Annotated in this window: 40 protein-coding genes and 3 pseudogenes (2 of these 43 cut by a window edge); 21 read left to right on the top strand and 22 right to left on the bottom strand. The window is 66.1% G+C overall.

Going from position 1 to position 57,671, the window contains the following annotated elements; translation table 11 throughout:
• A protein-coding gene (locus ABIC28_RS19330) for an NAD(P)H-dependent flavin oxidoreductase (RefSeq protein ID WP_097211833.1) crosses the window boundary here: on the top strand, positions 1-435 show its 3' end. Its footprint begins 678 nt before the window's first position; 435 of the gene's 1,113 nt are visible here — the last part of the coding sequence; its start codon lies beyond the left edge, outside the window; it ends in the stop codon at positions 433-435.
• A gap of 111 nt (positions 436-546) precedes the next feature.
• Here ABIC28_RS19330 and ABIC28_RS19325 read toward each other — a convergent pair whose 3' ends face one another.
• The 3 genes from ABIC28_RS19325 to ABIC28_RS19315 all read right to left on the bottom strand — a co-directional run bounded on the left by ABIC28_RS19325 (position 547) and on the right by ABIC28_RS19315 (position 4,548).
• A complete protein-coding gene (locus ABIC28_RS19325; RefSeq protein ID WP_354580373.1) occupies positions 547-2,169 on the bottom strand; it encodes a long-chain-fatty-acid--CoA ligase in 1,623 nt (540 codons plus the stop codon).
• 15 nt (positions 2,170-2,184) lie between these two features.
• Positions 2,185-3,303, bottom strand: a complete 1,119-nt coding sequence (locus ABIC28_RS19320) for an acyl-CoA dehydrogenase family protein (protein WP_354580371.1) — start codon at positions 3,301-3,303, stop codon at positions 2,185-2,187.
• Between the two features lie 69 nt (positions 3,304-3,372).
• Positions 3,373-4,548, bottom strand: coding sequence for an acyl-CoA dehydrogenase family protein (locus ABIC28_RS19315; RefSeq protein WP_077043915.1), 1,176 nt, complete (start codon positions 4,546-4,548; stop codon positions 3,373-3,375).
• A 226-nt stretch (positions 4,549-4,774) separates the two neighbouring features.
• Between ABIC28_RS19315 and ABIC28_RS19310 the strand changes: the two genes are divergently transcribed.
• From ABIC28_RS19310 to ABIC28_RS19250, 13 genes and pseudogenes are all read left to right on the top strand, one after another.
• On the top strand, positions 4,775-4,966 hold the full coding sequence (locus tag ABIC28_RS19310; protein WP_077042895.1) for a ferredoxin: 192 nt from the start codon (positions 4,775-4,777) through the stop codon (positions 4,964-4,966).
• A 98-nt stretch (positions 4,967-5,064) separates the two neighbouring features.
• On the top strand, positions 5,065-5,979 hold the full coding sequence (locus tag ABIC28_RS19305) for a 3-oxoacyl-ACP reductase (protein ID WP_077042894.1): 915 nt from the start codon (positions 5,065-5,067) through the stop codon (positions 5,977-5,979).
• A gap of 563 nt (positions 5,980-6,542) precedes the next feature.
• Positions 6,543-7,307, top strand: a complete 765-nt coding sequence (locus ABIC28_RS19300; RefSeq protein ID WP_354580368.1) for an MlaE family ABC transporter permease — start codon at positions 6,543-6,545, stop codon at positions 7,305-7,307.
• Between the two features lie 4 nt (positions 7,308-7,311).
• Positions 7,312-8,163, top strand: coding sequence for an MlaE family ABC transporter permease (locus tag ABIC28_RS19295; RefSeq protein ID WP_097211837.1), 852 nt, complete (start codon positions 7,312-7,314; stop codon positions 8,161-8,163).
• A gap of 5 nt (positions 8,164-8,168) precedes the next feature.
• Positions 8,169-9,353 carry an MCE family protein gene (locus ABIC28_RS19290; RefSeq protein ID WP_354580366.1) on the top strand — a complete coding sequence of 395 codons (1,185 nt, stop codon included), beginning with the start codon at positions 8,169-8,171 and terminating at the stop codon, positions 9,351-9,353.
• The gene (locus ABIC28_RS19285) at positions 9,353-10,378 is read left to right on the top strand and encodes an MCE family protein (RefSeq protein ID WP_269589097.1); all 1,026 of its coding nucleotides are present in this window, start codon (positions 9,353-9,355) and stop codon (positions 10,376-10,378) included. Before ABIC28_RS19290 ends, ABIC28_RS19285 begins: the two co-directional genes overlap by 1 nt.
• Positions 10,375-11,430: an MCE family protein gene (locus ABIC28_RS19280; RefSeq protein ID WP_354580363.1), complete on the top strand. Its 1,056-nt coding sequence runs from the start codon at positions 10,375-10,377 to the stop codon at positions 11,428-11,430. Before ABIC28_RS19285 ends, ABIC28_RS19280 begins: the two co-directional genes overlap by 4 nt.
• Positions 11,431-11,438: 8 nt before the next feature.
• Complete coding sequence (locus tag ABIC28_RS19275; RefSeq protein WP_354580361.1) at positions 11,439-12,722, top strand: MCE family protein; 1,284 nt, start codon at positions 11,439-11,441, stop codon at positions 12,720-12,722.
• Positions 12,719-13,951: an MCE family protein gene (locus tag ABIC28_RS19270; RefSeq protein WP_354580359.1), complete on the top strand. Its 1,233-nt coding sequence runs from the start codon at positions 12,719-12,721 to the stop codon at positions 13,949-13,951. Before ABIC28_RS19275 ends, ABIC28_RS19270 begins: the two co-directional genes overlap by 4 nt.
• The gene (locus ABIC28_RS19265) at positions 13,948-15,360 is read left to right on the top strand and encodes an MCE family protein (protein WP_354580357.1); all 1,413 of its coding nucleotides are present in this window, start codon (positions 13,948-13,950) and stop codon (positions 15,358-15,360) included. The genes ABIC28_RS19270 and ABIC28_RS19265 overlap by 4 nt, the downstream gene beginning before the upstream one ends.
• Positions 15,327-16,100 carry an Rv1363c family protein gene (locus ABIC28_RS19260; RefSeq protein WP_179800549.1) on the top strand — a complete coding sequence of 258 codons (774 nt, stop codon included), beginning with the start codon at positions 15,327-15,329 and terminating at the stop codon, positions 16,098-16,100. The genes ABIC28_RS19265 and ABIC28_RS19260 overlap by 34 nt, the downstream gene beginning before the upstream one ends.
• Before the next feature lie 155 nt (positions 16,101-16,255).
• On the top strand, positions 16,256-16,735 hold the full coding sequence (locus ABIC28_RS19255; protein WP_354580439.1) for an Rv1363c family protein: 480 nt from the start codon (positions 16,256-16,258) through the stop codon (positions 16,733-16,735).
• Positions 16,736-16,865: 130 nt separating this feature from the next.
• Positions 16,866-17,482: pseudogene (locus tag ABIC28_RS19250) on the top strand (transposase); the annotation flags it as partial.
• A 378-nt stretch (positions 17,483-17,860) separates the two neighbouring features.
• On the opposite strand, the gene ABIC28_RS19245 reads toward ABIC28_RS19250, so the two are convergent.
• Complete coding sequence (locus ABIC28_RS19245; protein WP_354580354.1) at positions 17,861-18,805, bottom strand: SAM-dependent methyltransferase; 945 nt, start codon at positions 18,803-18,805, stop codon at positions 17,861-17,863.
• Between the two features lie 720 nt (positions 18,806-19,525).
• On the opposite strand from ABIC28_RS19245, the pseudogene ABIC28_RS19240 reads away from it, so the two are divergent.
• Together ABIC28_RS19240 and ABIC28_RS19235 are read left to right on the top strand one after the other, a co-directional pair.
• A pseudogene (locus ABIC28_RS19240) lies at positions 19,526-29,050 on the top strand (type I polyketide synthase); the annotation flags it as partial.
• A 60-nt stretch (positions 29,051-29,110) separates the two neighbouring features.
• Positions 29,111-30,490, top strand: a complete 1,380-nt coding sequence (locus tag ABIC28_RS19235) for a cytochrome P450 (protein WP_354580350.1) — start codon at positions 29,111-29,113, stop codon at positions 30,488-30,490.
• A gap of 99 nt (positions 30,491-30,589) precedes the next feature.
• Here the strand turns inward: ABIC28_RS19235 and ABIC28_RS19230 are convergent, their stop codons facing one another.
• Both ABIC28_RS19230 and ABIC28_RS19225 read right to left on the bottom strand, forming a co-directional pair.
• Entirely contained in the window at positions 30,590-32,152 is a 1,563-nt protein-coding gene (locus ABIC28_RS19230) for a flavin-containing monooxygenase (protein ID WP_245221048.1), read from the bottom strand.
• 76 nt (positions 32,153-32,228) lie between these two features.
• Positions 32,229-38,393 (bottom strand): annotated as a pseudogene (locus tag ABIC28_RS19225) (SDR family NAD(P)-dependent oxidoreductase); the annotation flags it as partial.
• Between the two features lie 713 nt (positions 38,394-39,106).
• Between ABIC28_RS19225 and ABIC28_RS19220 the strand changes: the two are divergent.
• Complete coding sequence (locus tag ABIC28_RS19220) at positions 39,107-40,594, top strand: SpnB-like Rossmann fold domain-containing protein (protein ID WP_097211848.1); 1,488 nt, start codon at positions 39,107-39,109, stop codon at positions 40,592-40,594.
• A gap of 131 nt (positions 40,595-40,725) precedes the next feature.
• Here the strand turns inward: ABIC28_RS19220 and ABIC28_RS19215 are convergent, their stop codons facing one another.
• Positions 40,726-42,183 carry an alpha,alpha-trehalose-phosphate synthase (UDP-forming) gene (locus ABIC28_RS19215; protein WP_257017479.1) on the bottom strand — a complete coding sequence of 486 codons (1,458 nt, stop codon included), beginning with the start codon at positions 42,181-42,183 and terminating at the stop codon, positions 40,726-40,728.
• Between the two features lie 49 nt (positions 42,184-42,232).
• A complete protein-coding gene (locus ABIC28_RS19210; protein ID WP_169310548.1) occupies positions 42,233-42,406 on the bottom strand; it encodes a hypothetical protein in 174 nt (57 codons plus the stop codon).
• A 156-nt stretch (positions 42,407-42,562) separates the two neighbouring features.
• Between ABIC28_RS19210 and ABIC28_RS19205 the strand changes: the two genes are divergently transcribed.
• Positions 42,563-44,344 carry an ABC transporter ATP-binding protein gene (locus tag ABIC28_RS19205; protein ID WP_354580344.1) on the top strand — a complete coding sequence of 594 codons (1,782 nt, stop codon included), beginning with the start codon at positions 42,563-42,565 and terminating at the stop codon, positions 44,342-44,344.
• On the top strand, positions 44,341-46,098 hold the full coding sequence (locus tag ABIC28_RS19200; protein ID WP_354580342.1) for an ABC transporter ATP-binding protein: 1,758 nt from the start codon (positions 44,341-44,343) through the stop codon (positions 46,096-46,098). Before ABIC28_RS19205 ends, ABIC28_RS19200 begins: the two co-directional genes overlap by 4 nt.
• A 410-nt stretch (positions 46,099-46,508) precedes the next feature.
• On the opposite strand, the gene ABIC28_RS19195 is transcribed toward ABIC28_RS19200, so the two are convergent.
• The 11 genes from ABIC28_RS19195 to ABIC28_RS19145 form a co-directional block, all read right to left on the bottom strand.
• A complete protein-coding gene (locus tag ABIC28_RS19195) occupies positions 46,509-47,618 on the bottom strand; it encodes a baeRF11 domain-containing protein (protein WP_354580340.1) in 1,110 nt (369 codons plus the stop codon).
• A 269-nt stretch (positions 47,619-47,887) separates the two neighbouring features.
• Positions 47,888-48,190 (bottom strand): gas vesicle protein K, encoded by a 303-nt coding sequence (locus ABIC28_RS19190; protein WP_097211853.1) that lies wholly within the window; start codon positions 48,188-48,190, stop codon positions 47,888-47,890.
• The gene (locus ABIC28_RS19185) at positions 48,183-48,404 is read right to left on the bottom strand and encodes a gas vesicle protein (protein ID WP_097211854.1); all 222 of its coding nucleotides are present in this window, start codon (positions 48,402-48,404) and stop codon (positions 48,183-48,185) included. Before ABIC28_RS19185 ends, ABIC28_RS19190 begins: the two co-directional genes overlap by 8 nt.
• A complete protein-coding gene (locus tag ABIC28_RS19180) occupies positions 48,401-49,189 on the bottom strand; it encodes a GvpL/GvpF family gas vesicle protein (RefSeq protein WP_354580337.1) in 789 nt (262 codons plus the stop codon). Before ABIC28_RS19180 ends, ABIC28_RS19185 begins: the two co-directional genes overlap by 4 nt.
• Positions 49,179-49,577 (bottom strand): gas vesicle protein, encoded by a 399-nt coding sequence (locus tag ABIC28_RS19175; protein WP_373560252.1) that lies wholly within the window; start codon positions 49,575-49,577, stop codon positions 49,179-49,181. The genes ABIC28_RS19180 and ABIC28_RS19175 overlap by 11 nt, the downstream gene beginning before the upstream one ends.
• Entirely contained in the window at positions 49,574-49,903 is a 330-nt protein-coding gene (locus ABIC28_RS19170; RefSeq protein WP_354580335.1) for a gas vesicle protein GvpO, read from the bottom strand. The genes ABIC28_RS19175 and ABIC28_RS19170 overlap by 4 nt, the downstream gene beginning before the upstream one ends.
• A gap of 5 nt (positions 49,904-49,908) precedes the next feature.
• On the bottom strand, positions 49,909-50,184 hold the full coding sequence (locus tag ABIC28_RS19165) for a gas vesicle protein GvpG (protein ID WP_097211857.1): 276 nt from the start codon (positions 50,182-50,184) through the stop codon (positions 49,909-49,911).
• A gap of 2 nt (positions 50,185-50,186) precedes the next feature.
• Positions 50,187-50,978 carry a GvpL/GvpF family gas vesicle protein gene (locus tag ABIC28_RS19160; protein ID WP_354580333.1) on the bottom strand — a complete coding sequence of 264 codons (792 nt, stop codon included), beginning with the start codon at positions 50,976-50,978 and terminating at the stop codon, positions 50,187-50,189.
• Complete coding sequence (gvpJ, locus tag ABIC28_RS19155) at positions 50,978-51,385, bottom strand: gas vesicle protein GvpJ (protein WP_097211859.1); 408 nt, start codon at positions 51,383-51,385, stop codon at positions 50,978-50,980. The genes ABIC28_RS19160 and gvpJ overlap by 1 nt, the downstream gene beginning before the upstream one ends.
• A complete protein-coding gene (locus tag ABIC28_RS19150) occupies positions 51,382-52,431 on the bottom strand; it encodes an SRPBCC family protein (protein WP_097211992.1) in 1,050 nt (349 codons plus the stop codon). Before ABIC28_RS19150 ends, gvpJ begins: the two co-directional genes overlap by 4 nt.
• A 5-nt stretch (positions 52,432-52,436) precedes the next feature.
• Positions 52,437-53,126, bottom strand: a complete 690-nt coding sequence (locus tag ABIC28_RS19145) for a hypothetical protein (protein ID WP_354580330.1) — start codon at positions 53,124-53,126, stop codon at positions 52,437-52,439.
• Positions 53,127-53,158: 32 nt separating this feature from the next.
• Here ABIC28_RS19145 and ABIC28_RS19140 point away from each other — a divergent pair, with 32 nt between their 5' ends.
• Together ABIC28_RS19140 and ABIC28_RS19135 are read left to right on the top strand one after the other, a co-directional pair.
• On the top strand, positions 53,159-53,749 hold the full coding sequence (locus tag ABIC28_RS19140) for a hypothetical protein (RefSeq protein ID WP_209927623.1): 591 nt from the start codon (positions 53,159-53,161) through the stop codon (positions 53,747-53,749).
• 201 nt (positions 53,750-53,950) lie between these two features.
• Positions 53,951-54,292, top strand: coding sequence for a hypothetical protein (locus ABIC28_RS19135; protein WP_354580327.1), 342 nt, complete (start codon positions 53,951-53,953; stop codon positions 54,290-54,292).
• 28 nt (positions 54,293-54,320) lie between these two features.
• Here the strand turns inward: ABIC28_RS19135 and ABIC28_RS19130 are convergent, their stop codons facing one another.
• From ABIC28_RS19130 to ABIC28_RS19120, 3 genes are all read right to left on the bottom strand, one after another.
• The gene (locus ABIC28_RS19130; RefSeq protein ID WP_354580437.1) at positions 54,321-54,794 is read right to left on the bottom strand and encodes a DUF4383 domain-containing protein; all 474 of its coding nucleotides are present in this window, start codon (positions 54,792-54,794) and stop codon (positions 54,321-54,323) included.
• A gap of 74 nt (positions 54,795-54,868) precedes the next feature.
• Positions 54,869-56,128 (bottom strand): YhgE/Pip domain-containing protein, encoded by a 1,260-nt coding sequence (locus ABIC28_RS19125; protein ID WP_245221768.1) that lies wholly within the window; start codon positions 56,126-56,128, stop codon positions 54,869-54,871.
• Between the two features lie 208 nt (positions 56,129-56,336).
• Positions 56,337-57,671 carry the 3' portion of an MMPL family transporter gene (locus ABIC28_RS19120; protein WP_354580323.1) on the bottom strand. Its footprint extends 1,023 nt past the window's final position, so the window shows 1,335 of its 2,358 coding nt (coding positions 1,024-2,358); the start codon falls outside the window, past its right edge — the gene reads right to left on this strand; its stop codon occupies positions 56,337-56,339.

Here is a 57,671-nt window from a genome sequence, read left to right as displayed (position 1 = left end):
CAGATCGCGGCGGCGATGAGCCTCGGCGCCTCCGGCGTGTGGATGGGTTCGTACTGGCTGACCGCCGCGGAGTACAAGCTGGGTAGTGCGGCAGACGGCACGTCCGCTACGCAGCGCGCGCTGCTCGCGGCGACCTCGAGCGACACGGTCCGCTCTCGGATCTACTCGGGCAAGCCGGCCCGCCTGCTCAAGACCAAGTGGACCGAAGCCTGGTCCAAGCCCGGCGCACCGGACGCGCTGCCGATGCCACTGCAGAACCTGCTGGTCGCCGAGGCGCACCAGCGGATCGTCGCCTCGGAGGACCCCGAGGTGGTCGCGATGCCTGCAGGCCAGATCGTCGGCCGGATGAACGAGATCCGGCCGGTCGCGGAGTCGATCGCCGAACTGGTCGCCGAGTTCGACACAACCGTCGCGCGACTGAGCAAGCTCACGTAGGTGCGACGCCCGCGGGCGTCGGACAGCTAGGCCACACACGAAGGCCGGGTACGAATTTCGTACCCGGCCTTCGCGTTTGTTTCGGGACCGCCACCCGACAGCGGGCTGTGTCTAGGTGTTCAGCTCGGCGTCGAGCTTCGCCCGCAGCTCCGGGGTCACGGGTTCGAAGTCGATACCACCGGGCGCGCGATACCAGACCGGGTCGGCGCAGTGCCAGCGCTCGGCACTGAGGGTGCGACCTAGGACCTTGTAGGTGGCCGTGCGGGGCAGGTCCGTGCAGACCCGGACGAAGCTCGGCACCTGCTTCGGTCCGAGATCCGACTGGGCGCCGAGGAAGCGGGAGAAGTCGGCGATGTCGAAGTCGCTCGTCGCCACCAGCGCGACGGCCACCCGGTCGCCGACCTCGGGGTCAGGAACCCCGTACGCGGCGACCTCGCCGACGTGGGGATGCCTGCCGAGGATCTGCTCGATGGGCGCGGTGCCGAGGTTCTCGCCGTCCACCCGCATCCAGCCGGAGCTGCGGCCTGCGAAGTACACGAAGCCCTCCGCGTCCCGGTAGCCCAGGTCGCCGCTCCAGTACTGGCCGTTCCGGACTCGCTCGGCCTCGGCCTCGGGATTCTTGTAGTACCCCGCGAAGCTCCCTGTGCCCGCGGTGTTCACCAGCTCGCCCGTCGCGACGTCCGCGTTGACGATCCGCCCGGCGGCGTCGAACTCCGCGGCGGGGCACGGGACCCCGGTGTCCGGGTCGAGCACCTCGATGCCCGCGGGGAGCAGGCCGAGGGCGCCGACGGGGGTGCCGGGGCTCCGCGGGATCAGGACGCCGCCTTCGGTGGAACCGAACCCATCGACCACCCGGACATCGAACCGGCGCCCGAATTCGGCGATCGAGGACGGGGACCCCTCGTTGCCGTAGAGCACCTTCAGCGGGTTGTCGGCGTCGTCCGCCGCCTCGGGGGTGGCCAGCACGTAGGCGAGCGGCTTGCCGACGTAGTGCGCGTAGGTGGCGCCGAACCGCCGGACGTCCGGGATGAACTGGGACGCGGAGAACTTGCGGCGCAATGCGAGGTCGGCGCCGACGGCGACCGCGACCGCCCAACAGGCCATCACCGCGCCCGAGTGGAACATCGGCATCGAGATGTAGGCGGTGTCCGCGGCCGACAGCCCGAACCGTTCGGCGAGCATGATGCCGGGCCCGGCCACCATGCGGTGGGTCACCCGGACCGCCTTCGGATTCCCACTGGTGCCGGAGGTGAAGATCAGCATGAACAGGTCGTCGCCTGCGGGAGCGGGCGAGGGCGCGGCGCTGCCGCGGTGCGCCGCAAGCAGTTCCGGCCACTCGGGACCGTCGATGGTGAGGACGCGGACGCCGCCCAGATCGAGTCCGTCGAGCAGGGCGAGCCGCTCGGTGTCGGTGACCACCACCTGGCAGTCGGCGCGCGCGATGTCGCCCGCGAGCGCCTCGCCGCGCCGGGTGGTGTTCAGACCCACCACGACCGATCCGCCCAGCGCCGCGGCGCCGAGCAGGAGGGAGAACTCGGGAACGTTGTCCAGCAGCACCCCGACGTGTCGGGGTGCTGCCGGATCGAACAGGGCCGCCAGGCCCGCCGCCAGACCGGCGCTGAGTGCGACGTGTTCGGACCACGGAATTCTCTTGTCCTCGAACAGAATTCCGTGGTCGTCGTCGTCTCGAAGCCGGAGCAACAGATCGGTGACGGTGGGCATCGCGGTCGTCATGTGTGCAGCCTAGGTTCAGGCAGGCACGTCGGCGAGGATCTGTCCCAGCCTGCGCAACTGCTCGGTGGCCGAGCCCAGCGCGAACTCGTTGTGCTTGGCAGCCAGGAAGTACCGATGCACCGGGTGGTCGCGGTCGAGGCCGACGCCGCCGTGGATGTGGATCACGGTGTGCGCGACGCGGTGGCCCGCATCGGCCGCCCAGAACTTCGCGGTCCGGACCTCTTCCTCGGCAGGCAGGTTCTCGCTGACGCGCCAGGCGGCCTGCCACAGCGTGGACCGGACACCCTTGACGTCGATGAAGGCGTCGGCGAGGCGCTGGGTCACGGCCTGGAAGCTGCCGATCGGGCGGTCGAACTGGACCCGCTCGCGCGCGTACTCCGCGACCAGTTCCAGGGCCCGCTCCAGGGTGCCGAGCTGGGTCGCGCTCAGCGCGACCGCGGCGCGGGCCAGGATCCAGTCCACGATCTCGGTGCCGTTCTCGGTGCTGCCGAGCAGCCGGTCCGCTCCGACCTTGGTGCCTGCCAGCTCGACGATCGACTCGGCGCTGAAGTCGGTGACGCGCTGGCGGTCGATGGTGACCCCGGCATCGGACGGCTGCACCAGGAACACCGCGACACCCTCGGGGGTGGTGGCGGGAACCAGGATCAGGTCCGCGAACGCGGCCGCGGGCACGGTGATCTTGGTGCCGGTCAGCAGCCACTCGTCGCCGCTGCGGACCGCCGTGGTCACCGGCTTGGCCGGGTTGTCGTTGAGCTCCTCGGCGAGGGCGACGGTCAGGACGACCTCACCCGCTCCGGCGCGCTGCGCCCACTGGCGCTTGGCGTCGTCACCGAACTCGGCGAGTGCCGACGCGGCGAGGACGATCGAGGACAGGTACGGCACCGCCGCGAGCGGCCGGCCCAGTTCGCGCAGCACGCTGCACTGTTCGAGGATGCCGAAGCCGCCGCCGCCGACCGACTCGGGCAGCGCCGCCGCGAGCACGCCCGCATCGGCGAGGGCCTGCCAGAGCTTGTCGTCGAAGCGGTCCTCGGCGGCGTCCAGTTCGCGCAGGCGGTCGTTGGTGGTGAGCTTCTCGGCGATGCTCCGGGTGAGTTGTTCGAGGTCCTGCTGGGCCTCTGTGTGGCTGAAATCCATGATGTTCCTTTGACTCGCGCGGTCAGCGCAGGATGGGGGCCGGGGTCAGCGCCTGGTGGGCGGTGGTAGTCACCGCTTGGCGGGCGGCTGGCCCAGCGCCGTCATGGCGAGGATGTCGCGCTGCACCTCGTTGGTGCCGCCGCCGAAGGTCAGGATCAGGGCGGAACGGTGCCAACGCTCGAGGCGGCCGCGCACGGCGACGCCCTTCGAGTCCTGCCGCAGGTATGCCAGGGGGCCGAGGACCTCCATGAGCAGTCGGTACGCCTCGGTCGCGAACTCGGTGCCGAAGACCTTGCATGCCGACGCGTCGCCCTTGCTCGGGGCCTCCGCGGAGGACACCTCCCAGTTCAGCAGCTTGAGGTACTCGACCTTGGCGTGCACCCGGGCGAGGTTGATCTGCACCCACTCCTGGTCGATGACGCGACGGCCGTCGGCCAGCTTGGTGTTCTGCGCCCACTCGATGGTGTCGCGCAGCGCGCCCTGGATCTGCGCGGCGGAGACCAGCGCGACCCGTTCGTGGTTGAGCTGATTGGTCATCAGGCCCCAGCCACCGTTCTCCTCGCCGACCAGTGCGGACGACGGGACGCGCACGTCCTGGTAGTACGTGGCGCTGGTGTCCGGACCGGCCATGGTGTGCACCGGGGTGTAGGAGAAGCCCTCGGCGGTGGTCGGGACGATCAGCATGCTGATGCCCTTGTGCTTCTTCACATTCGGGTCGGTGCGGACGGCGAGCCACACGTAGTCCGCGTACGCGATGAGGCTCGTCCACATCTTCTGGCCGTTGATGACGTAGTCGTCGCCGTCCTTGACCGCGGTGGTCCGCAGGCTGGCCAGGTCGGTGCCTGCGCCGGGCTCGGAGTACCCGATGGAGAAGTGCACCTCGCCCGAGGAGATCTTGGGCAGGAAGAACTTCTTCTGCTCCTCCGAGCCGTAATGCATGATGGTCGGGGCGACGGAGTTGATCGTGAGGAACGGCACCGGGGCGCCGGCGATCGCGGCCTCGTCGGTGAAGATCAGCTGGTCGATTGGCGACCGCTCCTGTCCGCCGTACTCCTTGGGCCAGCCGAGCGTGAGCCAGCCGTCTTTGCCCATCTCGCGCACGACGTCGCGGTAGACGGTGCCCGAGCCGTACTCGCCGGTCTGGGCGTTGAGCGCTTCGCGACGCTCGGGAGTGATGAGCTTCGCGAAATAGGCGCGCAGCTCCTCCCGCAGCTTCTGCTGCTCGGCGCTGTAGGTGATTTGCATCGGTACCTCTCCGGTCTCTGACACAGGTTCTAGTCTGTTTTGGTGCCGTTATCTGGTTGCGATCGGCCGAGCTGGCGAGACGCACTTTCGGCCCGTCACTATGGGTTTTTCGCATCATTGCACAGGAGTGGAACGGGTTCTAGTCTTATGCTGGATCTGCCCGCGGGTCCAGCCCATAGACACGCGTGCCGCAGACGTCGATTCGAACGAGAAGTGAGGTTCATTCATGGAGGTCAAGGTCGATAGGGATCGCTGTGAGGCGAACGGTGTCTGCGTCGGCATCGCGCCGGACATCTTCGATCTGACGGACGATGACGAACTGGTGATCACCCAGCCCGGTGACGACGCCGATTCGGTGGCCAAGTTGGAGGAGTCGGTCGCCCAGTGCCCGCGCGCTGCGCTGACCCTCGAGCGCTAACTGTTCTTGCCGGGAATAAGAACACGTTCTAGAGTGAGCGCCGTCACGGATGTGACGGCGGAACCCGCTCCGGGGGCCGCATCGAAATCACGAAGGCAGTGGTGAGTTTGACTAGTCGCGAGGTAAGTCTGGACGGCAAGGTCGCAATCGTGACCGGTGGAGCGTCGGGTCTCGGCAAGGCCGAGGCGATCGGCCTCGCCAAGGCGGGCGCGAACGTCGTCATCAACGATCTGGTGGCCAACGAGAACGCCGATGCGGTCCTCGACGAGATCCAGACTCTCGGCGGCAAGGCGGTGTTCATTCCCGGCGACATCGGCGAGCGCGCCACCGCGGATGCGCTGATGGAGGCCGCCCAGCAGGCGGGCGGTGTCGACATCGTCGTCAACAATGCGGGCATCGTGCGGGACAAGATGCTGTTCAGCATGTCCGACGAGGACTGGGATCTCGTCCTCAAGGTCCACCTTCGCGGCCACTTCCTGCTGTGCCGCAACGCGGCGGTGCACTGGCGCGCCGAGTCGAAGGCGGCGGGCGCGCCGGTCTACGGCCGCCTGATCAACACGTCTTCCGAGGCCGGCCTGCTCGGCCCGGCCGGACAGCCGAACTACGGTGCGGCCAAGGCGGGCATCACCGCCCTCACCCTGTCCGCGGCACGCGGCCTCGAGCGCTACGGCGTTCGCGCCAACGCGATCTGCCCGCGCGCACGCACGGCGATGACCGAGAACGTCTTCGGTGACGCCCCCGAGGACGGAACCGATCCGCTCTCGCCCGAGCACGTCGTGAACCTGGTGTCGTACCTGGCCTCGCCCGCCGCCGACGCCATCAACGGCCAGGTCTTCATCGTCTACGGGCCGATGGTGGCGCTCATGGCCGCGCCGGTTGTCGAGCAGCGATTCGATTCGCCCGATGCGGTGTGGACCCCCGAGGGCCTCGCGGACTCGCTCGGCGGCTACTTCGACGGGCGCGATCCGGCTCGGATGTTCGCGGCGACCGAAGCGGTCAAGTCGCTCGGCTGACCTGCGCATTCGGCCGTACCTGAGAAACGTGCGAATTTCGGCACACAGGTAGGCCGGCTGGGTGAAGATGATGGCCGGGGTGGGTTCGACCTGCCCCGACAACAATGAGTACGTGTTCTAGATTTCCGCACGTCCGGGTGGGGTGGGGACGAATCCCGGAGTGGTCGCGGCACGAGCCCGAGTGGCCGAACGAGCGTGGGGGAGAACCTTCGCACTTGTGTGGATACTCGATGTCGTGGTCGGTGGCCATCGGGACTCACCAGGCACGTGATCGATGAAAGACAAAGGGAGTCAACGTGGCCGGAGGTCGCATGCTCGGAGACCCGCTCCGGGCCTGCGCCACCGACCACCGAACCCGCCGGCTGGGCCCCGCTGAACACGGGTGCCCGGCCGCCGGGTCCGCCCTCCCGGTGGTACGAGTTGACCAGCACTGATGCGTCCGGAGGGGAACACCTTTGACAGGTGAACACGTTCTAGTTAGTATGACCTGGATCACAGGCATCCGGGGGGATCTCGCATCTCCTCCGCGGTGCCCTGCGCGAGAACACTGACGAGGAGGCACGATGGATGACCTCCTTCTGGTGCCGCTGCGCGCCGTGGGCGGCTTCTTCGCGATGGCGGGGGAGACCTTCAAGGCGATGGGCAGGCGGCCTTTCCAGCGCCGTGAATTCGTAGACCAGGCCTGGTTCGTGGCCCGGGTGTCGATGGTGCCGACGGTGCTCGTCGCCATCCCGTTCACCGTGCTCGTGGTCTTCACGATCAACGTCCTGCTGCGCGAGATCGGCGCCGCCGACCTCAGCGGTGCGGGCACCGCGCTCGGCGCGGTCACCCAGGTGGGGCCGATGGTCACCGTGCTGATCGTCGCCGGTGCGGGCGCCACCGCGATCTGCGCCGACCTCGCCGCGCGAACCATCCGCGAAGAGATCGACGCGATGAAGGTGCTCGGCATCAACCCGATCCACCGGCTGGTCGTGCCCCGGGTGCTCGCCTCGACGGTGGTAGCCCTGCTCCTCAACGGGCTGGTGTCCACCATCGGCATCGTCGGCGGCTTCATGTTCTCGGTCTTCCTGCAGGACGTGAACCCCGGCGCCTTCATCAACGGGATCACGCTGCTGACCGGCTTCAGTGAGCTGATGCTCTCGCAGCTCAAGGCCGGTTTGTTCGGCATGATCGCGGGCCTGGTCGCCTGCTTCCTCGGGCTCAACGTAAAGGGTGGCGCAAAGAGTGTGGGTGACGCGGTGAACCAGACGGTCGTCTTTGCGTTCATGGCGCTGTTCGTGGTGAACGTTCTCGTCACCGCCGTCGGTGTCAAGCTGACGGCGGGGTGACGGGATGGCATTCGCACTGACAGGGCGTTTCCGGGGGACCAGGAAGCGGATCGGCAAGTTCTCCGGTTCGATCGACGGCATCGGTGATCAGGCGCTGTTCTATTGGCGGGCAGTCGCCTCGGCCCCGCGCGCGTTCATCCACTACCGGAAAGAGACGATCCGGCTGATCGCCGAGATCAGCATGGGCACTGGCGCGCTCGCCGTGATCGGTGGCACCGTCGTGATCGTCGGCTTCCTGACCCTCTTCGCAGGCGGCACCATTGCCGTGCAGGGCTTCAGTTCCCTCGGCAACATCGGCGTCGAGGCCTTGACCGGCTTCTTCGCCGCCTTCATCAACGTGCGCATCGTCGCGCCGGTCATCGCGGGCATCGGCCTGGCCGCCACCATCGGCGCCGGCTCCACAGCACAGCTGGGCGCTATGCGGGTCACCGAGGAGATCGACGCGCTCGAGGTGATGGCGATCCCGTCGATTCCGTACCTGGTGAGCACCCGCGTGATGGCGGGGATGATCGCGATCGTGCCGCTCTACGCGCTGGCCGTGACCGCCTCGTTCATCGCCAGCCGATTCGCGACGGTCGTGATCTACGGGCAGTCGCCGGGCGTCTACGACCATTACTTTTCGACGTTCCTGATACCGACGGACATCCTCTGGTCCTTCGCCCAGGCGATCGTGATGGCGCTGGCCGTCATGCTCATCCACACCTACTACGGGTACAACGCCAGCGGAGGCCCGGTCGGCGTGGGCGTCGCGGTCGGTAATGCGGTGCGTACCTCGCTGATCGCGGTGGTCACGGTCACGCTGCTCATCTCGCTCGCCATCTACGGTGGGTCCGGCAACTTCAACCTCTCGGGATAGCGCGCATGTCTGAACCTGAACCCAAATGGAAGAAGAAGGTCGCCGCGCTGGTGCTCGTGGGCAGCCTGGTCGGCGTCGCGACCGTCTCGCTGACCATGTTCTCCGGTGGCTTCACCGACAGTGAGCCGGTGACGGTGACCGCCGACCGCGCGGGTCTGGTGATGGACCCCGACGCCAAGGTGAAGATGCGCGGCGTCCAGGTCGGTCGCGTCGCCTCTATCGGTCAGGAGGGCGACCAGGCCAAGCTCGAGTTGGCGATGGATCCGGCCTCCATGCACCTGATCCCGTCGAACGCACAGGTGGAGATCAAGTCCACCACCGTGTTCGGCGCCAAGTACGTGAACTTCGTTGTGCCGGAGAACCCGTCGTCGAGCTCGCTGTCGCCCGGCACCACCATCGAGGCCGACTCGGTGACCGTCGAGTTCAACACGCTGTTCGAGAACCTGTCGACGCTGCTGCAGCAGATCGAGCCGGAGAAGCTCAACGCCACCCTCGGCGCGATCTCCGAGGCACTCAACGGCCGCGGGGACCAGCTCGGCCAGCTGCTGGAGGAGACCGACCAGTACCTGAAGAAGGTGAATCCCGCACTGCCGCAGCTGCAGCGCGACCTCCAGGCCGCCTCGACGGTCACCAACGTCTACGCCGACGTCACGCCGAACCTGATGCGGTTGCTCGACAACGCGACCGCGACCAGCGGCACCATCGTCGACGAGCAGGCGAACCTGGACCTGCTGCTGATGAACGTGACCGGTCTGGCGAACAACGCGAACGGCGTGCTCACCGAGAACGAGGCCAACCTGACGAAGGCGTTGGCGGACCTCAAGCCGACGACCGAACTGCTCGGGGAATACTCGCCGTCGATCGCCTGCCTGCTCACCGGGCTGGCCAAGACGCTTCCTGCCGCCAACGAAATCTTCGGTGGTCTGCAGCCCGGCATCGCGTTGAGCGCGAGCTTCGTATACGGCACCGAGCCGTATACCTACCCGAAGGACCTGCCGAAGGTGAATGCGACCGGCGGCCCGAATTGCGCAGGCCTGCCCGACTTCGACCCCAAGCGCGACGGCAATGCGAACTTCCTCGTCGCCGACACCGGGACGGTGCCTTACGTGCCGTCGACGAAGGTCAGCACGAACATGCCCAAGGTCTTCCAGCTGCTGTACGCGGGCGTCTACCCGGAGGGGGGGAACTGATGCGGCCGACCACCGTCAAACTGCTGATCTTCACCACAGTGATGGCGTTGATCTTCGCCGGCCTGGCGATCGTGTTCAGCCAGTACCGATTCAGCACCTCGAACTCCTTCACGGCGCAGTTCACCGATTCTTCTGGTGTGAAGCCGGGTGACAAGGTGCGCATCGCAGGCGTGCCGGTCGGCTCGGTGAAGGGCGTGAGCATCGACGGAGACAACCTCGCCGAGGTCGACTTCAACGTCGACAGCCAATACGAGCTCTTCAAGAGCACCAGGGCCACCGTGCGCTACGAGAACCTGGTCGGTGACCGGTATCTCGAGCTGCTCGAGGGCGCCGGTTCGATGGAGCAGCTCGACGACGGCGGGACCATCCCCGAGGATCAGACCTCGCCCGCGCTCGACCTCGATCTGCTACTCGGCGGGTTCAAGCCGCTGCTCAAGGGCCTGGACGCGGAGCAGGTCAACGATCTCTCCGGCGCGTTGCTGCAGGTCTTCCAGGGCCAGGGCGACACGCTGGTCTCGCTGCTCGGCAGCACCAGCTCCTTCACCAAGACCCTGGCGGACCGGGACGAGCTGATCGGCGAGGTGATCACCAACCTGAACACCACGCTCGGAACCATCAATGACAAGGGCGACCAGTTCTCCACCACGATCGACCAACTCCAGCAGCTGGTGAGCGGGCTCGCGAAGGACAGCGATCCGATCGGTAACGCGATTCCGCAGATCGCCACGGCCACGGGCGATCTCGCCGAGCTGTTGCAGGGCGCACGCCCGGACCTGCAGTCCACCATCATCGAGGGGGGTCGCGTCGTCAACCAGCTCGACCTGGGCAAAGCCGACCTCGACTGGGTGCTCGGGGAGCTGCCCGGCGCGTACAAGAAACTGATCCGAGTGGGCGCCTACGGCGGGTTCTTCCAGTTCTACACGTGCAGCGTGCAGTTCAAGTTCTCCGGACCGGACGGTAAGGACCTTCGGGTCGGCCTCCCCACGACTCCGACTCAGACGACAGGGAGGTGTGCGGCCAAGTGACGAAGCCACGCGAAAGAGACCCCGTTCAGATCGGGATCATCGGCCTCGTAGTCGCCGGCTCCCTGGTGATTGCAGGTATGCAGTACGACCAGCTGCCGTTCATCTCCGGCGGCGGCCAGTACACCGCGCATTTCGCCGACGCGGGCGGACTGATGACCGGGGACGAGGTCACCGTCTCGGGCGTCAACGTCGGCACCGTGGACAAGATCGACCTCGACGGCCCGCAGGTGCTGGTCACCTTCACCGTCCAGGACGGGATCGCGCTCGGCGACGAGACGAGCGCGGCGGTCAAGACCAACACCATCCTCGGTCGCAAGTCGCTGAAGGTGACCCCCGCGGGAGGCGGGACGCTGCGCAAGTCCGAGACGATTCCGGTGGAGCGCACCAACTCCCCGTACTCGCTCAACGATGCGCTCGGCGATCTGTCGAACACCGTCGCGGACCTCGACACGGATCAGCTCAACAACTCGTTGAACGCGATGTCCGACACGCTCCAGGACACCCCGCCCGAGCTGCGGACCGCGCTGGACGGGGTCACCCGGCTCTCGGCGAGCATCAATTCGCGCGATGAGAGCTTGCGCGAGCTGCTTCATCGGGCCGAGGGCGTGACCGGCATCCTGGCGACACGGAGCGACCAGATCAATGCCCTGTTGGTGGACGGCAACCAGCTGCTCGGCGAGCTCGACCGCCGACGGAATGCGATCAGCGAGCTGATCGTGAACACCTCCGCGGTGTCGCGACAGCTCAGCGGGCTGGTGCAGGACAACCAGGAACAGATGAAACCGACTCTGGAGAAGCTGAATTCGGTGGTGGCGGTGCTGCAGGAGAACAAGGAGAACATCGGGAAGGCCCTTGACGGGCTCGCCCCGTATGCGACCGCCCTCGGCGAATCCGTCGGCAGCGGACCGTTCTTCATGGCGTATGTCGCGAACTTCAGCGTCGGCCAGTTGACCCAGGCCTTCTCCGACTCGCTGGTGTGGCCCGAGCACGTGCCTTCTGACCTGCAGAACTTCCCGCCGCTGACCGTCACGCCCGTGGACCCGAACCGATGAGCGCCCCGATGACGAACCGCAAGAAGTGGATCCTGCGCGGTGTATCCGCCGCTGTGGTGATCGCCGCGCTGGTGGCGGGCACCCTGTTCCTGTTCCCTGGGCTCGGGAAGAACCGGATCACCGCATACTTCCCGACGACCACCGGCATCTACCCGGGCGACGACGTGCGGGTGCTCGGTGTGACGGTCGGCAAGATCGCCAGCATCGACCCCGAGGGCGAGAACGCGCGCGTCGAGATGGACGTCGATTCGGGCGTGGACATCCCCGCGGACGCCAAGGCGATCATCGTGGCACCCAGCCTGGTGGCGGCGCGCTTCATCCAGCTGACGCCGGTGTACACCGGCGGTGCGACGATGGGCGACGACGCCGAGATCCCGGTGGAGCGCACCGCCGTTCCGGTCGAGTGGGACGAGATCAAGGCGGAGCTCGCCAAGCTCTCCACCGCGCTCGGGCCGGAGGGTGGCGCCGACCAGGGCTCCCTCGGCCGGTTCATCGACACCGCCGCTGACAACCTCGAGGGCAACGGCGAGAGCATCAACAAGACCCTGCGCGAGCTCTCGGACACCATGCACACCCTCTCGCAGGGCCGCACGGACCTGTTCACCACCATCCGGAACCTGCAGGCCTTCGTGAGCGCGCTGTCCGCGAGCAACCAGCAGATCGTGCAGTTCAGCGGCCATCTCGCGTCGGTGTCCTCGGTTCTGGCCGACAACACCGACGAGCTCGGGGTTGCACTCGCAGACCTCAACGTTGCGATGGGTGACGTGCAGCGGTTCGTCAGCGACAACCGGGCAGTTCTCACAGAATCTGTGGAACGGCTGGCCGATGCCACCCAGGTGCTGGCACAGAAGCGGCCGGAGATCGAGCGGGTGCTGCACATCGCGCCGAACGCACTGGCGAACTTCAACAACATCTATCAGCCCGCATTGGGTTCGGTGACCGGCGTGATCGCGGCGAGCAATGCGAACAACCCCATCAACATGATCTGCGGCATGATCGAGGCGCTCGAGATGAACGATTCCGACAAGAGCGCCGACCTGTGCGCGCAGTACCTGGGTCCGGTGCTGAACTCGGTGAAGATGAACTACCCGGGGATCCTGACGAATCCGGCGACCGGCGTCGCGGCGCACCCCGACCAGTTGACCTTCAGCCCTCCGAGCCTCGAGAACCAGATCCCGGCGCGGGCCGCCAAGTCGACGATGAAGCCCATCGCCGGGCCACTCGCCGGCCTGCCGACGATCAACGTGCCCAAGGATCTCGAGTCCTTGCTCAAGCCGGGAGGTGGCCGATGACACGCACCAGCACCCACCGCCGGGTCGCGATCGGATCGATCGCGTTCGGGCTGACGCTCGCCCTCACCGGATGCGAGTGGACGGGCCTGAACTCGGTGCCCATGCCCGGGACCGAGGGAACCGGGGACGGTGCCTACTCGGTGAAGATCGAGATGCCGAACGTGACCACCCTGTCGGAGAACTCGCCGGTGCGGGTGAACGATGTCACGGTTGGCACCGTCGACGACATCGAGGTGCAGAATTGGCACGCGGTGGTCACCGTCTCGATCAACGAGGACGTCGTGCTGCCCGCGAACGCAACCGCGAAGATCGGCCAGACCAGCCTGCTCGGCTCGCAACACCTGGAGCTGGCGCCGCCGGTCGGGATCGCCCCGGAGGGCACCCTCTCCGACGGCGACGTCATCCCGATGGCACGCGCGGGCGCCTATCCGACCACCGAGCAAACGCTGTCCTCACTCTCCGTCGTCCTCAACGGCGGCGGTCTGGCCCAGATCAACGACATCACAAGGGAACTCAACGCGGGCCTGGTCGGCCGTGAGGACTCGATCCGCGATCTGCTTCCGCAGCTCGACCAGCTGGTCGGCAGCCTGGACCGTCAGCGCGGCGAGATCGTCTCCGCGATGGAAGGCCTGGACCGGCTGTCTACCAACGTCAACCAGCAGACGGCGACGTTGACCGCCGCGCTCGACGGCATCCCGCCCGCACTCGAGGTGCTCGTCGGCCAGCGGCAGAACCTGACCGACGCACTGCTCGCACTGGGCAACCTCAGTGCCACGGCCACGCGGGTGATCAACGAGAGCGGTGACGACCTCAAGGCGAACCTGCACGCGCTGGTGCCGCTGCTGACTGAGCTCGCCAGCACGGGCACCGCGCTCACCGATTCGCTGTCGATCCTGATCACGTACCCATTCCCGCTGAAGAATCTGGACCAGGCGATCCGAGGCGACTACGCGAACCTGATGATGACGGTCGATATGACCAACAAGCGGCTGGACAAGAACTTCCTGACCGGTACCGGACTCGGTGGCACGCTCGGCGGCGTCGAGGGCGCGCTTGGTAAGACAGCCGGTGTGGCCGGGCAGTCGACGAACCCGCTGCAGAGCCCCACCCCGAAGCCGCCGGCCAAGCCGGCCGCGGCGCCCGCACCCGCCCCGCAGATCCCCGGCCTGCCCCAGATCCAGCTCCCGCAGATCCCCGGCCTTCCGCAGCTAGGAGCGCCCAAGCCATGATGCTGTCGAAGTTCGTCCGCGTTCAGCTGGTCATCTTCTCGATCCTCACGGTGATCGGGTTGTCGGTGATGGCGACGCAGTACGTCCAACTCCCCGCCCTGTTCGGGATCGGTCGGTACGACGTCACCGTCGAGCTGTCGTCCACCGGCGGCCTGTACCCGCACGCCAACGTGGCCTACCGCGGGACCAATGTGGGTACCGTCGACGAGGTGGTGCTCACCGAGTCCGGCGTGGACGCGAAGCTGTCCATCGGCAGCAAGTACAAGATCCCGGCCGACGTGGACGCGGCGGTCAAGAGTGTCTCCGCCGTCGGCGAGCAGTACGTGGACCTCATCCCGCGCGAGGACTCCGAGCCCTACCTGTCCGACGGGGACGTCATCCCCGAGGACCGGTCCTCGGTGCCGCAGGAGGTCGGTGCGCTGCTCGATCAGGCCAACACCCTGGTCAAGAGCGTCTCCAACACCCAGCTGAAGCTGGTGGTCGACGAGGCCTTCAAGGCGTTCAACGGCACCGGCCCCGAGCTGCAGCAGCTCATCGACTCGGCGCGGCTGTTCGTTCAGGAGGCCAATGCGAACTCGGACGCGACGTTGCAGCTGATCGACCAGATCGGCCCGCTGCTCGACACTCAGGTGGTCAGCAGCGACGCGATCCGGTCCTGGACAAAGAACCTGGTGACGTTCTCCGATCAGCTGCGGGCCAGCGACCCGGACCTGCGCGCCATTCTGGATAAGGGCCCCGGTGCCGCCGCGGAGGCCAATGCGCTGTTCCAGGACTTGAAGCCGACGCTTCCATTGCTGCTCGCGAACCTGGTCAGCGTCGGTGAGGTCGGCGTGATCTACAACAAGAGCATCGAGCAGGTCCTGGTGCTCTACCCGCCGATCACCGCCGCTCTGACGACGATGGCGCTCTCGGGTCCTCGAGACGAGGGTGGGCTGGTGAACTTCGCCCTCGAGGTCAACGATCCGCCGCCGTGCACCACCGGGTTCCTCCCGCCCGACCAGTGGCGACCGGGTAACGAGGTGTCCACGCCGGACACCCCGCCCGGCCTGTTCTGCCGGGTGGCGCAGGACGATCCCAGCACCGTGCGCGGTGCCAGGAACAGCCCCTGCATGGAGTTCCCCGGCCGCCGGGCGCCGACCCCGGAGGAGTGCCGCACCGGGTACGTCCCGCTGGGCAACAACCCGCCCAACGGGCCGATCATGCCGCCGAATGTACCCTCGTACACGACAGTTCCCAGCTCCTATGACGAGTCGGTGGAGGCGCCGGTGACGGCGCGGCCCTACGACCCGAAGACGGGCAAGTACACCGGCCCCGATGGTCGGCTGTACACCCAACCGGCATTGGCGTCGGGGGGCTCGTCCGGAAAGGAGTCGACGTGGCAGACGATGATGACCGGTCAGCAGAGCTGACCAACGCGAACAAGCCGGCTCCCCGCAGGCGCGCGAGCCGTAGCGCGGGGCCCCCGGTGGAAGACCGGGCCGAAGCGACGGTCGTGACGACAGTCGCGGCGACGACGGAGACGGCTGAGGTCGCCTCCGAGCAGAGCGCGCCGCAGACCGATGCGGAGAAGGGCACGCCCAAGGCGGCCGAGCCCGAGCCGGCTGCGGATGCCGAGTCGGCAGCGGATGCCGAGCCGGAGGACGCCGAGCCGGCCGCGAAGGCCCCCCGTCGCCGTCCGACGGTCCCCATGGTCGTGGCGGGCGTGCTGGTGCTTGCGCTGATCGCGGCCGGGGTCGTGCTGCTGTTCGACAGGAACGCTGCCAACGATCGCGACGCCAAGCGGAACGCCTACGTGCAGACCGCCCGGCAGACCGTGCTGAACCTGACCACGATCAAGCCGGAAACCGCCAAGGAGGACGTCGACCGCATCCTCGCGGGCGCGAGCGGCGACTTCAAGGCCGAGTTCGACGGCCGCCAGGACCCCTTCGTCAGCGTCGTGAAGGAGGCCTCCGTCACCACCGAAGGCCAGATCATCGAGGCCGGACTCGAGCGCGAGGACGGTAACAAAGCGCAGGTGCTGGTCGCCGCGCGGGCCAACGTGACGACGCCGGATCAGTCCCAGTCGGGACCGCGCGACTTCCGTATGCGCGTGACGGTGACGGACGACGGCGGGACCATGACGGCGTCGAAGGTGGAGTTTGTGCCATGAGCGAGGACAAGTCGACCGAGCAGGTCACCGAGGACAAGTCGACCGAGCAGGTCACCGAAGACAAGTCGACCGAACAGGCCGCCGAGGACAAGTCGACGGAGACGGTCACCGACGCACCGGCCGAGCCGGGTACCGCGGAGGTCACGCGACGCAGTATGCGGCGCACCGTGCTGGCGGCTGTCGCCGCGGCGCTGGTGATCGCCCTGGCCGTGGGTGTCGGGGTGCTGTTCTACCAGCACCTCCAGGACAACAAGACCGAGCAGGCGCGGACCGACGCGGTGGCGGCGGCGGGCGAGCAGGCCGTCGCGATGCTGTCCTACAACTACAACACCGTGGACGCCCAGCTCGCCGAGGCCGCGGACGGCCTCACCGGGTCGTTCAAGGAGGACTACAACACGCTGGTGGCGGAGGTGATCGCGCCCGGTGCGAAGGAGAAGAAGCTCACCGTGCAGGTCACGGTGCAGGGCGGCTCCGTCGTCTCGGCCGACCCCGACGACGCCGTCGTGCTGCTGTTTCTGAACCAGATCACCACCAGCGCCGACGCCCCCGACGCGGCCACCACCGGCAGCCGGGTGCGGATGGAGATGCACAAGGACGGCGACCGCTGGCTCACCGGTCGGCTAACCCCGGTATAAAGGCTCTTCCGACTTGGTGGGGGTCTGGTGTGACCGATCAGGATCGTGTTGGTGATTGATCGAGGGCTCGCGCCCTTGTGAACTGGGTGTTCCTACACATCCAGACAACAAAGGCGCGAGCACGGCAGTGTCCATGCGGTCGAAGGGCTGGGTGACCACGGCTCCACGCGACATCAAGATCGGACCGGGACCGCCCGAATCGGTGCCCGAGATCCCGCCGCGTGCTCGGGTGACGATGCGAGCGAAGGCGAAATGGGAGACCTGCGCCGAGACGGGGAAAGCGGACTGGGTTGACCGCTGGGACATCGGACTGGTCGACATCACGGGGAATCAGGGCCTGGGGGCGCAGTTCAACGGTCGCACCTCGGGGTCGGTCACCGACTGATTCGGTCAGCGCGACGAGCGATGGAAGGCCGCCATCACGCACGTCGCAATCGACATGTCCGGGGAATCCGCGAAGGCCGTGCGTGAGGCTTTGCCGCACGCACAACTGAGAGTGACGTCGACAGGATCAACCGTCGCCGGCTGCTGCGGGCAGCTGAGAGGCTCACCGTCGAGCAGCGTGCGAAGTTGTTCGAGAAGTTGACATCTGCGGATCCGAACGGCGACATCGCCGCCGCATAGATCGCGAAGGAACTGCTGCGGGATATGTTGGCCTGCAACGACAATGGCGGCCTTCGTCAGGAGATCCGAGACGCCATGCATCGCTTCTACACGTTCTGCGCGGCATGCTCGGCTGCACCCGTCAGTCACGACGGGCGCCATCCAGGGCCAGACAGCTCCGCCCCTGCTAAGTCGGAAGAGCCTGTTTGTCCTCGAATCGGCCCAGGAGGACAACGACTGGGACGTTGTTGCTGCGCGTGAGTTGTTTCCGGACGAGAGAGCCTGTTCGACCGGTCTGGACGAGCTCGCTCGCGAGCGGGGTGTGTGCGCGACGACGTTGATGCGGCAGATCCTGGGGGCTGGGGTGGCCGAGCTTGATTCGCCCGCGGCCGTGTCGCTGGCCGATGTGCAGCGGGCGATCGCGTCATTGGCACGTCCGGCCTGTGCCCAAGGACCAGAACCAGAAAACCACTGATCCCGCGCCGCCTATGCCGGCGCGGGATCAGTGGGGAAGCATTGAGGCTAAAGGCCATCTCCCACAGACGGCTTGTCCGCAACAGCGACGATATAGTCAAGCCAAGGGGCCCAAAGCGCGGCTCCTCTTTGGCCGTAAAAGCTCCGAATCAACGGATTAATTCGCCTCATCTCTGGCTGCCTGAGCTTGCGGCTGACATATTCCGCATATTGCGGGTAGACGTGATCACGGATGGAGTAGACGCTCACATCTTTGAAGCCGGCTGCTACGAGCGCTTGGCGGTATTCCTCCGCATTGGTGTGATTCTGGCGGCCAGTCGTGAATATGCCGTGCACTATTTTTTCCAGGGGACGGAACCGGCTGGACCTGCTCGAAACATGCTCATTTGCGAGCGGCACGACGTCGGCGGTCACCAGCCGGCCGCCAGGTCCCAAAACTCGGAATGCTTCATCGAAGAATCGTGAACGCGACGGAAAGTGAAGCGCTGATTCGAGCGCGGTCACTTTCGTTGCGGAAGCGTCGGACTGAGGCAGATCACTTGCGGACCCGTGCATATACTCGACGATATCGCTGAGCCCTAGTTCGGCGGCCCGTTTGGTCGCGATCTCGACCTGTTTCACTGAAATATTCACGCCTGTAATTCGTTTCGGGCCGAATTCATCCGCCCAGAGAAAATCTTGATCGCCGAATCCGCAGCCGACGTCAACCACCACATCGTCGGACCCAAGGCCCGCTTCGGTCGCTACCAACCGAGCCAACGCCGCGCCCGCTTGATCGAAAGTTTGGGGATTATCTTTCCAGTAGCCCAGGTTGAAGAATAGCGATTCCTCGCCAAGCCAGTTTGATGCAGTGAAAATATCGTCGTATACCCGGCTGAATCGATCAGGAATCGCGGGCACGAAGGCCAAGGATGCAAACCACCCCCATTCGCGAACCCATCGCAAATTGCGTCGGGTCGAGCTTTCGGAGTCACGAAATTCCATAACGGTCATGGTTTTGCCCCCCTCAGGCGATGGACCCCAGCCGATATGCGGGGCCACTCGCCGGATGCTAGCAGTCTGTGCACACCGTCGTCGGGTTATCTGCAGTCGCTTTTTGAGCGACAGTTCGGGGAGGGGGCTTCCGGGCTGGGGATGGCGCCACCCGACCTTTTTCAGGAGGCGAGTGATCGCCGAGTTCACGAAGTCTGGTGTCCGCCAGGCACTTCGGGCCGAATGCTTGCATCGGACAGGAACGTGTTCTATTTTGATGAAGTGGTCTCTTACCGGCCCAACGATCCTGCCGGGCACGGGCGAGACGACTTCGGGGGATCGACCGTCCCTGCGCGAGTACACCCGTTCTGACTTTCGGGTTTCAGCTCGCCAGTTCGGCCAGATCTGAGGGGTGGGAAATCAGGTATGGGGAGTCATATGTCGGCGATCGCGGCGTTTCGGAGACATGATGCCTACGCCCGTCGTTGTGAATGCAGTGTCGACCTTTTGGTGGCGACCGCTCAGCACGAAATGTGGCCGGCTCGTCAGCCGAATCTGAGTTCATCGGCCTACGCCTCGGCAAACACCTAGGAATTAGGGCCTGGATCCGTACGACCACACATCGCAAACCAACTTCACTCGACTCAATAGGGGATTGGTATGACTCGGCTGTATCCAGGGCGCGCTGAGCTTCTCAACGATGAGCCTGAGCGGACGCAACCGATCGATGGACAGGTCATGAGCCAGCCGATTGCGATAGTGGGTACCGGCTGCCGGTTTCCAGGCGGTGTGGAGTCGTCCGAAGACCTGTGGCAGTTGGTAATTGACGGTCGTGATGGTTTGACAGATTTTCCGACAGACCGCGGCTGGGACCTGGAACACCTGTACGACCCAGAGCCGGGTGTGCCAGGCAAGTCCTATGTGCGCGTGGGCGGATTCCTCCATCAATCATCCGAGTTCGACGCCGAGTTCTTCGGGATCAGTCCGCGCGAGGCGTTGGCGATGGACCCTCAGCAGCGAGTACTGCTGGAAACCGCATGGGAGGCGCTGGAATCAGCGGGCATCGACCCATCGGCACTACGCGGAAGCGACACCGGAGTGTTCTGCGGGGTGATGCACAACGACTACGGCGCCGGCGCCGGCGGGCAGGTTCCCGTCGACGTCGAGGGCTATCGATTGACTGGCGGTTCATCCAGTGTGGTGTCGGGTCGGGTGTCGTATGTGCTGGGGTTGGAAGGGCCCGCGGTATCGGTGGACACTTCGGCCTCGTCATCGCTGGTGGCGCTGCATCTGGCAGTCCAGGCGTTGCGGTCGGGGGAGTGTGCGCTGGCGCTGGCCGGTGGTGTGACGGTGATGTCCACACCCGCGACGTTCGTCGAGTTTTCCCGGCAGCGGGGGCTCGCTGTCGATGGTCGGTGTAAGCCGTTCGCCGAAGCCGCCGACGGAACGGCGTGGGGTGAGGGCTCGGGTGTGCTTGTGCTGGAGCGTTTGTCGGATGCCCAACGCAACGGGCATCGGGTCCTGGCGGTGGTGCGGGGTAGCGCGGTCAATCAGGATGGTGCGTCCAATGGGTTGACCGCGCCGAACGGGCGCTCCCAGCAGCGGGTGATTCGGCGGGCGTTGGCCAATGCCGGGGTGTCCGCGGCTGAGGTCGATGTAGTCGAGGCGCACGGCACCGGCACCACGCTGGGTGATCCGATCGAGGCGCAGGCGTTGCTGGCCACCTACGGGCAGGACCGGCCGCAGGATCGGCCGTTGTGGCTGGGCTCGGTCAAATCCAATATCGGGCACACCCAGGCGGCTGCCGGTATGGCCGGGGTGATCAAGATGGTGCACGCGCTCCGTCGAGGAATTCTGCCCAAGACGCTGCACGTGGATACGCCGTCCACAAATGTGGATTGGAATGCCGGGCGGGTGGAACTGCTCACCGAGCAACGCGACTGGCCGATGGTCGATCGGCCGCGTCGTGCTGCGGTGTCGGGGTTCGGTGTCAGTGGTACCAATGCCCACGTCATTCTCGAGCAGGCACCGGAGTCGGTGGCCGAACCGGTGACCGACCCGGTGACCGGTGGGGACGGGTCGGTGCTGTGGGTGGTGTCGGGTCGGACGCAGGAAGCGTTGGCGGGGCAGGCGGATCGGTTGTCGCGTTATCTGCTCGAACGTCCTGATGTGGACCCGGTGGATGTGGCGGCGACCTTGGCGGGTCGGTCGCGGTTCGAGCAGCGTGCGGTGGTCGTGGGCGGGGACCGAGCGGCGTTGTTGGGGGGCTTGGCGGCGGTGGCCCAAGGGTTGGCTGGTGATGGTGTGGTGTCGGGGACTGCACGGGCACATGGCAAGACGGTGTTGGTGTTTCCGGGTCAGGGTGCGCAGTGGTTGGGGATGGGGCGGGGATTGTCGGCTCAGTTTCCGGTGTTCGCGCAGAAGATGGCCGAGTGCGATCGGGCGTTCGCTCCTTTGGTGGAGTGGTCGTTGCTGGATGTGCTTGCCACTGACGATGCGGGGTGGCTCGAACACGTGGAGATCGTGCAGCCGGTGCTGTTCGCGGTGATGGTGTCGCTGGCGGAGTTGTGGCGTTCGGTCGGCGTCATACCCGATGCGGTGGTGGGTCATTCGCAGGGAGAGATCGCCGCGGCTCATGTCGCGGGCGGCTTGTTGCTCGAGGATGCCGCCCGGATCGTGATCCGGCGGTCGGCGGCGTTGGCGGTGTTGGCGGGTCAGGGCGCGATGGCGTCGGTGTTCGCGTCGCGGGAGCGGGTCGAGGAGCTGCTCGAGGGGTTCGATGGGTTGACGGTGGCGGTGGTCAATGGCCCTGGGTCGACGGTGGTTTCCGGTGCGAGCGGGCCGTTGGAGTCGCTGTTGGGTGAGTGTGAGCGTCGTGGTATTCGTGCCCGGCGGGTGGCGGTGGACTACGCCTCGCATTCGCCCCAGATCGACCAGCTCCGTGATCACCTGATGCAGACACTGACCACAGACCGGACACCACCACTCGAGACCGGATCGTCGCGGGCGGCGTTCTACTCGACTGTCACCGGCACGGTTCTTGATCCGGCCGGGTTGGATGCGGACTATTGGTACCGGAATCTGCGGGACACGGTATGTTTCGAGCAGGCGGTGCAGGCGTTGCGCGGGGACGGGTACACCGTGTTCGTCGAGGCGAGCCCGCACCCGTTGCTGGGTGTCGACATCGAACAGATCTGTGAGGCTTCGTCTTCCGACGATGGCCGGGACCCGGTGATCGTGGGTTCGTTGCAACGCGACCAGGACACTGTTCTCGCGTTCACCCGCTCGATGGCTCACTTGGATGTGGCGGGTGTGGGCGTGGTGTGGGACGCGGTATCGGGGGGTCGTGGGCGGCGTGTGGAGTTGCCGGGTTACGCGTTCCAGCGTCGCCGGTATTGGTTGAGTTCGTCGGGGGTCGGCGATGCGGAGTCGTCGGGGTTGTCAGAGGTCGCCCATCCGCAGGTCCGTGGCGTCGGGGGAGTTGTGGGAGGTCTGCGGCAGCGGTTGGCGGGACTGACCGACGCCGAACGAAAAACGTTGGTGCTAGACACTGTTCGCGGTCAAGTCGCCGCCGTGCTGGGCCACGACAGCGGCGCGGCCATCGACGCCGGCCGCAATTTCCGGGATCTGGGCTTCGACTCGCTCACCGCGGTCGAGGCACGCAACCGGCTGAACACCGTCACCGGCTTGGGGTTGCCCGCGTCCCTGGTCTTCGACTATCCGACACCGGACGCGGTGACCGCGCACATCCTCACCCAGCTCACCGACACCGATGTCGCTACGGCATGGGAATCGGTGTCGGTGGTGTCGTCGTCGGAGCCGGTGGCGATCGTGGGCGTGGGGTGTCGGTTTCCGGGTGGGGTGACTTCCGCGGAAGAGTTGTGGCAGTTAGTGGTTGACGGGCGTGATGTGATCTCGGAGTTCCCGACCGACCGCGGATGGGGCGGGGTGTTCGATCCGGCGCCGGGTGTGGCGGGCAAGTCGTACGCGAATGCGGGCGGATTCCTTTATGACGCGGCCGAGTTCGACGCCGGGTTCTTCGGGATCAGTCCACGTGAGGCGATCGGGATGGACCCCCAGCAGCGGATCCTGCTGGAAACTGTATGGGAGGCAATCGAACACGCCGGTATCCGGCCTGCGACGCTGCGGGGCAGCGATACCGGCGTGTACGTCGGTGTGATCGACCAGTCCTACGGTGCCGGCGCCGGTGATGGTGACGGGGTCGGGGATGGCGGGTTCACCGGTGTGACAGCGAGTGTGGTGTCGGGTCGGGTGTCGTATGTGTTGGGGTTGGAAGGCCCGGCAGTATCGGTGGATACGGCGTGTTCGGCGGGTTTGGTGGCCTTGCATCAGGCGGCGGCGGCGTTGCGGTCGGGAGAGTGCTCGCTGGCGCTGGCGGGTGGTGTGACGGTGATGGCGACGGCGGGAATGTTCGTCGAGTTTTCGCGGCAGCGGGGGTTGGCGCCGGATGGGCGGTGTAAGCCGTTCGCGGAGGCGGCTGACGGGACGGCGTGGGGTGAGGGCTCGGGTGTGCTGGTGCTGGAGCGGTTGTCCGATGCGCAACGCAACGGGCATCAGGTGTTGGCGGTGGTGCGGGGTAGCGCGGTCAATCAGGATGGTGCGTCCAACGGTTTGACCGCGCCGAACGGGCCTTCGCAGCAGCGGGTGATTCGGCGTGCGTTGGCCAATGCCGGAGTGTCTGCGGCCGAGATCGATGTGGTGGAGGCGCACGGCACCGGCACCACGTTGGGTGATCCGATCGAGGCGCAGGCGTTGCTGGCGACTTATGGTCAGCGTGATAGTGATTCGGAACCGGTGTGGTTGGGTTCGGTGAAGTCCAATATCGGGCACACCCAGGCGGCTGCCGGTGTGGCCGGGGTGATCAAGATGGTGCAGGCCCTGCGCCACGGGGTGCTGCCCAAGACTCTGCACGTGGACGCACCGTCCTCGCATGTGGATTGGACTGCGGGACACGCTGAGCTGCTGAGTCGGGCACGGGACTGGCCGGAGGCCGATCGTCCGCGACGGGCCGCGGTATCGGCGTTCGGTATCAGCGGCACCAATGCCCACGTGATCCTCGAACAGGCACCGGTGAGCGAGCCGGCACCGCAACGACGGACACCGATCGATGGGTCGGCGCCGGTGGCGTGGGTGGTGTCGGCGCGGACCCGGGATGGGTTGGCGGAGCAGGCGGCTCGGTTGTCGACCTATCTGAGGCAGCGTCCGGATGTGGATGCGATGGATGTGGCCGCGACGTTGTCCGGACGGTCGCGATTCGATCATCGTACGGTGATCGTCGGCGGGGATCGGGCGCAGTTGCTGGGCGGGCTCGACGCGGTGGCACGGGGGCTACCCGCCGGCGCCGCCGATGCTGGTGCGGTGGTGTCGGGGGTTGTCGGTAGACACGGTAAGACGGTGTTGGTGTTCCCGGGTCAGGGTGCACAGTGGCTGGGGATGGGGCGGGAGTTGCTGGTTTCCTCGCCGGTGTTCGTGCAGGCCATGACCGAGTGTGATCGGGTGTTCTCCACGTTGGTGGACTGGTCGCTGCTCGAGGTGCTCGACGGCGGCAAAGGTGCGCCCTCGCTGGAGCGTGTCGAGGTTGTGCAGCCGGTGTTGTTCGCGGTGATGGTGTCGCTTGCGCAGCTGTGGCGTTCGGTCGGTGTGGAACCCGATGCCGTGGTGGGTCATTCCCAAGGAGAGATCGCCGCAGCCCATGTGGCCGGTGTGTTGTCGCTCGAGGATGCCGCCCGGATCGTGATCCTGCGCTCGGCGGCGTTGACGGCGTTGGCCGGTCAGGGCGCGATGGTGTCGGTCGGGCTCTCGGTCGAGCAGGCGGAGCGACTGCTCGAGAGGTTCGACGGGTTGGCGGTGGCTGTGGTCAACGGCCCGGGATCGACAGTGGTGTCCGGTGACATCGGGCAGATGGAGTTGTTCCTGACCGAGTGTGAGCGACTCGATGTTCGCGCTCGTCGGATCGCGGTGGATTACGCCTCGCATTCTCCCCAGGTCGAACAACTCCGCGATCACCTGCTCGACGCACTCACCGAAATCCAGCCGCGTTCAGAAGTTTCCACCGGTCCGAGGGGTTCGTCGGGGGTGGTGTTCTATTCCACCGTCACCGGCACGATCCTGGACCCGACCGAATTGGATGCCGGGTACTGGTTTCGCAATCTGCGGGAAACGGTGCGTTTCGAGCAGACCGTGCGGGCATTGCACCGCGACGGATACGGCGTGTTCGTCGAGGCGAGCCCACACCCGCTGCTGACCGTCGATATCGAACAGATCTGTGAGGCAGCCGATCCCGGCAGCAGCATTCCCCCGAACAGCGATGACCCGGTGATCGTGGGTTCGCTGGTGCGCGGCGAGGACTGCGCGATCGCGTTCACGCGTTCGATGGCCCGGTTGGATGTGTCGGGTGTGGATGTGGTGTGGGATGCGGTGCGTCAGGGCCGTGGTTGTCGAATCGAGTTGCCAACGTACGCGTTTCAGCGTCGCCGCTATTGGTTGACCTCGACCGGGGCCGGTGACGCGGTGTCGCTGGGGTTGACCGGGGCCGGGCATCCGCTATTGGGTGCGGTGATGGCGTCCGCGGACACGGGTGCAGTGGTGTTGACTGGTCGGTTGTCGTTGGCGTCGCAGCCGTGGCTGGTCGACCACGCGGTCGGTGGGGTGGTGTTGTTCCCCGGTACCGGGTTCGTGGAGTTGGCGATGCGGGCCGGGGAGGAAGTCGGCTGCCCGGTGTTGCGAGACCTGACAGTGACGACCCCGTTGGTGTTGACCGCCGAGACCGGGGTGCAGCTGCAGGTCGTGGTTGATGGGCACGATGGGCAGGAGCAGGGTGTTCGGCGGGTGACGGTGTATTCCTGTGCTGCCGGGGAACCGCAGGCGGGGTGGGTCACTCATGCCGAGGGAATGCTCGCGGGACAGGGTATCGATTTCGCGAATTCGGTTGCCGCCGGCACGGTGTCGGAGGGCTTGGCGGTGTGGCCGCCCCGCGGCGCGGCGGCAGTGGCGGTGGACGATCTGTATTCGGTGTTGGCCGATCTCGGATATGACTACGGTCCGACTTTCCAGGGGTTGCGATCGCTGTGGCGTCGTGGTGAGGAGATGTTCGTCGAGGCTTCATTGCCGGATTCGGTGAGTGATGCGTCGGGGTTCGGGCTGCATCCGGCGCTGTTGGATTCGGTGCTGCATGCCACGGTGATGGCTACCGATGCCGGTGGCGAGGTGATGTTGCCGTTCGCGTGGTCGGAGGTGTCGCTGCACGCGGTCGGCGCGTCGGTGGTGCGGGCCCGGATCCGGCCGACCGATTCCGGTACCGGCGCGGTGGCGATCGAGGTTGCCGACATCACCGGGCAGTCGGTGTTGACGATTGGGTCGTTGACCTTGCGGCCGATGTCGCCGGGACAATTGGGCGCCGCGAGCACGCGTGAGCGGTTGTGCGCGGTGCAGTGGACACCGGCGCCGACTCCGCTCCTGAGTTCGGGCTCGGTGCCGGAGTCTCGGGTGTTCACCACGGTCGAGGAATTCTTGGCGTGGACGCGCGACGATACTGCGGCGGTGCCGCCGGTGGTGGTGCTGGACCGGCGCGAGATCGGCGGCACCGCTGAGGATGTGCCGCGGCGGGTGCATCGGGCGACCGGTGAGGTTCTGGTCGGGTTGCAGGCCTGGCTGGGTGAGTCGCGGTTCGCCGGGAGCATGCTGGTGGTGTCGACCTGCGGGGCTGTCGCACGCGAGGGTGAGCAGATCGTTGATCTAGCCGGTGCCGCGGTCTGGGGTTTGGTGCGTTCGGCGCAGTCGGAGGACCCGGGCAGGGTCGTGCTGGTCGACACCGATCACCCCGTCGACATACCGGGGGCGACTCTGGCCGAGGTGATGGCCTGTGGTGAACCCCAGGTGATGGTCCGCGGCGAGGTGCTGCACTTGGCCCGACTGACCCGGCTGACCGATTCGCTGGGTCTGGTTGTGCCCGAGTCGGTGTCGTGGCGACTGGAGGCCTGTGACGACACTGTCGACGGGCTCCGGCTGAACCCGTGCGGTGCTGCGGATCAACCATTGGGGCAGGGTCAGGTCCGTGTCGCGGTGCGGGCCGGTGGTCTGAACTTCAGAGACGTTCTCATCTGCCTGGGTACGGTGGCCGCGCAGAACACCCTGATGGGCATGGAAGTTGCCGGGGTGGTCGTCGAGGTCGGCTCGGAGGTGGAGGGCTTTGCCCTCGGAGACCGGGTGATGGGGCTGATCGAAGATGGTCTGGGTCCTTTGGTCGTGACGGATCAGCGATTGATCGTCCACATGCCCGAGGGGTGGTCGTTCGTCGACGCGGCCACGGTTCCGATTGTCTTCCTCACCGCCTATTACGGGCTCCGCGATTTGGCTCGGGCCCAGCCGGGAGAGACCTTGCTGGTGCACGCGGCTGCCGGCGGGGTGGGTATGGCGGCTACCCAGCTGGCCCGATACTGGGGAATCGAGGTATACGGGACCGCGAGCCAGGGTAAGTGGGACACCTTGGCTTCCATGGGGTTCGATGAGCAGCACATCGGTGATTCCCGGTCTCTGCAGTTCGGGGAACAGTTCATGACGGCCACGGGTGGTCGTGGTGTGGACATCGTCTTGGACTCGCTAGCCGGGGAATTCGTCGATACGTCTTTGCGGCTGTTGCCGCGTGGTGGTCGTTTCTTGGAGATGGGCAAAACCGACATACGCGTTAGCGGAGATATCGCCGCCCGCTATCCGGGAGTGGACTACCGTGCGTTCGATGTGTGGCATGCCGGGGCGGATCGGATCGCGGAGATGCTGGCCGATCTTAAGGCGATGTTCGACAAGCAACTGATCGTTCCACTGCCCGTCAAGACATATGACATTCGGCGTGCGCGTGATGCGTTCCGATACTTCAGTCAGGCACGTCATATCGGAAAGATCGCCTTGTCCATCCCAGCGGGTTCCGGTGGTGTGGATTCGGGTGTGGTGTCCGCGGTGTCGGCGGGCACGGTGTTGATCACCGGTGGCACCGGTGGGCTGGGGTCGATGCTGGCGCGGCATCTGGTGACCGATTACGGGGTGCGGTCGTTGGTGCTGGCCAGTCGCCGTGGCCCTGCGGCGTCGGGGGCAGCGGACTTGGTCACGGAGTTGACCGGGTTGGGTGCCCGGGTGCGGATCGTGGCGTGCGATGTCTCCGATCGCGGTGAGGTCGTGGAGTTGCTGGCCGCGGTACCCCAGGACGCGCCGTTGACCGGCGTCGTCCATACCGCGGGTGTGCTCGACGACGGAGTGGTGGTGTCGTTGAGCCCGGATCGGGTGGATGCGGTGTTGGCGGCCAAGGCGGATGCGGCGTGGCATCTGCATGAGTTGACCCGTGAGTTGGATCTGGCGTTGTTCGTGTTGTATTCCTCGGTCGCGGGTGTGTTCGGCACCCCGGGGCAGGGCAACTATGCGGCCGCGAACGCGTTCCTCGACGGGTTGGCCGAGTCTCGCCGTGGCGAGGGTCGGACGGCGGTGTCGATCGCGTGGGGTTTGTGGGCCGCGGGCACCGAGATGACCGGGCACCTCGGCGAGGCCGACACCACACGCCTGGGGCGGGGTGGAGTGGTGGCGATGTCGGACGAGCAGGGTTTGGCGTTGTTCGACGCCGCTGTGGCGCAACATCGCGCGGGTGTGGTCGCTGCCCGCGTGGACACAGCCTCGCTGGCTTCCGGTGCGCGCGCGGGCACTCTGGCTCCATTGCTCGAGGGCTTGCTGCCGGGAGTCCGTCGCGTCACCGGAGTTATGACGGGTCTGCGGCAGCAGTTGGCGGGACTGACCGAGGCCGAGCGAAAGGCGTTGGTGCTGGAAACTGTTCGCGGTCAGGTCGCCGCCGTGCTGGGCCACGACAGCGGCGCGGCCATCGATGCCGGCCGTAGCTTCCGGGATCTGGGCTTCGACTCGCTGACCGCGGTCGAGGCACGCAACCGGCTGAACACCGTCACCGGCTTGCGGTTGCCCGCGTCCCTGGTCTTCGACTATCCGACACCGGACGCGGTGACTGCGCACATCTTCACCCAGCTCACCGACACCGATGTCTCCGACTCTTTTTCGCGCCTGGAGAAAGAGGTAATGGATATGATCGCCGACAATAGATTGACCAATGAGTTCTACTCGAAGTTGTTGAACTTGACGCGAATCGCCAGTCGGGCGAATGAATCTCGGGATGCATCCCAGTCAGAAGACATCATGGCCATGAGTGATCAAACGTTACTTGATCTGCTAGAGGACGAATTCGGTATCTCGTAACTTCGCGAACACCGTTGATGTTCAGTCGATTTCATGCATTCAGTCCCGAAGGATGAGCACATGACACCTCCCCTGATTCGTCGAGACCTTCCACACCCCCCTGGGCGCGTGCCCCTCTTGGGTGATATCACCCATATCGATCGTTATCGTCCCCTTCAGAATGAAGTGGCCCTGTCCGCATCGCTCGGCCCCCTTTTCGAACGGAGAGTCCTCGGCCTGCATTTTGTCTACGTGACAGGTGCTCGGCTCGCGGCACAGTGTTCGGATGAACAGCATTGGGAGCGTGCACTGTACGGGCCTGTGCTCGAGTTCCAACGGTTCATGCCGGACGCTCTGTTCGTAGTAGATTCCGACAATCCGTTGTGGGGCCAGGCGCGCCGCATTCTCACTCCGGCATTCGCGCAGAAGGCAATGCTCAGCTATCACCAGGCCATGCAGTCGGTTGCCGATGATCTCGTCGCGGAATGGTCCGCCGGTGACGGCGTGATCGACACGCACTCGGCCATGACGCGGGCCGCGGGGGAAGTCATCGGCCGGGCCGGATTCACCAGGGATCTCGGGCTTTTCCATGATGCGCCCGACAGCGCCGATTCTGTGGCGTTCATCGATTCTCTCGCGGACCTGCTGCGAATGGCGTCAGACGCCGGCCTTGCCCTGCCTGTCATCGGCCCACTCCGACGGCGGCTACTCGAACCCGGTGTGCGCCGCAATGTCGAGGTGATACATAACTTTTCCGACAGAATCATCGCCGAGCGACAAGCTCACCCGACCGATGATGAGGATCTACTCAACCTCATGCTCACGGCCATCGACCCGGAAACCGACCAACGGTTGCCGTCGGACAACGTGCGCGAGCAAGTGCTGACCTTCATGGCGGGAGGCTACGAAACCACAGCCGCACTGCTCGAGTCGACACTGCACTACATCGCCGCTGACCAAGAGCTACAAGAACAACTCCGCGCCGAGGTTTCGGCACGCGGCGGGTTCGACTACAAAGCAATAACCGGGATGCGCCTGATCCGACAGGCTCTCAACGAGTGCCTGCGATTATGGCCGCCGGCACCGGGATACTTCCGGAGAGCCCGGACCGACCAGAACCTCGGCGGGTACTTGATCCCTGCCGGGCAAATGGTTTTCGTCCTCGCCCTGGCCGCACATCGCGACAGGGGCGTCTGGGGTCCCGACGCCGACAGCTTCGATCCGTCTCGCTTCGAACCCGACCGTTTGCGCAGCCATCCTGACCGGTTCTTCGAGCCGTGGGGCACCGGGCCGCGGAGCTGCATCGGCCGTCAGTTCGCACTCCATGAAGCCACGTTGCTGATCGCCCGCATTCTGTCCGCATTCGAATTGAGCACAGACGGCACACCTCTGGTCATGAGGGAACGTGGGACGCTGCGCCCCGAGCCATATCAGCTGAGGGTCGTACCCCGAGCCAACTGATGAGGCCAACTGGCCCGCACCGGAATCCGTGCCGCAGACTTCCGACACGATCCCGGTGCGGGACCCAACGACGACTAGTCGGCACGCCTCAGATACTGATCATGGTAGACCGGGTGCGTCCACACGCCGATCCGGAAGCTGATACTCCGTGTCGAAGTGATAGTCGGTGAACGGGTAGTGCCTGCCACGCCAACGCGTTTCGAGGGCTCCGGCGGGCCGGAAATACGGCGTGTCACCGTGCGAGTTGCGGTAGTAGGTCGGAACACCCTGCGTCTCGATGTAGTGCCGAAGGACCTGACCGCGCCTGCAGGTCTCGGCATGGTAAGCGGCGTGGGCCTGTTCGCTCACCTCGACAGTCGACGCCTGCCGGCGTCGCGCCTCCGCTATCGCTCGAATAGCGTGTGATGCAGTCGTTTCCACCATCCCGTGCCATCCGATATCGGACAACGAGTACGGTCCGACCAGCATCCAGCGGTTCGGCAGGCCGGCTATGGCCACACCCTCGTAGGCCTGTACTCCATTGGCGTGGAAGAACTGACCGAGATCGAATCCGTCCCGCCCGACAACGGTGCCTTCGGTGTAGCTTTCCGGCTCGGTGTGCATCTCGTAGCCGGTTGCCAGCAGGATGACGTCATATTGATGCTCGGTGCCATCGCTGGTCCGGATGCCCTGCTCGGTGAACCGCTCGATGTCGTCGGTGACCAGGCGAACATTGTCGCGATTGAACACCGCCGGATACCCGGTTGACAGGGTGAGTCGCTTCGCCATGGGTCCGTACCCGGGTGTCAGTGCGGCGGCCGTTGCGGGGTCATCGATGACCCGTCGGAGATACGCTCGGTAAACCCGCTTGGTGAAGGCATCGAATGCGGCCATCAACGGTTTCGCCACTGTCAAGGGCAGATACGTAGCCAGTCTGGCGATGGGTTCCAACCCCAGCAATATTATCCCGGACTGGGCCGCTGCCACGCCTGGCACCCGCAAGGCGGCTTGGAACCAGCGCGGGACCCGGTAGTTGGGTTTGGGTAAGCACCACGCAGGCGTCCGCTGGTAGACATCAAGGTGACCTACCTCAGGCGCGATCGCGGGCGTGATTTGCACGGAACTCGCGCCGGTACCGACCACAGCCACGCGCTTACCCGTCATGTCGAGTGCATGGTCCCAGGTGGCCGGGCTTTGCACCCTACCGGCGAAGTCATCGAGACCCTTTATGCCACTTTCGACTTTGGGTCGCAGAAAGGCGCCGACCGCGCTGATCACGAACCTGGCCGTAATGATCTCGTTGTCAGCGGTGTGCAACGCCCATCGGCGGTGTGTCTCGTCCCAGACTTCGCGGACGATCTCGGTGTGGAACCGTAGATGCCGATAGAGACCGTAGCGGCGGGCGACGTCCTGGTGATACGCCTTGACCTCGGCACCTGTCGGGAATGCCGTTGGCCAATCGGCCTTGCGAGCGAACGAGTACTGGTAGATGAACCCGGGTACGTCCACACTGATCCCCGGGTAGGTATTTTCACGCCAACTGCCGCCGACCTCGCCCGCGCGCTCCAGGATGGTGAACTCTTCGATCCCCGCGCGTTTGAGCAGCGCACCTGCCGCGATACCGCCGGGACCCGCCCCGATCACCACGATCTCGTGATCGGGTTGCGATGTCATAGTGCTCATTTCGTCTCCCTCACTGAATAGGTCGGCTGCCGGCGGTCAGCTGCGTGAGCCATTGGTCTATGAGCTGTGCCGTTACTTGGACCTCGGCGCCGCACAGGGCAACGTGATCCGCGTCCACGGTGTGAACCGTCTGCGCGGTTGACCACTCTTCTATCGGCCACTCGTTGAGGCTCTGATCCAAAGGCGACAATCGCGTGAACTTGACGAAAAGCGTCGTACATTCAAGAGGCTTGTGCTCGATCTGCATCACCAGGTCGAACCACCAACCGAATGCGGTCAATCGTGCGTTGGTCAGGCCGGCGAGGTCGGGGCTCGTCGCGTCCATCTCGAGCATGTGGTTCCCGCGGCCGTTCAGTTGGCACTCATTCGCCTCGCGGCCGATAAAGCCGTCAAGGATGACCAGGCCCTGCAGCCGGGTATCTCCCTGCTCCAATAGACGAGCCGTCGCCGCGTGGGCGATGTTTCCCCCTGCTGAGTAGCCGCCCAGCACGAATTCGTCCTGGCCCACCGTATCGAGGACCGTCGTGACAATGCTGTCGATAGCGGCATCGAGCGAGGCGGGGAGCGGCTCGTCCGGGTCGTATCCCGACAGCGGGATAGCCGAGACACGGCGGTGACCGCCCAAATGGGCGGCAAGCTGCGTGTACTGATTGGATCCGCCGAGGAATTCCGGGGGATTGATGAATACCAAGTGTGGCAGGGCATCCCCGCCACTGATTCCGATACCGCTCGGCATTCCCCCGGAGAAGTGGTCGAACCGCGGACGGAGTTTCGCTGCTGCTCGCAAGAGTGCCACACCGTGTGTGAACCTATTGTCCGCGATCGCCTGCCGGATGACACCGACCAAAGTCTCTTCGGGAGCGGCGGCTTCTGCCGCCGGAAGATCGGTAGATTCGCGAGCTGCATCCGACGGCCGCATCGGCGCTGCCACGGTCTCCCCATGGGATCCGAGCAGTTCGTGAAGAATGTGTCGGGCGAGGGTGACCGGTGTGGGGTGGTCGAAGATCAGGGTCGCGGGCAGTCGCAGTCCCGTGATCGTATTGAGTCGGTTACGGGCCTCGACCGCGGCCAGCGAATCAAAACCCAACTCTCGGAAGTTGCGAGCCGGATCGATCGCGTCGCGACCATCATGGCCGAGCACAACCGCCATCTGGTCTCGCACCACGCCCAGCAGCATCGGCAGTCGCTCGGCATCCGCCAGCACTGAAATCCGCTCTCGCAGAACCGCCTCACGGTCCCGCGACAGCTCCAGCGCCGAACGACGTCGTGCACTCGATACCAGTCCCCGCAGCAGCGGGATCAATGTCCCAGCCCTGACCTGCGCATCCAGCACCACATGATCCAGCGGTGCGGCAACCACCGCGGCACGGTCCTGGGCGATCGCCGTGTCGAACATTGCCAGACCTTGCTCAGTCGAGATAGGTGACAGCCCAACACGACCCAACCGAGCGGTGTCGGTATCAGCGAGATGCCCGGTCATCCCGGTATTGGAAGCCCAAAACCCCCACGCGATCGAAGTCGCGGCCAGCCCACTCGCACGCCGATGCTCGGCCAACCCATCCAGGAACACATTCGCGGCTGCGTAATTGCCCTGCCCTGCATTGCCCAGCACACCCGCCGCCGACGAGTAGAGCACGAACATCCCCAAATCCAGACGGCTCGTGGCCTCGTGCAGATACCAGGCGGCATCAGCCTTCGCCGCCAGCACCGGCTCCATCCGGTCCGGTGTCAGTGACGCGATCACACCGTCATCGAGCACAGCGGCCGCATGCACCACACCCGTCAACGGGAACTGCTCAGGCACCGCCGCCAACAACTCGGCCACCCCATCGCGAGTCGCGACATCACAAGCCACAATCCGCACCCGAGCACCCAGCTCGCCCAACTCCGACACCAACAGCGACGCTCCCGGCGCAGCCGCACCACGACGACTCGCCAACACCAGCGACCGCACCCCATGGTGTGTCACCAGATGCCGCGCCAACACCGCACCCAAACCACCCGTACCGCCTGTGACGAGCACCGTCCCAGCCGACGCCACGCCACCCGCGCCCGAACCCGGCGCGGCCGGAACAGGTAGCCGGGTCAATCGGGCTACATGCACGACACCGGCACGGATCACAACCTGGGGCTCGCCCGAAACGATCACCGCCGCCAGCCCTTCGGCGGCCAGCTCGTCAGTGTCGGTGTCGACCAGGACGATTCGGCCCGGAGCCTCCGACTGAGCCGAACGCACCAGACCCCAGACCGCCGATCCTGCCAAATCGGTGACATCGTGCCCAGCCTGGCCGACCGCACCACGAGTGACCACAACCAGGGTGCTCGCCGCACACCGCAACCCACCCAGCCAGGCCTGCAGCACGCTCAACATCTCATGCGTCGCATCGCGGACACGGCTCGGAACATCCGCGTCTGCGCCGGCACCGACCGCGCCACGGTCGAATACGACCACCGCAGGTACGGTCACATCCTGGTTCTGCACCCAGCTACCGAAAACCTCGCCACCGGTAAAGGTTTCGGCATCGACAGGCGAGATGACCTGCGCCGCTGAGGGCGCCCACTGCACTCCGTGCAACACGTTCCGCACCGAGACGGCGTCCAGCTCTGCGGAAGATACCTCCTGCACAGTCAAGGACCGCGTCGTGAGCACCATCCGGCCGACCGCATCGGCGACCTGGATCGATACTGCATCGATATCGCCGGGTACCGGAGTGATACGCGCCCGCAGCAGCGATGCTCCGGTCGCGTGCAAAGTCACCCCCTGCCAGCAGAATGGCAACTTCACTCGCCCGGGATCGGGATCGGGATCGGGATCGGGATCGGGATCGACATCGACGAGCCGTCCGTGCAGCATCGACTCCAGCAAGGCCGGATGCACCCCGAACCGCGACACATCGGTCATCGACTCGGGCAGCTCGACCTCCACGAAAAGTTCAGCGCCACACCGCCATGCCGATCGCAACCCCTGGAACGCCGGTCCACACTCGTCACCGGCAACAGCCAACCGGTCATACAGACCACCCACAGGCACGGCGACCGCACCATCGGGCGGCCACACTGCCAACCCCGCATCCAGTTCCGGCACACCTTCGATACCCAACACACCCTGTGCGTGCAGAACCCACATGCCGTCGGCGGCCTCGGCACGGGAATACACCGACACCGACCGGCAGCCGAGCTCGTCGGCACCGTCCACCACTACCTGCAACTGCATCCCGACCTCGTCGGGCAGCACAAGAGGCTTCATCAAGGTCAGCTCCTGCAGCAGTGCACACCCCACTTCCGCTGCCGCACGCAACACCAACTCCATGAAAGCGGTCCCCGGTAACAGCACAAACCCACCTACGGCACGATCGGCCAGCCACGGATGAGTCGCCAGGCCGACTCGGCCGGTCAGTACGACACCGTCCCCGTCCGGGGAAACCACCACCGCCCCCAACAACGGATGACCAGCCGCCGATAACCCCAACGACGACGCATCCCCACCACTCGAGACTCCATCCAACCAATACCTGCGCCGCTGAAACGCGTACGTCGGCAAAGACACCCCGCCCACATGAGCAGGTCCCAACAGTGCCGCCCAATCCACCCCAACACCCGACACCTCCAACTGCGCCGCCGACAGTAGGAAAGCGTCCATGCCCCCTTCGTCACGTCGCAGTGAACCCAGCACGGTCACCGGATCGGCACCCACCTGAAGATCACAAATTTGCTCGATACCGACCGTGAGCAGAGGATGCGGACTGACCTCGACGAAGACGTTGTACCCGTCCTCCATCAGGGCCTGAGCCGCTTGTTGGAAACACACTGGTTCCCGCAGATTCCGGAACCAGTAGTCCGCATCCAACTCGGTGCCGTCCAGTACACCACCGGTCACGCTGGACCAGAACGCCACCTGTGACGATCTGGGCGCAAGTTCGGCCAGCACCTTCAGCAGCGGTTCGCGGAGCACATCGACCTGCGGCGAATGTGAGCCGTAGTCCACCGAGATCCGGCGTGCGTGAACGTTGTCGCGTGCGCAGGCTTCCAGGAAATCCTCGAGCTGCACTGCCACACCGGACACCACCGTTGCCTGCGGGCCGTTCACCGCAGCCACTGACAATTCGTCGTATCCGGCCAGCAGCGTGGTGACCTGGTCGACAGGCAAGGACACCGTCACCATCCCGCCCCGCTCAGTCAAAGCGATCAAGGCGGCCGACCGCAGGACCACTACCCGAGCGGCATCCTCGAGGGACAAGGCCCCGGCCACACACGCCGCAGCAATCTCGCCTTGGGAATGACCCACTACCGCGTCCGGAACGACACCGACCGAGCGCCACAGCTCGGCCAACGAGACCATCATCGCGAACAGCACCGGCTGAACCACGTCGACGCGCTCCAGCGACGGCGCTCCTTCCGCGCCCGCGAGCACGTCGAACAACGACCAATCCACCAGCGGCGAAAACGCAGCATCACACTCGGCCATCTTCCGAGCGAACACCGGCGAACAGTCCAGTAGCTCTACTCCCATGCCCAGCCATTGAGCACCCTGACCAGGGAATACCAGCACAGTTCTGCGTGGCGCTCCAGCCACGCCGGTCACCACGCCAGGCCTCGGAGTCTGTTCCGACAGCGCAGTCAGCCCCGCAAGCAACTCGTCACGATCCGCACCTACCACCACCGCACGGTGGTCGAACCGCGACCGCTGAGACACCAACGACCGCGCCACGTCCTGCACGTTCATCAACGGGTCACCGGCCACGAAATCCCGCAGATTCCGCACCTGCCCCGCCAACGCCTCCGGCGTCCGACCCGACACCACCCACGCCACCGGTCCGTCCCCACCGACACCGGTCACGGGATCGGTCACCGATTCCGGTGCCTGTTCGAGGATGACATGGGCATTGGTACCGCTGATCCCGAACGCCGACACCGCAGCACGACGCGGCCGATCGACAACCGGCCAATCCCGCGCCGCGGTCAACAACCCCGCATGCCCCGACGTCCAATCCACATGCGTGGACGGCTCATCCACATGCAACGTCTTGGGCAACACTCCATGACGCAGCGCCTGCACCATCTTGATCACCCCGGCCACACCGGCAGCCGCCTGGGTGTGCCCGATATTGGATTTGACCGAACCCAGCCACAACGGCCGATCCTCCGGCCGGTCCTGCCCGTAGGTGGCCAGCAACGCCTGCGCCTCGATCGGATCACCCAACGTGGTGCCGGTGCCGTGAGCCTCCACCACATCAACCTCAGCCGCGGACACTCCCGCATTGGCCAACGCCCGCCGAATCACCCGCTGCTGCGAAGGACCGTTCGGCGCAGTCAACCCATTCGACGCACCATCCTGATTCACCGCCGAACCACGCACCACCGCCAACACCTGATGCCCGTTGCGTTGGGCATCCGACAACCGCTCCAACACCAACACACCCGAGCCCTCACCGAACGCGGTCCCGTCGGCAGCATCGGCGAACGGTTTACACCGACCATCCGGCGCCAACCCCCGCTGCCGGGAAAACTCCACAAACGTTCCCGGGGTTGTCATCACCGTCACCCCACCCGCCAACGCCAGCGAACACTCGCCCGAACGCAACGCCGCCACCGCCTGATGCAACGCCACCAGACCAGACGAACACGCCGTATCCACCGACACCGCAGGGCCTTCCAACCCCAGCACATACGACACCCGACCCGACACCACGCTGGGCGAAGAGCCGGTCAATCGATACCCCTCCACGCCATGATCAGCCCCGACTCCGGGTATCCCGCCATAGGTCTGTCCGAGGACACCAACGAACACGCCAGTATCACTGCCACGCAACGAATCCGGCTTGATGCCCGCCCGCTCCAACGCCTCCCATGCCGTCTCCAGCAGCAACCGCTGCTGAGGATCCATCGCAATCGCCTCGCGCGGACTGATCCCGAAGAACCCGGCGTCGAACTCGGCCGCGTCGTACAGGAATCCGCCCTTGTTCGTGTAGGACTTACCCGCAACACCGGGCTCCGGAGATAACAAACCCGACTGATCCCACCCACGATCAGACGGCCACGCCGACACTGCATCACGACCCTCGACAACCAGGCGCCACAGATCATCCGGCGACCCCACGCCTCCCGGAAAACGACACCCCATACCAACGATCGCTACCGGCTCCGAGGCCGACTGCGTCAGCTCCCGCAGCTTGGCCCTGCTTTCCTGAAGCTCGGCTGTGACCCGTCGTAGGAGATGTTGCAGCTTCTGCTGATCGACCATTTTCGGAACCTCTATTCCAAAGAACAAGAACCCAATCCAGGCAAAGACTCAGGCATACCGAACTCGTCGTTCAACAAAGCGGCGAACGCATCCTCTGCCGTCGACTGGAGATATGCCGATCGCGCCGAATTCGACTAGGCAATGAATCTGCTCGAGATCGGCGATCATAGTCGCCGAAGTGTCATCTGGTGTAGCTGAAGATCCGCGAGATCGGTTCGAGTTCAACAGTATCTGTCGTGAGGGTCACGTCAGCTGACTTCAGCCTGCGCTCGGCTGCGTGAGCCATTGGTCTGCCGGCCGTGCCGTCACTTGCGCACACCGCCAGGCGCCACCGACGTCTGCGGAAAGTCGATTGCCATCGCTCGGCATTGCCGTCGCCCGGTCCATCCGCCCCACCCCCATGAGCTAACTCGCAAAGTGCGTGTCAGCATCACGCAAGAACACGTTCTAGTCAAGCGATGGACGACGCCAGTTCCTCATGGCATGCTGGCGACATGGCAGGCCGGCGACGCCGTGGTGCAGCGCAGAGCGCTCCCCGAGTCAGTTCATTGCAGACCGCCAGCGGGGCACCGGCAAGGCCATTCACGTCAGCCGCAAGAACAGGTTCTACGCCTCGGGGTGCCGCAGCCGCCATCCAGAAAGAAGTAGCCATTGTCGATTGTGAACATACGTCGATTCCGCCGAAATCAGAGACTGCACAGGAGCTTTGAGCAATGACCACAGAGCAAGGCCAGCTCGTCGAGGCATCGGACGAATCCATGAACAAGAATCGCACCATCGAGTGGTCGACAATTCCCACCCCCACATCATTGCCCGAGGTCGCACCCTGCGACTGGGAAGAAGCACTGAACGGGCCTGACACTGACACAGCCCAGGTCATAGTTCTGGACTGCCGCAGAGACGAATCCGGTACGCTGCCAACGGATGCGCACACCATGACACAGAAGGTGTCAGCCGCTTTGCAGTCCTGGTCCGGACAACGACGCTTCGATTCCAGCCCTTTCCTGGTACTCACGCGCGGCGCGGTTTCGGTATCGACTGACGAAGTCGTGCACCCGGCAGGATCGGCGATATGGGAGCTTGTGAAGACGGCTCAGGCCGAGAACCCGGGGCGGATCATTCTCGTCGACACCGACTCCTCCGACAAAGGCCTCGGGGACCTATTCGGACTCATGGCCGTACGGAACATGACCGTCACCGCAGTCGCCAGCGCCGAACCTCAACTCGCCATACGCGGAGACATCCTGTTTGTGCCCCGGCGCAACGGGATCGGACTTGCCCCCGACCGAGCTACCGTGGTCGCCGAGTCTGTCGAACAGTCTCCCGCAGCGAGCTCCAAATCCGCTGAACCATCTATTGTTCGCATGTTCAGACAGGCGGTCGCAGACGATAAGTTCGGCGACGGCCTGGAATTCCTTCTTGCGGCTGCGAAACTCCGCCCGGCGTTCGACCACTATACGGCAGGAATACCGAGGGGCATCGGGCTCAGCGGTGGCACGCCCCACAATAGTGGCGGAGATACCTTGCCTCACGTTGTATTGATCTGCACCCCGGCATTTCTCGGCGGATATATTCAGTACATTCTGCTCGCCGCTCATTTGGGCGGTCATCGCCGTCTCTCGGTCATCCCGCTCTCGGGATATGAGCCGGATGAGCCCTTGCCGGCGTCGCTCGACGCCGCCATCGAAAGTATCACCAAGGCCGTCCTCGACACCGTTGGGAACGACGAATTTGTCCTGGCCGGCATGTCGGGAGGAGGAAACCTCGCCCACGCCGCTGCAGCTCGATTGCTGGAACAAAGCAATTCCCGGTTGCAGGGATTGATCATCTTCGATTCCTTTATCGCTCGAGAGGCAAACGAGCGCCAAATGGGAACCGCGAGGGACGCCGTGGTCGATACGGAAGCATTGATCCCCGACCTTGCCGGCTTCACCACCGAACGGTTGACCGCTCTAGCATGCTGGCTCGAGCTGTTGTTGCAAATCGAGTATCAGCCTGTCGAATGCAAGGCGCTCGTCATCAAATGCACGAAACCGTCACCAACGCACAACCTCAACGAGTGGCCCATCGAAAGCTGGTCAACCGAACAGACTGTCCAGACCGTGGACGCGGAACATGTCGCACTGTGCAGCACTGAGGCGCATACGACCGCACAGGTGGTTGACCAATGGTTGAGGCAGTTGAGCGCAAACGACGGTTAACCTCGTCCGATGGTCTGTCGAGTAACTCTCCACTATGTTCTGTTGGCTTGACCCACTCCAGCCGACCTTTACCAGGTATAACGGACCACGCAGAAGGGCGCCTACCCCGGGGGAGGCGCCCTTCTGCGGTATCAGGCCTTGAGTTCGTCGCCGAGCAGCGCGCCGCCCGCGACCGAATCCCGCGCCAGCGCGTTGAGGAACGACTTGGCCCAGCGGTCCACGTCGTGCGCGAGCACCTGACGACGCATCGCGCGCATCCGGCGGCGGCCCGCCTCGCGGTCCTGGGTGAGCGCCGCGACCATCTCGTCCTTGACGCCGTCCAGGTCGTGCGGGTTGGCCTGGTACGCCTGACGCAATTCGGCTGCGGCGCCGGTGAACTCGCTCAGCAGCAGGGCGCCGCCGAGGTCGCTGCGGCAGGCCACGTACTCCTTGGCCACGAGGTTCATGCCGTCCCGGAGTGGGGTCACCAGCATGACGTCGGCGGCTACGAAGAAGGCGATCAGCTCCTCGCGGGGGATCGGCCGGTGCAGGTAGTGGACGACCGGCCTGCCGACCTGACCGAACTCGCCGTTGATCCGGCCGACCTGCTGTTCGATGTCGCCGCGCATCTGGATGTAGCTCTCGACCCGTTCCCGGCTGGGCGTCGCCAGCTGGACCATGATGTTCTGGGCCGGGTCCATCCGGCCCTCCTCGAGCAGCTCACGAATGGCGTTGAGGCGGACGTCGATTCCCTTGGTGTAGTCCAGCCGGTCAACGCCGAGCATGACCTTGTCCGGGTTGCCGAGTTCCTTGCGGATCTGCTTGGCGCGGTCCCTTATCGACTTCTTGCGGGAGAGCTCGTCGAGCTGACCCGAGTCGATGGAGATCGGGAACGCGCCGACCCGCACGTTGCGGAAGCCCACCTGGACGACGCCGAGCTTGGAGCGGACCCCGACATTGCCCCGCGACGTCGGCTGGCCCGCCAGTCGCCTCGCCAGGTACAGGAAGTTCTGTGCGCCGCCGGGCAGGTGGAAGCCGATCAGGTCGGCGCCCAGCAGGCCCTCGACGATCTCCCGACGCCACGGCATCTGCATGAACAGCTCGACCGGCGGGAACGGGATGTGCAGGAAGAACCCGATGGTCAGGTCCGGGCGCAGCATCCGCAGCATCTTCGGCACCAGCTGGAGCTGGTAGTCCTGGATCCACACCGTCGCGCCGTGCGCGGCGGCCGCCGAGGTGGCCTCGGCGAACCGGCGGTTGACCTCGACGTACGCGTTCCACCAGGAACGGTCGTAGACCGGCTTGACGATCACGTCGTGGTACAGCGGCCACAGAGTGGCGTTGGAGAAGCCCTCGTAGTAGTCGGCGACCTCCTGTGCGCTCAGGCGCACGGGGTACAGCTCGATGCCGTCCTCGACGATGGGGCCCAGATCGGTGTCCGGCACGCCCGGCCAGCCGACCCAGGCGCCCTTCTTGCCGCGCAGGATCGGTTCGAGCGCGGTGACGAGGCCACCCGGACTGCGCTTCCACCTGGTGCTGCCGTCGGGCAGGGTCTCGAGATCGACGGGCAACCGGTTGGCAACGACAACAAATTCCGAGGCGGAGCCCACAATCTTCCTTTGTTCGGATGCCGCCGCGACCGCGGCCGGCGCCGGCTGACTAGTCGATCTTGGCCGAGGGGCCGATGCCGAGCATAGACAGCAACATCCGGCATTCGTCGGCATCTGTCGCATATGCCGCGACAACTCGCTGTGCCTGGCGGGCGGTCTCGTCCGCTACCGGCTCGAGCTCCTCGTCGGCGATGTCGTTCTCGGTGGTCGTCTTCGCGGCCATGTCGATTGTTCCTCTCGGGCGGAGTACGCCTGCTGCGGCAGGTTCGTACGTGTCCGCGACTCTATGAGAACCGGGCGGTCCGGCGCTACTTCCAACGTCAGTTAGGGTGTACTAACTTCAACGGCATCTGGTCGCCGCACACTATCGGGAGGCTTGATGGGGCGCACATCTGCGCGCGGCGGCGGTGCCGCCAATGGGCGCGGCGGCGGTGCCGCCAATGGGCGCGGCGGCGGTGCCGGGATTCTCCGGCGGACCATCGCCAGGAACCGGGGACGTCTGACGATCGGTACGGCGCTGCTCGCGGTGCACCAGATCGCCGAGACGATGGTGCCGGTCGCCATCGGCATCATCGTCGGCCGCGCGATCTCCACCGGTGACACCGACGCGCTCGTCATCTCCGTGCTCGGGCTGGCGGCGCTGTTCCTGGTGCTCACGGCGGCCTGGCGGATGGGCGCCCGATTCATCGTGTTCGCGATGCAGAACGAGGCGCACCTGCTCCGGGTGGAGGTGGCGGGCCGGATCCTGCACCCCAGGGGTGTGCGGACGGACCTGCGCTCGGGTGAACTGCTCACCGTCTCGACCTCCGACGCGGATCGGGAGGCCTGGATCCTCGACGTGATCCCGCGCATCGTCGCGGCGCTCGTCGCCGCGGTGGCCTCCGCGGTGACCCTGCTCGTGATCGACGTCCCGCTCGGCCTCGCCGTCCTGATCGGCACGCCGGTGATCCTGGGCCTGATGCAGCTCGCGGCGCCGCTGATCACCCGCCGCGCCACCGCCGCGCAGGCGGCGACCGCCCGGGCGTCGGGGTCGGCCACCGACCTGGTGAGCGGGCTGCGTCCGCTGCGCGGGCTCGGCGCGGAGCGGGCCGCGGCGGCGCGCTACCGCGGTGCCAGCGGCGAGGCGCTGCGTTCGACGCTGCACGCGGCCAAGGCCACCGGGATCTTCGTGGGCACCTCGGTGACGGTCAGCGCGCTGCTGGCCGTTGGCGTCGCGGGCGTGGCCGGCTGGTTCGCGCTGCAGGGCCGGATCACGATCGGCGAGCTGATCACCGTGGTCGGGCTGTCCCAGTTCATCATCGAACCGCTCGGCACCCTCGCGCGGATGCCGGGCTTCCTCGCCACCGCAAGGGCCTCCGCCGACCGGCTCGCGCTGGTGCTCGATGCGGACCCGATGGTCCCGGCCGGGTCGCAATCGTTGCCGCCGCGGGTGACGCTGGAGCTGGCCGATGTCAGCTACCGGTCGCTGCGCGGACTCGACCTCCGCGCGCACCCCGGCGAGTTGGTGGGGGTGCTGGCGCATCGCCCGCAGGATGCGGAGGCGCTGGCACACCTGCTGTCCGGGCACGTCGCGCCCGACGATCACGGTGGCACCGTGACCGTCGGCGGGGTGCACTTGGCCGACATCGATCTGGCCCAGGCTCGCGGCGCCGTCCTCGTCGAGCCGCACAACACGGACCTGTTCGCGGGGACCGTCGGCTCCAACGTGGTGGCGGGCAGCCCGGACGCCGACCACACCGAGGTGCGCCGGGCGCTGACGGCCTCGGCGGCGGTGGACGTCGTCGACGCGCACCCCGACGGGCTGGACCTGCCGGTCACGGACCGGGGCGCGAGCCTGTCCGGCGGTCAGCGGCAGCGGGTGGCGCTGGCCAGGGCGCTGCTGTCGCAGGCACCGGTGCTGGTGCTGCACGATCCGACCACCGCCGTCGACGCGGTGACCGAACAGGCCATCGCGGAGGGCATTTCGCGGCTCAGGCATGGCGTGAACGGGCACGAGGCCCGGGAGTGGGTGCACACCACCGTGCTGATCACCAGCAGCCCCGCGCTGCTGGCGGTGGCGGACCGGGTGCTGGTGCTCGACGAGGGCCGCGTGGTCCGCGAGGGCACCCACACCGACCTCGCCACGGCCGACGAGAACTACCGAAAGGTGGTGCTGCGATGAGCGTCACCGCAGAGCACCGGCCCCTGCTCCCGATCGCGACGGCGGGGGAGAGCTGGGCCTGGCTGCGAGCCGAGTTTGCGCGCGTCCGCCGCCTGACCGGGCTCACGCTCGCCGTCGGGACGGTCGGTGCGGCCGTCTCCCTGGTGCCGATCTACGTGTTCGGGATCCTGGTCGACCGGGTGCAGTCCAAGGCGCCGACCGAGATCATCGTCGGGGTGGTCGCGGTCATCGCCGTCGCCGCACTGCTCGGCGGGCTGTTCGCCGGCTGGGGCTCGGTGCTGATCAGCCGTCTCGGCGAGGGCATGCTCGCGCGGCTTCGGGAGCGGACGGTCGAGCGGGCGCTGACCCTGCCGATCGCGACGGTCGAGCGGGTGGGCAAGGGGGACTTGCTCTCCCGCGTCGGCGACGACATCTCGGTGATCGGCAAGGCCGTCTCCGACGTGGTACCGAACCTGGTCTCCGCGGTGTTGCTGGTGGTGCTGAGCATGATCGCGATGCTCGGCATCGACTGGCGGCTCGGGCTGGCAGGCGCGGTGGCGCTGCCTATGTACGCGCTCGCGCTGCGCTGGTACCTGCCGCGGTCGGGCCCGATGTTCGCCGCCGAGCGGGTCGCGATGGGGGAGCGGTCCCAGGCGCTGATCAGCAGCATGCAGGGCGCGCGCACGGTCCGCGCGTACGGGCTCGAGGACGTGCACCTGGCGGAGATCGACCGGGCCTCCGGAAAGGCCAGGGACATCGCGACCGGGGTGTTCACTCTCTTCACCCGGTTCGCGGGCCGCGGCAACCGCGCCGAGTTCGTCGGGCTCTCGGTGATCCTGGTGGTCGGCTTCGCGCTGGTGAAGGGCGACCTGGTGACCGTCGGCGAGACCACCGCCGCCGCCCTTCTGTTCCACCGGCTGTTCAACCCGATCGGCATGCTGATGTACACCTTCGGCGAGATCCAGTCGGCCGGCGCCAGCCTGGCGCGACTGGTCGGTGTGGTGAACATTCCGGCGGAGAACGCGTCCCCGTCGGGGGCGGTGCCCGCGTCGGCGGAGCTGCGCCTGACCGGGGTCCGGCACAGCTACGACGGATCCCGGGAGGTGGTGCGCGGCATCGACCTGCGCATCGAGCCGGGGACGCGGGTGGCGCTGGTCGGCTCGACCGGTGCCGGGAAGACGACCGTCGCGGCGATTGCGTCGGGCTCGGTCACGCCCACCGCGGGCGAGGTGTCCATCGGCGGGGTCCCGCTGGCGGAGCTCGGCGACAGTCTTCGCGAGCAGGTGGTGATCGTGAGCCAGGAGGTGCACGTCTTCGCCGGCCCGCTGATCGAGGACCTGCGACTCGCCCGGCCGGACGCGACCGTGGAGCAGGCGCGCGCGGCGCTGGACACCGTCGGCGCGCTCGGTTGGGCGGATGTCCTCGAGGACGGGCTCGACACCGAGGTCGGCGAGGGCGGACACACCCTGACCGCGGCCCAGGCGCAGCAGCTGGCCCTGGCCCGCCTGGTGTTGGCCGATCCCGCCGTGGCGGTGCTCGACGAGGCCACCGCCGAGGCAGGCAGTGCGGGTGCGCGCGACCTCGAAGTGGCGGCGGAGGCGGCGACCAGGGGGCGCACCACGTTGGTGGTGGCCCACCGGCTCACGCAGGCGGCGACCGCGGATCGGGTGCTGGTGCTCGAGCACGGCGAGGTCATCGAGGAGGGGACTCACGACGAGCTGGTCTCGGCGGGCGGACGGTACGCGCAGCTGTGGGCGGCCTGGTCCGGTAGGTAGGACCGGGCTGCCCGCCGCCGCCCGTCGCGGCGGCGGTGAACCGTTCGCGGATCGGCCTCGTCGGTGAGGGGGTCTCGCGGACCCGGAATGATCAAGAAATTCGCCGATCGCGACTATAGCCTGGAATTGAATTCGGCCGGACACATTGTGGGAGCCGGACTCTCCCTCATCTGCGAACACCGCTCGGCCGTGCCACCAGTGAAATTAGGGGGCGTCCTTTCTGCAACTGGCGCTCTGCGACATCGTCATGTTCCCGATGATTCTCGGAATGGATTTCCCAGAGTTCGACGGTGTATTCCGCGCCGGATATCGGGTGCGCGCAATGATTGCCGAATTGCGGACGGACACCATGAAATTGGCGGGTATGTTCTGATTTCGCCGCGTCGCTGTGTGCACAGCGGCCGGACCTCTTACATCGCGTAGCGCAGGATGGCCGCCGCCGCCGCGGAGTCCGGGATATCGGCGCTGCGCACGGCGAGCACCCGTCCGCCCGAGAGCAGGACTCGGCGCGCGACCTCGTCGAGGACACCCGGTGCGTCGAGATCGGAATTCGCTGCCAGGGTGAGAGTTCCGTCATCCTCGGTAATGACGCCGTGGATGGTCGTGTCGATGTCGACCATCAGGGTGTCGATGATGCCGAAGGTCGCGGCCCTGGCAATGTCGGCGAGGTCGGTGGTTCCCCGGCCTTCGGCGCGTCGATCCTCGAAAAGGAGACGCAGATCAGCCAATTCGTTCTCGTAGTACCGGTCGAGGATCTCGCGTGCCCGGGTGGCGAGCTGCTCGTCCGAAAGCTGCTCCGGATTGCCCTCGATGGTCTCCGCGAGCAGGCCGTCGTAGCTGTTGACCGAGCGGAACAGGGCCCCGATCGGTTCGGCGGCGGCAAGAATGAGCGGCAGGTCGCGCCCCGACAAAATGTCGCGCAGCTCCTGATCCACCGCGCGCGCATACTGACGCACGCGGACCTTGCGGCCCTCGGTGCCTTGAATCCGACCCTTGGGTGCGCGACCACTCAACGATGCCTTGCGCGCATAATCTGCTGCACTGGAAGGAATTCCGGGAACCCGTACGTCCTCGGCCGGGCGATCCGGGGTGATTTCCACCAGTCGCGCCGACCCCTCGGCAAGGGCGAGCACGAATGCGGACTGCGGGAAGGTGACCGCCCGGAGCAGCGGCTTCACGAAGAACCGATCCCCGACGGTGACGCCGGCCTCGAGCCGATTCGGAATCCGGAAGGTACGCATCCGATCCGGCGTCGCGTGCACAACCAGCGTGCGCGCCTGAAACCGCCAGAACTCCTCATCTGCGATCAGATCCTCGAGCTCCTCCTCCAGTGCGACCCGCGCATCCCGATCATCGATACGCCCCAACACATCTCGCGTCTGATTGGAGAACGCGATCCGATTCTGCTCCGGCGTCGCAGTGTCGGCCTCGGTCGGCGTATAGATCGACACGGACCACGGCGCGGAAGCATCGACCAGCGCCTCGATCTCGGAGCGAGTAGGGATATCGGTGTGCAACATGTCGACCCTTTCGAATGCTCTTGTCGGTTGCCCCCAACGTAGGACGAATGCGTAACGTTCATGTCTCGCGCCGTACCGAAATCGTTGAATCCAGAATCCGACAGAATCAGAAACCCGCCGGTCAACAACCGAAAACAGCGCAATGGGTGACAATGGCCACCACAGCGACAATGCGGGCCCGAATATCGATAGAACACAACTGGACCACGGCACGTGTGAGATTCGAGATCTCGCATGGGGGCGGCCGGCGCCGGGGTCTGGGCGTTCCCTCATGGCGGGGGCAACAGTGTTCCCAACGGCCCCAGGTCTATGTTGAGATCTTCGGGATCCAGCCCGAAATGCTCTCGTAGTTCCTCCATTCGACGTTCGAGGAGCATCAAAGTGGTGCCGATCCGCTCGATCTGGTCATCGCTGAGATCGCCCTCGTCGACACGGCGCAACGCTTGGCGTTCCATGAGTTGTCGGAGCAGTTCGACGATCGTGAGCACGAGGGTGGCCAGCCCTCGTTCCACCGATTCGGGATCGGAGTCGATGCGTTGCGGCAAGCTGCGCGTCTCCCGTTGCTCAGCCATCTGTCGCCTGTTCGGATGGAGCGGACACCGCGTCGAGGGCGGGCAGGGCCCGCACGGAGGAGACGAGGGTGCGCAACGAGACCTGCACCAGATCGACATCCGCGATCGCGAGCGTGACGTCGCCGGCGATGACCACCCCACCGGCGAGTACCCGGTCGAGCAGGTCCACGAGTGCGACGCGGCGTTCCCGATTCTCGTCCGGCGGCATGGTCATGGCGACTCCCGTCCCGAATCGCGTTCGATTCCGGTGAACGAATACGGTGGCCACGGACCCGTCAATTCGAGCCGCAGCCGTTCGTGGTCGCGATCGAGTGACGCGACGGCATCCGCGAACTCGCGGGCACGGTCCCGGTCCACCAGGTAAGTGCCGTTGAGCGGCATCCACTCCCGGGTGCCGGCAAGCGCAGGCGCAGTGGGGGATTGGCGACGGCCCATCACGGCAAGCCGGAGCAGCGTGGTGTGGACGCTCTCGGCTTCGGCCGCGAGTGCGCGCTCGATGTCGTCGCGCGACGACAGCTCCGCCCGCCGCCGCGCCAGGTATCGGGCTCCTGCCCCGCCCGGCGCGTCCGTGCCGACGTCTGGGGCAGGCGGTGCGGTGGTGTCCGCGATCGCCCGCACTCCCCACTCCGCGCGGCCGGCGATCTGGCGCAGTGCGGCCTCGAAATCGCGACGGCTCTCGGCGAGGAGTGCTCGGACCTGCTCGTCGTCCGCGCACACCGTTGCCAACCGGAGGGGGACGGTGTCGGCGTTGCGGGCCACGGCACCGACCACCGCGTCGTGTGTGCGCGCTGTCGTCTCCAGCCAGTCGAGGTCCTCGAGGTTCCGCCGCAGCGCGGCCTCGCCGAAATCGTCGAGGCCGACGGTGCCCACGACCGCGGTCAGGCCCGCGGCCTCGATGGTGCGGACCCGTTCGGCCGCCACCCCCGCCGGGAGTTCGTCACCGTAGCGACCGCCGCCGACCACCGCGTAGACCCACACGCCCGTGCCGTCATCCGCCACGATCGTCCTCCGTCGTCTCCGGTGCGGTGTGCTGCTGCGCGGGCTGCTGCCGTCCGGATTCGACGGCGGGCATCGTCTCGCCTGCGTCGAGCGCGGCGAGCCGGTCCCGGAGCGCGCGATTCTCGAGTTCCAGATCCCGGGCGGATCCGCTGAGCCACGGATCGTGCTCCCACCAGTCGATCCCGACCGCCTTCGCGGTCTCGAGGGAGGCGATCACCAGCCGCAGCTTGATGGTGAGCAACTCGATGTCGAGGAGATTGATCTGGATGTCGCCCGCGATCACCAGGCCCTTGTCGAGCACCCGTTCGAGGATGTCGCCGAGGTTCGCCGGCTGATGCCCGGACCCGTACGGCTGCATACCGGCGGGCTCGCGCCCGGACATGGTCATTGCGAGTTCCGCCCGATATCGCTGCTGCCCCGCGGGTAGCGCCGCGTCCGGCTGTAGGAGAGCAGGTCGCCGTCCAGGCTGAGTTCCACCTCGTACAGCGCGAGAATGTCCGAGGATGTCGGGATGCGTCGGTCCTCGACGACCTCTACCTCGACCAGCCACCCCTCGTCCGTGGGAGCGACAGAGGTCGCTCCCACCGGATCGCGGGAGACGAGCTCGACGATCTGGCGCATGGCGATCCCCGCGGCCTCGGCAGCGGAAACCGGTGCGGGCGAGGGCGACTCGCGATCGTCGGTCTCGTTGTCCCCACGAGGACTCTTGGGCACGGCTGTCACTCCTCCTGGTCGGTCTCGGGGTTCGCCGGTGGTGTTTCAGTGACCACCGGTTGGTCTGTCATCCGGTTCACCACCTCCTGTTGGGCTGCCTCCTGTTCGTCAGGCGTCAGCTCGCCCGCATCCGCTGCGGCATCGATCGCCTCGAGTTCCCGTCGCGCTTCGGCAGGATCGTGGAGTTGTTGCTCGACCCGCTCCTGGATCAGTTCGCCGAGCCTGATCACCCCTCGGACGGGAGCGAAGGGCGCGCCTAGTACCGCCGAGATCAGGCCCATCGTCAGCCCTCCTGCTCCGGTTCCCGCTTCATCACGAAGTCGTATGCCGCCATGGGACCCAGCACCTCGATCTCGGCCCGGCCGTCCCATTCGTTGGTGATATCGGCCAGCGCCTTCTCCAGATCCTCCCGGGCGCCCACGTCGAGGAGCAGCGCCACGTGAACCGCATCCAGGTCGTGGCTGGCGGGACGCACATTCACCGCGTGTGCGAGCGATCCGATCGCGTCGAGCACGGTGCGGGTATCCGAGTCCCGCTTCGCGCCGATCGCCTGTTCGATGAACTCGCCGAGGGCGATCCGGGCGTCGCGGGTGGTCTCCTCGGGCTTGTCGCGGATCTCCTCTCGCAGCCTGTCCGCGTCGGGGCTCCCGGACAGCACCTCGCGCAGGATCACGGGCTCGTCATAGCGGCCCTTGATCACGTACTGCGCCCGGCCCTCCAATTCGTCGAGAGCGGACCGGAACTCGTCGTGATGCGGGGAGAGAAGTTCCTGGGTGACCGCGTCCACGTCCGTCATCACAGCACCGAATCGCAGCGGCAGGACGGGCGCGACGCGGGCCGATCCGTCGAGCAGTTCGGCGTGGGCCCGCAGGTCCTCGGGCGTGCCGAGCGGGTGACCGACCTGGATCTCGCTGACCAGGGCGGCGACCTCGTTGTAGCGGACGGCCGTCACCGAGCCGGGTGGATCGCCGACTCCCGCCGCGTCGGGTTCCGGCTCGACGTCGGCAGGCACGATGCCGTAGACGTAGGTCGCGGTCCCCGAGCGTTGATCGGTGGTGTCCTCTGCCGCCGACATCATCGCTCCCTTCGCTTCGACGTCTTCTCCGCATTTTCGTCGCGTCTGTCCTGGACCTCGCCGAGGAAGTCCGAGAGCTTCTCGCCTGCCGCCTCGATCGCACCTTTCGTCTTGTGTTTGGCGCCACCCTCGGCGACGTCGCCGACCAGGCCGGGCAAGCCGGTCGGCTCGTTCTCCGAGATCTCGAGCCGGTTCACCGCCTCGGCATAGCGCAGGTAGGTGTCGACGCTGGCGACGACCACGCGGGCATCAACCGTCAATAGTTCGATGCCGACGATCGAGACCCGCACGAACGCGTCGAGAACCAGACCCTTGTCGAGGATGGTGTCGATGACATCGGCCAGTCCGGACGCACTCGGTCGTCCGAGCTCGCCCCCGCCGTTCGCACCTTGTGTCGCAATGGTCATGACGCGGACCCCCGCTTCTCGCCTTTCGCGCGCGCGGATCCCGTACGCCGTCGCGGCTGCCGTTTCGGGGGTTTCCGGTCTTCGTCCTCCGCGGGTTCGCTCTCTGGTTCTTCGGGTTCGCTCTCCGGTTCCTCGACCTCTCCGTCGTGGATCTCGCCGCGCCAGCCCTCCACGTCGTCGGGATGAAGGGCACTCTGCGTCATCAGGTGTCGCTGGAAGTGCTTGAGCTCGAGACGAGCCCGACGGCCCTGCGCCCGCCAGAGGTTCCCGGTCTTCTCGAAGAATCCCTGAGGGTGGTACTCGAGAACCATGATGATCCGGGTGAGGGACGGCGCTAGCTCATGGAAGGTCACCGCCCCGTCGATGTAGCCCTTGTTGCCCTTGGATCGCCAGATGATGTGCTCCTCGGGAACCTGTTCCAGGATCGTCGACTCCCACGTTCGGCGTGACCAGAAGACTTTCGCCGTGAACGAGAGCTTCTCGTCCGACTTCTGTTCGACCTGTTCGACCTTCTTCATGAACTTGGGGAACTCGCCGAACTGGGTCCACTGGTCGTATGCGAGTTGGACGGGCACACCGACATCGATCTGTTCGACGATGTTGGTGAGTTTGATCTTCTTGCCGCCCTTGTCTTTTCCTTTGCCGCCGGTGAAGGACTCCTTGATGTCCTCGAACTTCTTCCCGGCGAGGTCCTTGACGTTCGTCAACCCGGCGCTCATCGCCGCCGACAGCGGCGACTTGCCTTCGGCCAGCTTCTTCGACCCCGTGAGCGCGGCGAGCAGGCCGCCTCCCGAGCCCTCCGCGTAGTCCGTCAGCCGCTCGGCCGTCCCACTCACCTTGTCGGAGACAGCCGCCACGGCGCGCTCGGTCAGCGTTCCGGCCAGATGTTGCACCGACTGCTGCAGCGGCTGCAGATCGCGGGGGGTTTCCGTGACGGCCTTGCCTGCGGAGCCCACCGTGTCCGTGGCCGTTTTGCCGACCCTGCCCACGGTCTTCTTGGCGACCTTTCCTGTCTTGCCGGTCGCGCGTTCGATCGATCGTGTCACCGGACTCACCTTCCTGTGCGCCGCACGGGCGCGCGGTCCGATGTGGCGCCCTCGGATCGTTTGGTGCGCCGCGAGGGGCTCGACGAATTCTTGCCCCCAGCGCGGGAACTCCGGGCGCGTGGGCGACCTGAGGTGGAGACCTCGTCCGCCGGGCGCCGACGGCGAGAACTCGTCGGTGCGCGGTCGACTCGTCCGTCGTCGTCTTCCGATTCATCCTCGACTTCGGCTTCGTCCTCCGGTTCCTCGTCCTCCTCCGGTTCCTCGTCGTATTCGTCGTATTCATCCTCGAAGTCCTCGTCGGATTCGGGTTCCTCGTCCTGCTTCGATTCGGCCCTTCGAGTCCGTGCCTTTCGGCGTGGTTCCTCGCGATCCTCGTCGCTTTCGGGTTCCTCGTCGGGTGCGGGCAGTTGCAGGCGGTCGTTCAGCGCCTCGATTCGATTGGCCGCGGCCGTCACCGCCGCCGCACGGGCCGCGCCGATGAGGTCACCGCGTACCGACTCGGTGATCTTGCCGAGTTCGGTGGACGACCCGAGCGCTCCTGCGGCCTGTTGCATCAGCTCCCGTGGGGTTCCGGGCAACCGCCCGGTCATACCGCCTCCCGCCAGCAGCAGCGCCAGCTTCAGCTTGCGGGTGCGACCGAGGACGTAGCCCGCGCCCACCCCGAGTCCCAGGGCCATTTTCGTTCCGGACTTCATTGTCGATTCTCCTTCGCAGGTGGTGTCCCGCGATGTGGGTGCTCGGTTACCGGGCGGATCCATTTCGTTTTCGCGGACTGAAACTTGGCCTACCCAAGCTCGCACCGGTGGAAACGCATTCGGTCAACCTTTTCCACAAGGAGTTCCGGGTTGGATCGGATCCTGTGCGCGGGCTCGTGTGCTCGCATGTGTTTGAGCCGGAAAGGGCCGGGTACACCGCCGCCATGATGAAATCCACTGCCTTGACCATCGCCGCGGCGGGCCTGGTTGCCCTCGCCGCCGCCTGCGGCAACGACGATGACTCGCAGGACGCTCAGGACGGTACCGGCGCGGTCATGACAGGCACAGGTGCCGTCATGACAACGGCGGAGTCTGCGATCGACGAGACCAAGCTCGCAGCATTCGTCGCCGCGTTCCGTACCGGCTATGCGGAGTTGGCCCAGGACCGCAGTGATGAGGACATCGAGATGATCGCAACGCAATCGTGTGCTCATCTCGCAGCCGGTGCGGACAAGGAGACCGTGACCGTCGAGATCGAGACGCTGGCGGCGAACGACGGGACGAAGCCGAGCCAGGAACAGGCCGAGAACATCTACAACCTGGTCACGCCTGCGTGTCCGTGAAGGGCGTCGTTTTCGTCCGAGGTACTAGTTCTTGAAGGCGTCCTTGACCTTCTTCCCTGCCTGCCCATGGCCTTGCCGACGACTTTCTTGGTGGCATCATGGCGGCGAAACCACCGTCCGATCCGATTCCGGAGGCGCGCGCGGTTTGGTCACGCACCGGTCGGGTATGCGCCACACATGCGAAATCTATGGTTGGGATTGGTGATCGGGGCGCTCACAGGGGCGGCCGTGGGGGCTGCGGTGGACGGCGCGCGCCGTGCTGGTCAGGCCGTGGCGCGAGTCGGACACAAGGTCGAGCACTCGATCTCGGAACACAAGCCGAACGTGAATGCCGCCGGGATCGCGGACAAAGTGCATGCTGCTGCCATCGCCGACAAAGTGCGGGAGGTAGACCTGCCCGACCGTGCCCGGGCGGTTGCTGCCCGACTGGCAGAGTCGCCGGTGGCAGAGACGACCCGCCATGCCGGCCACGTGCTCGCGGACACGGCGCGACGGTCGGAGGAGCGCACGGAGAAATTGGCGCTGGAACATCCGCCCCGGTAGGGGGACGGTGACCCCACCGACTAGGCGGTCACTCGATCGGCGAGTGGGGGCGATGCGGATCGGTGGCTCTGGTGGTACCGATTCTGGGTGTCGCAAAGAAGATGGCGAGCATCGCGATGCCCAGCCCGAAATGCAGCCAGTCGTCGGCCGCGTTGGTGGGCAGAAAATCCGCTCCCGAAAGGTCATCGACGATCAGTCCGTAGATCCACAACACCAGGTAGGCGATCCCCCCGAGCACCAGGAAGAGTGTGGACGCGGCGATCGACCGTGATGCGGCAACACCGATCACGCCGAACACGAGATGGACGATGTTGTGCAGGATCGACACCTCGAACAAGCCGAACAGTTCGGCCTGCGAATCATGTGGCAGAGCGAGCGTGTCGTAGCCGGTTGTCACACCTGGCACGAAGCCGAGCACACCGATGACCACGAAGACCAAGCCGATCAGCACGGCCGCCATCTGAACCGGCGCGGTATCGCCTTCGCCTCGCAGGTGTCTCATGACCCCTTCTCCTCGCGCAGTCACCGAGATCGCAACTGTCGCTGCCACCGCGAATACCCATAGGCGCGGGTTTCTCACACCGGATCTGCGAGGCGAGCGACGTCAGCTTCCACCGCGGGCCGGGCGGCCCCGCGGTGGAAGCCCTTCCGGTCGTAGAGCAGGGTCACTGTGGCGCCGAGCGTCAGCCCGACCAGCAGCCCGATCAGCGTCATCATCACGGCGTGCGTGAGGTCGCCCGCGCCGCCGCTGGTGAAGTAGAGCAGGGCGCGGGCGCCGAGGAACACCTGGTGCATGGGCTCGAAGTTCGCCAGCCAGCCGTAGATCGGTGGGGTCGCCTCGATCGGGATGGTGCCGCCCGAGGACGGCAATCCGAGGACGACGAACAGGATGAGGTTGACCAGCAGTCCGACGGTGCCGAACACCGCGAGCACCGACAGCGCGGTGATGCCGACGGCGGCGATGGCGAAGGTGCCGTACATCCACAGCGCGAGCTGGTTGGGGATCGGCATGCCGAGGGCGCGGCCGACGGCCACGTACAGGCCCGAGACGAGCGGGGCCAGCACCACCATCACGGCCCACTTCGACAGCAGTGTCCGGAAACGCGAGATCTCGACCGCCGGGTTGTGCACATACCGGGGACCGAACTCGGTGGGCGCGAAACCCAGCATCCCGTCGGCCAGCGAGTTCACGATCATGCCCCCGGTGAACCCGGCGAGCACCAGCAGGAGCGCGTAGTAGAACGCGGACAGCCCGTTGCCGGTCCCGTCGGGCAGCGGATTGTGTGCGGTGGTGAGCACCTTGATCGGTTCGGCCAGGCTCAGCCGCGCGGCCCCGGAGAGCGCCGGGGCGTCCGCGATCGCGGCGAGCTGGGCGTTGACCTGCTCGGTCAGCTGCGCGCCGACCTTGTCGTTGACCGCGTCGAGGGCGGGCCAGGCGATGCCCGTGACCAGCCCGACTCCGAACGTCCCGGCGCGGGGATTGGTGTAGACGGTGATGATCGGCTTCTCGATGTCCCCGGGGATGACGCCCGCCTTGGCCAGGATCAGCAGGCGCTTGGTGAAATCGCTCGGGATGACGATCGCGCCGTAGATCTCGCCGGTGTCCAGCCGGGACTGGGCCTGCGCGATCCCGATCTGCTGCAGGTCGACCTTGTCCGCTGGGACGTTCGCCACCAGTCCCTCGGTGATCTGGTTGCCGAAGTTCTCCGGCTTGTCGCCCTCGGGGGTGGAGACCGTGTCGCCCTCGTCCTGGTTGACGATCGCGAGGGGGAAGTCGTGCAGGTTGCCCTTGGCGTCGAGGATCCCGCCGAGGTACAGCGCCGCGAGCAGGGACATCAGCAGGGACACCACGACGAGCGGCGCCAACCAGAATCGGGGCGTGCGCACGACGTGCGTCGGACGGTCGGTCGAACCTCGCCTCAGCGATGTCACAGTGCTAACCCCTCGTCCGCGGATATCCGTGTGCCGATTGTCGCAGCAACGTCGGAGGCCGGCAGCGCATCGCGCCGCCGGCCTCCTCGATTCGATCCGGATGTCGCCGCCGCTAGCGGGCGGCCACCGTCTCCTCACCCTCGAGCGCGTGAGCCGGCAGCTCGCGCTGCAGCTTCTCGCCCTCGATGTCGACGTTCGGCAGGATCCGGTCCAGCCACGCCGGGAGCCACCACGCCTTGTCGCCGAGCAGGGCCATCACCGCGGGGATGATCACCATGCGGACCACGAAGGCGTCGAAGAAGACCGCAGCCGCCAGGGCGAAGCCGATCGACTTGATGAACGAGTTCGGCTCCGCGATGAAGGCCGCGAACACCGACATCATGATCAGCGCGGCGGCGGTGACCACCCGCGACCCGTGGGTGAACCCGATCGTCATCGCGTCCTTGGCGGAGGCGCCGTGCACGTATTCCTCACGCATCCGGGTCACCAGGAACACCTGGTAGTCCATCGCCAGGCCGAAGACCACACCGATCAGGAAGATCGGCATGAAGCTGACCAGCGGCTGCGGGTTCCCGACCAGTCCGCCCCAGCCGTTCTGGAAGATCGCGACCGTGGCGCCGAAGGTGGCCGCGACGCTGAGCAGGAAGCCAAGGGTGGCGGTCAGCGGCACGAGCAGCGACCGGAACACCAGCGTCAGCAGGATGAACGCCAGCCCGACGACCACCAGCAGGTAGGGGATCAGGGCGTCCTGCAGTCGGTCGGAGATGTCGGTCTCGAGCGCGGTCTGACCGGTGACGCCGTAGTTGACGCCGATCTGCTCGTGCATCCCGGCCTCGCTGTCGCGGATGGACTGCATCAGGTCGACGGTCTTCGGGTCGGTCGGCCCGCTGGCCGGGGTGACCAGGATCTGAGCGGTGTCGCCCGCCTGATTGACGCCGATCACCTGTGCGTTGGCGACATCGGTCTGCTCGGAGATCGTCGCGGCGACGTCACCGAACGCCTGCATCGCCGGGACGGTGGCGTCGCGGGCATCGACGACCACCAGCAGCGGGCCGTTGCGGCCGGGGCCGAAGCCCTCGTCGATCAGGTCGTAGGCCTGACGGGCGCTGGTCGCGGGGTCGCCGGTGGCCTGACTGGGCAGCGCCAGCTTGAGGCCGGTGGCGGGCACCGCGAGCACGGCGAGCAGCAGCACGCCGCCGATCAGGGGGATCAACGGGACGCGCGCGACCCAGCGGGCGTAGCGCATGGCCGATCCCGGCTGCATCGACCCGGACTCGGGATCCTTGGCCTTGACGAACGGGATCCGGCCCGCGAACACCTTGCTGCCGAACAGCCCGAGCATCGCGGGCAGGAAGGTCAGCGCGATCAGCACCGCGATGAACACGGAGAAGCCGGCGGCCATGCCCATGTCGGTGAGGAACTTGATGCCGACCACTCGCAGCGCGAC

Source organism: Rhodococcus sp. PvR044, assembly GCF_040548995.1.
Lineage (GTDB): Bacteria > Actinomycetota > Actinomycetes > Mycobacteriales > Mycobacteriaceae > Rhodococcus_G > Rhodococcus_G oryzae.
Note: the sequence above shows the minus strand (reverse complement) of the source record. Positions and strands in the feature narration are given on the sequence as shown.

Coding starts and splice junctions, on each gene's coding strand:
- ABIC28_RS19145 (WP_354580330.1), bottom strand. CDS start 53,126: ATGAAGTCCGGAACGAAAATGGCCCTGGGACTCGGGGTGGGCGCGGGC.
- ABIC28_RS19185 (WP_097211854.1), bottom strand. CDS start 48,404: ATGACCATGCCGCCGGACGAGAATCGGGAACGCCGCGTCGCACTCGTG.
- ABIC28_RS19285 (WP_269589097.1), top strand. CDS start 9,353: ATGCGGCCGACCACCGTCAAACTGCTGATCTTCACCACAGTGATGGCG.
- ABIC28_RS19175 (WP_373560252.1), bottom strand. CDS start 49,577: ATGACCATGTCCGGGCGCGAGCCCGCCGGTATGCAGCCGTACGGGTCC.
- ABIC28_RS19270 (WP_354580359.1), top strand. CDS start 12,719: ATGACACGCACCAGCACCCACCGCCGGGTCGCGATCGGATCGATCGCG.
- ABIC28_RS19125 (WP_245221768.1), bottom strand. CDS start 56,128: ATGTCCCTGCTCGCGGCGCTGTACCTCGGCGGGATCCTCGACGCCAAG.
- ABIC28_RS19290 (WP_354580366.1), top strand. CDS start 8,169: ATGTCTGAACCTGAACCCAAATGGAAGAAGAAGGTCGCCGCGCTGGTG.
- ABIC28_RS19320 (WP_354580371.1), bottom strand. CDS start 3,303: ATGGATTTCAGCCACACAGAGGCCCAGCAGGACCTCGAACAACTCACC.
- ABIC28_RS19205 (WP_354580344.1), top strand. CDS start 42,563: ATGGGGCGCACATCTGCGCGCGGCGGCGGTGCCGCCAATGGGCGCGGC.
- ABIC28_RS19200 (WP_354580342.1), top strand. CDS start 44,341: ATGAGCGTCACCGCAGAGCACCGGCCCCTGCTCCCGATCGCGACGGCG.
- ABIC28_RS19265 (WP_354580357.1), top strand. CDS start 13,948: ATGATGCTGTCGAAGTTCGTCCGCGTTCAGCTGGTCATCTTCTCGATC.
- ABIC28_RS19310 (WP_077042895.1), top strand. CDS start 4,775: ATGGAGGTCAAGGTCGATAGGGATCGCTGTGAGGCGAACGGTGTCTGC.
- ABIC28_RS19220 (WP_097211848.1), top strand. CDS start 39,107: ATGACCACAGAGCAAGGCCAGCTCGTCGAGGCATCGGACGAATCCATG.
- ABIC28_RS19275 (WP_354580361.1), top strand. CDS start 11,439: ATGACGAACCGCAAGAAGTGGATCCTGCGCGGTGTATCCGCCGCTGTG.
- ABIC28_RS19140 (WP_209927623.1), top strand. CDS start 53,159: ATGTGGGTGCTCGGTTACCGGGCGGATCCATTTCGTTTTCGCGGACTG.
- ABIC28_RS19245 (WP_354580354.1), bottom strand. CDS start 18,805: ATGACCGTTATGGAATTTCGTGACTCCGAAAGCTCGACCCGACGCAAT.
- gvpJ (WP_097211859.1), bottom strand. CDS start 51,385: ATGACCATTGCGACACAAGGTGCGAACGGCGGGGGCGAGCTCGGACGA.
- ABIC28_RS19190 (WP_097211853.1), bottom strand. CDS start 48,190: ATGGCTGAGCAACGGGAGACGCGCAGCTTGCCGCAACGCATCGACTCC.
- ABIC28_RS19300 (WP_354580368.1), top strand. CDS start 6,543: ATGGATGACCTCCTTCTGGTGCCGCTGCGCGCCGTGGGCGGCTTCTTC.
- ABIC28_RS19315 (WP_077043915.1), bottom strand. CDS start 4,548: ATGCAAATCACCTACAGCGCCGAGCAGCAGAAGCTGCGGGAGGAGCTG.
- ABIC28_RS19230 (WP_245221048.1), bottom strand. CDS start 32,152: ATGAGCACTATGACATCGCAACCCGATCACGAGATCGTGGTGATCGGG.
- ABIC28_RS19325 (WP_354580373.1), bottom strand. CDS start 2,169: ATGACGACCGCGATGCCCACCGTCACCGATCTGTTGCTCCGGCTTCGA.
- ABIC28_RS19255 (WP_354580439.1), top strand. CDS start 16,256: ATGCGGCGCACCGTGCTGGCGGCTGTCGCCGCGGCGCTGGTGATCGCC.
- ABIC28_RS19195 (WP_354580340.1), bottom strand. CDS start 47,618: ATGTTGCACACCGATATCCCTACTCGCTCCGAGATCGAGGCGCTGGTC.
- ABIC28_RS19210 (WP_169310548.1), bottom strand. CDS start 42,406: ATGGCCGCGAAGACGACCACCGAGAACGACATCGCCGACGAGGAGCTC.
- ABIC28_RS19130 (WP_354580437.1), bottom strand. CDS start 54,794: ATGAGACACCTGCGAGGCGAAGGCGATACCGCGCCGGTTCAGATGGCG.
- ABIC28_RS19165 (WP_097211857.1), bottom strand. CDS start 50,184: ATGGGCCTGATCTCGGCGGTACTAGGCGCGCCCTTCGCTCCCGTCCGA.
- ABIC28_RS19160 (WP_354580333.1), bottom strand. CDS start 50,978: ATGTCGGCGGCAGAGGACACCACCGATCAACGCTCGGGGACCGCGACC.
- ABIC28_RS19295 (WP_097211837.1), top strand. CDS start 7,312: ATGGCATTCGCACTGACAGGGCGTTTCCGGGGGACCAGGAAGCGGATC.
- ABIC28_RS19235 (WP_354580350.1), top strand. CDS start 29,111: ATGACACCTCCCCTGATTCGTCGAGACCTTCCACACCCCCCTGGGCGC.